We start from the raw sequence: 51,739 nt of genomic DNA on the forward strand, positions 1-51,739 counted from the left end.
GTCGACACTGATGTTGAGTGACAATCCGCCTTCGCGAGCAAGCCCGCTCCCACAAGGAGTCTGCGGTGTTTGGAAAGTCAGAGGCCCAGCAGTTGCAACCGCTGGCGCACCGACGCTTCGATTCCGGCTTCATCCAACCCGCATTCAGCCAGCATCTGCGCCGGCTTGGCGTGTTCGACGTAGATATCCGGCAGCCCAAGGTGCAGCACTGGCTTGAGGATATTGTCGCGAGCCAGGAATTCGCTCACCGCTGCGCCAGCGCCGCCCATGATGGCGTTTTCTTCGATGGTCACCAGCAGTTCATGGCTGCCGGCAATTTCGCGCACCAGCGCTTCGTCCAGGGGTTTGACGAAACGCATGTCCACCACGGTGGCGTCCAGGGTCTCGGCGACTTTCAGGGCTTCGGCCAACTGTACGCCGAACACCAGCAGGGCGGTCTGCTTGCCTTGGCGGCGGATCACGCCCTTGCCGATTTCAATCGGCTCCAGGCCAGGCTCGATGGTCGCGTTCGGACCGGTGCCGCGTGGGTAGCGCACCGCCGCCGGGCCATTGAACAGGTGACCGGTGGTGAGCATTTTGCGCAGCTCGTTCTCGTCGCTCGGGGTCATCACCAGCATGCCGGGGATGCAGCGCAGGAATGACAGGTCAAAGCTGCCGGCGTGGGTCGGGCCGTCTTCGCCCACCAGGCCTGCGCGGTCGATGGCGAACAGCACGTCGAGGTTCTGCACCGCCACGTCGTGCACCAGCTGGTCATAGCCGCGTTGCAGGAAGGTCGAGTAGATTGCCACCACCGGTTTGGCGCCTTCGCAGGCCATGCCGGCGGCGAGCGTCACGGCGTGCTGCTCGGCAATCGCCACGTCGAAGTAGCGCTGCGGGTAGCGTTCGCTGAAGGCTACCAGGTCCGAGCCTTCTTTCATGGCCGGGGTGATGCCCACCAGGCGCGGGTCGGCAGCGGCCATGTCGCACAGCCACTGGCCGAACACGCCGGAATACTTCGGCCCACCGGCCTTTTTCGGCGCGGCGGCGGGAGCATCCAGCGGTTCGAGCTTGGTGATGGCGTGGTAACCAATGGGGTCGACTTCCGCCGGGGCGAAGCCCTTGCCTTTCTTGGTCACCACGTGCAGGAATTGCGGGCCCTTGAGATCGCGCATGTTGCGCAGGGTGGCGATCAGCGTCGGCAGGTCGTGGCCGTCGATCGGGCCGATGTAGTTCCAGCCCAATTCTTCGAACAGCGTGCCAGGCACCAGCATGCCCTTGGCATATTCCTCGGTGCGGCGGGCGATTTCCCAGGCGCCGGGCAGGCGTGACAGCACTTTCTTGCTGCCTTCGCGCATGCTGGCGTAGGTGCGGCTGGAGAGGATCTTCGCCAGGTAGTTGGACAGTCCGCCGACGTTGCGTGAGATCGACATGTCGTTGTCGTTGAGGATCACCAGCATGTTGGCGTTGACTTCCGGCGCGTGGTTCAGTGCCTCGAAGGCCATGCCGGCGGTCAGTGCGCCATCGCCGATCACCGCAATCGCCTTGCGCTCGCTGTTTTGCAGGCGAGCGGCAATCGCCATGCCCAGGGCGGCGCTGATGGAGGTGCTGGAGTGACCGACGCCAAAGGTGTCGTACTCGCTCTCGGAGCGGCGCGGGAAGGCGGCGATACCGTCCTTCTGGCGCAGCGTGCCCATGCGCTCGCGACGGCCGGTGAGGATCTTGTGCGGATAGGCCTGGTGCCCGACGTCCCACACCAGCCGGTCGTCCGGGGTGTCGAACACGTAATGCAACGCGATCGTCAGCTCGATGACGCCCAGGCCCGCGCCGAAGTGCCCACCGGTCTGGCCGACCGTGTAGAGCAGCTCCAGGCGCAACTCATCGGCCAGGGTTTCCAGCTCGGCTTCACCCAGGCGACGCAGGCCGTCCGGTGTGTTGGCGCGGTCCAGCAGGGGCGTGGTCGGGCGCTTGCGGGGAATCTCTTGAAACGTCGTGGGCATCAGGCGAATCGTTATAGGTATAGAAAGAGGCGGCAGTTTACCTTATGCATCGCAAGCTGCCCACGCGTTGGCCGGAACTTGGCCGATACGCTGTCTACAGGGGTTGACCCCCGATCAACTGCGTCGTTCGACGATATATCGCGCCAGATCACGCAACGGTTCGGCTGCCGCGTCAAAGGGTCGCAGCGCGGCCAGGGCCTGGTCGCGCAGCTCCAGGGCGTAGGTTTTCGCGGCGTCCAGGCCAAGCAGGGCCGGGTAGGTCGGTTTGTCCCGCGCGATGTCGGCGCCCTGGCGTTTGCCCAGGGTCTGGGTATCGCTTTCGACGTCGAGGATGTCGTCCTGCACCTGGAACGCCAGGCCAATGGCCCGGGCATAGCTCTGCAAGGCTTGCAGCGTTTGGGCAGTGGCCCGGCCGCTGGCGAGGGCGCCGAGGCGCACGCTGGCCTCGATCAACGCGCCGGTCTTGTGCCGGTGCATGTATTCCAAGGCGTCCTGGTCCAGCTTCAGCCCCACCGAGCCGAGGTCGATGGCCTGGCCGCCGACCATCCCGGCGGGGCCAGCCGCCACGGCCAGGGCGCTGACCATGTCCAGGCGGATCTGCACCGGGCAATCGCTCAGGGCCGGATCCAGCAGGGCGCTGAAGGCCAGGCTCTGCAAGCCGTCGCCGGCGAGGATCGCGCAGGCTTCGTCGAATTTTTTGTGGGTGGTCGGCTGGCCGCGACGCAGGTCGTCATCGTCCATGGCCGGCAGGTCATCGTGAACCAGCGAATAAGCGTGGATCAGCTCCACCGCGCAGGCCGCGCCGTTGGCCTGTTCGGCCGCACCGCCCAAGGCTTCGCACGCGGCGTAGGCGAGCAGTGGACGTACGCGCTTGCCGCCGTTCATCACGCTGTAGCGCATGGCCTCGTACAAGCGCCCCAGCTCCGGGCTCGGGGCGGTGAAAAGGGTGTCCAGCGCAGCATTGACCCGGGCCTGGCTGCTGGCCTGATAAGCGTCGATCATTCAGGCTGTTCCGCGTCGAAAGGCTCTTCGCTCAACTCACCGTCGCGCTCAAGCAGCAACTGCACCTTCTGCTCGGCCTGGGCCAGCGCCGCCTGGCAGTCGCGAGTCAAGCCGATACCCTGCTCGAAGGCGGTCAGCGAGTCTTCCAGCGACAATTCGCCGTTCTCCAGCCGTTCGACCAGCGCTTGCAGGTCGGCCAGAGATTGTTCGAAATCCAGTGCAGCTTTTTTGCGGGCCATGGCGGCTATTCCGGTTGACTGTTAAACCGGCGCGACACTAGCAGACATGGGGTTTTGGGGCAAATCAGGGGCGGGGACAAATCATCTGAATCTGGACGCTCCGAACCTGTGGCGAGAGGATTTAGCGAAACGTCGCACCGCCCCGCTCGACTGCGAAGTAGTCGCAAGTAATGCTCACCTCACTTACCTGATCTACGCAGTGGTTGTTCTGGGGCTGCTACGCAGCCCAACGGGGATAAATCCCCTCGCCACGGTGTGTTCATCCAGTCGGATAGCTGATCCGATACCGCGTGCTGCGGCCTCCGCCAGGCATTCGCTCCAGGCAGCCTTTTTCCAGCAGCTCTGCCAGATGTCGGGTCGCCGTGGCCTTGGAGACTTTTGCTACTGCTTGGTACTGGGCCGCGCTGATGCCACCCTCGAAGCCTTTCTCGCCACCGTCGAGCATTCGGTTCAACACTTTGATTTGCTCAGACGACAGGGCGCTGGCGCGATGAACCTGCCAGAACCTCGCCTTGCCAAGTACCTTCTCGATCCGGGTGATGGCCTGTTGAAAGCTGCGTCGCAGGGTTTGCAGAAACCAGTCCAGCCAAGGGGTAATGTCCAGCGTGGCTTTCTGACTGGTTTCCAGAATCCGATAGTAACCGGACCGGTCCTCCAGAATGCTTGCAGACATGGCATGGAAACGGATTGCCTGGGCTTCCCCCTGGGCCAGTGCCAAGTCGGTGAGGGTTCGGGTCAGGCGGCCATTACCATCGTCAAACGGATGCAGGGTGACAAACCAGAAATGAGCAATGCCGGCACGCAGTAGCGGATCGAGGTCAGCTTGATCACGACTGGCCTCGAACCAGTTGATGAAGGCCTGCAGTTGTTGCTCCAAACCTTGTCGTGGTGGTGCCTGGAAATGAACGGTTGGACGATCCAGTCGGCCCGAGACCACCTGCATCGGCTCATCGCCGCGCAGCGTGCCCACGCGGATCTGTCGGTGAGCAAGGTCACGTTCCGCATCTGGAAACAACCATGCGTGCCACTCAAGCAGTCGCTCCAGGGTCAGCGGTTGATCGACATGTCGGGTGGCGTCCAGCAACAGGTTGGCCAGGCCTTCGCTGCGTTGGCTGACCGGGCTGTCGTCAGCCTGTTCGAGGCCCAGGCGCCGGGCCAGTGATGAGCGCACGGAGCCTACATTCAGTTGTTCACCTTCAATCGCCGAAGAGGTCACGATATTTTGTAGCAATGCATCCAGCTCGTTTTGGGCGCTGAGCGAGGCCGTGACCGCGCCAGTCATTCCCAATAACTGGCCCTGTACCTGCACGCATTCACGCAGCAGAGGTGCCAGCGCTTCAGCTTGCCAGCGAAAGGCGGGCCAGTCGGGTTGTTGCCAGATCCAGTAAGTTGCCATGAGCGTGCCCAAAGACGGATGAGCCGAATAATAGCGCTATTCGGCTCATTTGATGAGCCGAATAACCGTCCTATTCGGCTCACACCACCCTCAGTACGTGATTTCCCACACAGATTCGCGAGTTCCCCGATTGTGAATAATTTGCCGAATCGCTAATCTTCGCGCCATCTACAGCCCCTTTGTAACGGGGCCTTCAGACGAAACCCGAATAATGACAAACAAGCGCCGAGGAAGGGCGCCGGGTTGCGTTGTGCATGGCAGGAGGCAGACGTGCGTTTTCTTTCATTGTTGATCGTGTTGCTGAGCGCGTCCCAAGCGTGGGCCGAGCCTTCGGCCGAGCTGTCTGAGCCGGTCGGTGGCTGGCGCTTCAACGGCTTGCTCGATCGCAGCGAAAATCCCCAGGTTGCCTATCCCACGCCGCCCATCGACCGTGGCGTGCAGCGCAATCGCACAATGATCGAGGGCCAGATCAAGGCCATGGGCACGATGCGCCAACCCCACAGCCTGGCGGTCAACGGCAATCCACTCAATCTTTATACCGACGAGCAAGGGCGTTTCGCCCGGCCGTATGCGTTCGGCGCCGGCTCCAACAGCGTCGAGGTGCGCAGCTCCGAGGGCAAGTCCCTCAAGCGGGTGCAGTTCTATGAAGCCAACAACCTGCGCACCCCGGCGCAAATCCGCGTGGTGCTCGGCTGGGATGATCCCAAGGCCGAGCTCGACCTGCATATCGTCACACCGGACGGCCAACATGCGTTCTTCGGCCAGCCGGCGCTGAGCAACGGCGGCGGCCTCGACCCGGATGGCGTCGATGGCCCCGGCCCCGAGATGTTCACCATGACTGCGCCGATGCACGGCACCTACCTGGTCTACGTGAACTATTGGGGCAACTACGGCGACGGCGGGTACAACTTCGACGAAACCAGCAACCAGAACGAGGTGATCACCTCGCAGATCAACCTGGTGCTCAATGAAAACACCGTCGATGAAAAACGCGAGACCTTCGTCGTGCCGCTGCGCGCCATTGGCGATCTGCTGCTGGTCAAGACCTTCAACTATTAAGTACTCCGCTCCACGGATGAATAGGCCCTTGTGAATATGAGCGACAACACTGCTTCCCCGACCACGCCGACACCTGTCGCTAAACCTGCGCGCCGCTGGCCGGCGCTGCTGATCGGGCTGTGCCTGGTGGCCGGTGTCGCCGCCGGCCTGGGCTGGTTCATGCACAAACCCAAGGCGCCACCCTCGGAGCTGGCGCTGGAAAAACTCGGCCTGAGCCGCCCTGACGGCCTGCTCGAAGCCCACTCCCTGAGCCAATTGCCCAAGGACCTGTTGGCGGTGCCGTTCCTCAAGGCCACGCTCACCGAGGATTTCGTCTTCTATTACGAAACCCACGCCGACCGCCTCGGGTTGATGGGCAGCCTGCGCCGGATCATCTACGAGCATGACCTCAAGTTGCAGGACAGCCTGATCGAAGAACTGCTCGACCAGCCGGCCGACGTGGCGCTGTGGCGCGGGGCCGATGGTCGTCTCAAGGACTTCCTGCTGGTGATGGATCGCGGCGGACTGGCCAAGGTGCTGGAGCCGCTGGCGAAAGTCGCGCTGGACGATACGCAGTTGAGCAAGCTCAGCGACCTGCGGGTCGGCGGCGATGACGTGACGCTGTACCAGCTTAGCTACAACGCCAGCAAATCCCTGGTCTTCGCCTCCCATGGCGACAAACTGGTGGTGTTGTCCAACCCGGCCAAACTCTACGACCCGGCCAATGGCCCATCGGAAGAGCGCGGCAGCGTGTCGACCACCGCCCTGGCCGCCCTGCTCAACGGCGACAAACTGTTCCCCGAAGCCTTCGGCCTGCCGCCCAAGGCGCCGGAGGTCAAGCAGCGCATTTCGGTCAACGCCAATGTGCTCGCCATGGGCTACCAGCGGTTCATCCCGAATTTCGCCGGGCTGCGCTTCGACATGGACGACAAGGGCTGGCACAGCTTCCTGGCGATGGACGAGCTGGAAAACCAGCCAGACTTCGACTTCAAGCCGATCTGGCAAGCCATGCCCATGGGCGCCAGCGCTTGCGTAGCCTTGCCTCTGGCCGCCGAACCGCAGAAACCGCTGCTGGTCAAACTCGGCGCCGACGAAAAGGCTGCCCAGGCCATGGTCGAGCACGTGGCCGGCGCAGCGGGCCTGTGCTGGTATGCCGACTCGCGCCTGTATACGCCGCTGCTGGTGGCAAGCCTGAACGACAGCGACGGCAAGCTCGACGCCGACCTGGGCAAACTGTTCGGCTCGATGGTCGGAGCCTACGAGAACAACGTCGCCGAACACGCATTCCCGGTGGTTGAAAAGCAGGAAGGCGCGATGCACCAGTGGCAGCGCCAGGTGAGCTCGAACTTTGGCCCGTACCTGGCCAAGGATTCGTTGCAACCCGACGCCATCACCGGCAAGGCATTCCTGCGGGTCAGCCTGGCGCGTCACGGTTCGACCTTGCTGTTTTCCCTGGACGACAAGCTGGTGGACAAGGCCCTCGGCACCCTCGACAAGCGTTTCCCGCCGATGGCCGACGTGGTGCCCAAGGACGTGCTGATGCCGATCTACTTCGGCCCGGACTCCATGGCGCAACTGATGCAACGTGAAACCCTCGACAGCTTGCCCCAGGACATGGAGCCGGTGTTCTACAACGCCGCGCAAACCTACCTGATCCCGAAACTGCGGACCCTCGGCGGCTACGGTAAGTACGCCCTGACCTTGCCTGAAGGCAGCGAGCCGGACGGTCATTGGCAGTGGCTGCCGCTGGAATGGAAAGCGCTGTGACAGGACTGATCCGCAACCTGGGACTGCTGGCATTGTTGCTGGGCGGCCGGGCGTTTGCCGTCGAGGCGCCGGAGCTGGACGTGCAGCAATCCCAGGTCTTTCGCGCCTGGTTCGTGCGCATTGCCGAAGAGCAACTGACCCGAGGCCCGAGCCCGCGCTGGTATCAGCAGGATTGTGCCGGGCTGGTGCGCTTTGCCGCCAACGAAGCGCTGAAGGTCCACGATGAAAAGTGGCTGCGCAGCAATGGCTTGTCCAACCGCTACCTGCCGCCCGAATCGTCGCTGACTGACGAACAACGGCGCCTGGCCCAGCAATGGCAGCAGGGCGGCGGCAAGGTCGGGCCTTATGTCAACGCCATCAAGCTGATCCAGTTCAACAGTCGCCTGGTGGGCCGCGACGTCGCCCAGGCGCGTCCCGGCGACCTGATGTTCTTCGACCAGGGCGACGACCAGCACCTGATGATCTGGATGGGCCGCTACATCGCCTATCACACCGGCACCACAACCCCTACCGACAACGGCATGCGCTCCGCAAGCCTGCAACAACTCATGAACTGGAAGGACACCCGATGGATACCCGACGCAGCCAACCCCAACTTCATCGGCGTCTATCGACTCAACTTTCTCTCCCAATGACCGGTGCCCGCATGCTGCGCTTGTGTTCGAAACTCCCCCTGCTGCTGGCCTTGTTGCTGGCACCTGTCGTCAACGCCGAAGACACGGTGGAGCCCAGCGGCTACACGCCGGTGTCCGGTGAAAGCTTCTTCCTGCTGGCCGACAGCAGCTTTGCCAGCGACGAGCAGGCCATGGTCCGCCTCGAAGCGCCGGGCCGCGACTACCGCCGGTTCCGCATGGAACCCTATGGCGGCGCCGATATCCGCGTCTATCGCATCGACAAACCGCTGGATTTCCTCAAGCGCCAGAAGAACCTGCACCGCGTGGTCAGCGACGGCCAGTTCAAGGGCGAAGGCCTGTCAAACACCCTCGCGTACCTGTGGGACAACTGGTATCGCAAGTCGCGCCGGGTGATGCAGCGGGCGTTCTCTTACGAGTCCCGCCAGCAAGTCACCGAAGAAGTCCCGGAGCTGAAAGTCGGTGATGCCCTGGTGGCACCGACTCCGTACGACGCACCGGCGCAGTTCGCCTTGATCCCGGGCCTGCCGGTGGTCAGCCAGTTCCGTTATCCACTGTGGCAGGCCAAGCCGATCCAGCCGCCGGCAGGCGTCAACCTGGCCGGTTCGTCCAGTGAGTTCGTCAGCGTCGCGCCGGGCAACGTCTACGTGCCACTGGGCCAGCTCAAGCCGGGCCTGTACCTGGTTGAAGCGCTGATCGGCAAATACCGGGCGACCACCATGGTCTTCGTCTCCAACACCGTGGCCGTGAGCAAGATTGCCGGCGACGAGTTGATGGTCTGGACCGCGCGCAAGCATGAAGGTCGTTCGGTGCCCAAGGTCAATGTGCTGTGGACCGACGGCCTGGGCGTGATGAGCAGCGGTGCCACCGACGAAGACGGCCTGTTGCGCCTCAAGCACGTTAGCCCGGAGCGTTCGTTCGTCATCGGCGAGGACGAGGAGGGTGGGGTATTCGTCTCGGAAAACTTCTACTACGACAGCGAGATCTACGACACCAAGCTCTACGCCTTCACCGACCGGCCGCTGTACCGGCCGGGGGATTGGGTGTCGCTGAAGATCGTCGGCCGTGAATTCAAGAACGCCCGTGATTCGGTGCAACCGGCTGCCGCCGACGTGAATGTCAGCGTGCTGGATGCCACCGGCACCGTGCTGCAGAACCTGGCCTTGAAGCTCGATTCCAAGGCCGGCACCCAGGGCCGTTTCCAACTGCCGGAAAACGCCGTGGCCGGCGGCTACGAACTGCGCTTCAGCTACAAAGACCAGCTCTACAGCAGCGCCTTCCGCGTGGCCGAGTACATCAAGCCGCACTTCGAGATCGCCTTGAACCTGGCCAAGCAGGATTACCGCACTGGCGAGCCGGTCAAAGGCAACCTGGTGTTGCTGTACCCGGACGGCAAGCCGGTGGTCAACGCTACCGTGAGCCTGAGCCTGCGGGCCCAGCAACTGTCGATGGTGGACAACGAGCTGCAATACCTGGGGCAATTCCCGGTCGAGCTGACCAGCAGCGAAGTGACCACCGATGACAAGGGCAACGCCACGCTTGACCTGCCCGCTGCCGACAAACCGAGTCGCTACACGCTCACCGTGTTTGCCAGCGATGGCGCGGCGTATCGGGTCAAGACCACCAAGGAAATCCTCATCGACCGTGGCGCGGCGAACTTCCGCCTGAGCGCCCGCCAGCGCTTCAGCGCTACCGGCGAGAAGGTTGCGTTCAGCTACAGCAACGAAGGTGCCAGCGAACAAAGCAAAGCCGTGACACCGGCCAGCTACGCCTGGGTACGGCTGGAAGACCAGAGCACTGGCGAAGGCAAGCTGACGGCCAAGGACAAGGGTTTCAGTGTCGCCTTCGAGCGTCCCGGCACCTACAACCTGACCCTCAAGGACGATCACGGCCGGGTCATCGGCGCCGCCGGTCACTCGGTGACGGGCGACGGCATCAAGGCCGTGCCGGGCACCGTCGAGATCGTCCTCGACAAAGCCGAATACAAGGCCGGTGACGAAGCCCTGGCACTGATCACCTTCCCGGAGCCGGTCAGCGATGCGCTGCTGTCCCTGGAGCGGGACAAAGTCGAGGCCACGGCGCTGCTGTCCAAGGGCGGCGACTGGCTGAAAATGGAAAAACTCAGCGACACTCAATACCGCGCACGCATCTCGGTGAAAGACGCTTTTGCGCCGAACATGACCTTCTCGGTGCTGTATACCAAGGGCGGTCAATACAGCTTCCAGAACGCCGGTATCAAAGTCGTGGCGCCGCAGGTCGACGTCGCTGTGGTCACCGACAAAGCCACCTACCGGCCGGGCGACACGGTCACCGTGGACCTGAGCACCCAGTTCGCCGGCAAGGCGATCCCGGCGCACCTGACCGTCAGCGTCGTCGACGAAATGGTCTACGCGTTGCAACCGGAAGTGGCGCCGACCATTGACCAGTTCTTCTACCACCCGCGCCGCAACAACGTGCGTACCAGCGCCAGCCTGTCGTTCATCAGCTACGACGTGGCCCTGCCGGGCAGCCCTGGCGCACCGGGCAAGGCCAACCGCAGCGAGCGCGGGGTCAAGGTGCTGGAGCGACCACGCCGTGAAGACGTCGACACCGCCGCCTGGCAACCGGAGTTGATGACCGACGCCAATGGCAAGGCGCGCTTCACCTTCAAGATGCCGGACTCCCTGACCCGCTGGCGCATCACCGCCCGGGCCATCTCCGATGACGGCCAGGTCGGGCAGAAGAAACAATTCATCCGTTCCGAAAAACCGCTGTACCTGAAGTGGAGCGGCCCGACCCGTTTCCGCAGTGGTGACAAGCCGCAACTGGGCCTGTTCGCCTTCAGTCAGTCCGAGAAGCCAGTGGCGACTGAGCTGCTGATCCGTTACGCCGGCACCGAACAACGGGTGGTGGCGCAGCTGAAAAACGGCATCAACTACGTGGCGTTGCCGGCCCTGGCGCTGGCCAGCGGTGACCTGAGCGTGCAGTTGCAGGTCAACGGTGAGACCCAGGACTCCCTGGCCGTGCGCCTGAACGCCAGCGGCAACGGTTGGCAAGTCACCCAGAGCCAGCGTCTCGACGTGGCGAGCGGTGACACGCCGTTGTCCTTGCCGGCCGACGCCAGCGATATCCGCCTGCGCCTGGACGACAGCCCGCAAGCGCTGTTCCGTTCGGCCCTGGATGACTTGCTCAGCTACCCCTACGGTGGCGTCGAGCAGACTGCCAGCCAGTTGCTGCCGTTGAGCATCGCCTACCCAAGCCTGGCGTCGAACCCGCAGGTTCGCGACCGCTTGCGCCTGATCATGCAGAACAGCCGCTTGCGCCTGGTGCAGATGGCCGGTCCGTCGGCCGCCTTCACCTGGTGGGGCCAGGATGGCGAGCCGGATGCGTTCCTCACCGCCTACGCCTATTACGCCGACTGGTACACCAGCAAGGCCCTGGACGTCAGCCTGCCGCCGGAGCACTGGCAGCGGGTGCTGGAAACCTACGCCAAGCAGGCCGGTGACACGCCGCTCTTGCAACGTGCGCTGATCCTGTCGTTCGCCAAGCAGATGCAACTGCCGGTGAACACCTTGCTCAGCGGCTTGATGGAGGACCTGTCGAAGGCCGGCACAGGTGGCACCGAGAGCGTGATGGACGGCGGCGAAGACAGCCTGATCATCAACGCGCCGGATTCGGCCCTTGGCCTGGCGAGCGCTCGCGTGTTGACGGCTTCCCTGGCCAAGCAAGTGAAAGTGCCACTGCCGGACGCGTTCAATCGCCAACTGGATGCCGCGCAACAGCAACTGGCGGTCAGTTCCGAACCGTTCGCCGAAGCCTTGCTGCTGTCGTTGCAATCCTTCGACCAGGCCCGTGCCAAGGCCCTGCTGGAGCGTGTCTTGCCACAGCAGTCCACCCTGGAACGTGCCCTGGCCCTGAGCTGGTTGCAACGCAGCATCGAGCAAGCCGCGCCGGCGGTCACCCTGGCGCCGGGCGAAGGCTGGAAAGCCAAGCAAGGTCCGACCGGTGAAACCTACTGGCAATGGCAGGGCGCGCAGGTCCCGACCCTGCTGACCCTGAGCGGTGCGCAGGAACGTCCGTTGCAAGCGGCGCTGAGCTTCCAGAGCCAGCAACCGCCGCTGGCGTCGATGGCAGTGTCCATCACCCGTCGCCTGTCGCGACTGGTGCCGGGCGACGAGGCCTTCACCTTCAAGCTCGAACCGGTGGGCAACAAGCCGTTGTCCAGCGATGCCCTGTACCTGGATGAAGTGATCATCAACAGCAAGGCACCGACGCCGCTGCGCTACGGCATGCTGGAAGTGCCGTTGCCGCCGGGCGCCGATGTGGAACGCACCACTTGGGGTATCCAGTTGATTGGCAAGGCTGACAGCGAGCCGACGTCCCTGGAGAAAGCCCGCTTCGAGCCGGGCCAGATGGCCTACGCGGTGCCGGTGGATGCCCTGAGCGGCGAACTGCGCCTGCGGCACTTGGTGCGTTTCTCTCAAAAGGGACAATTCAACTTGCCGCCGGTGCGCTTCACCCAGGTCTACGCGCCGCAGAACCAGGCGCGGGAACAGAAACCGGCGCTCGGTCAGGTGACGGTCAACTGACATGCGCAGGCGGTGGGTTGGGTGGTTGCTGTGCTTGATCCCTGCGCTGGCGACAGCGCAGGACGAGCCGTTGCGCCTGGCGTTCGACGGGCAGTTGCTGCGAGTGAGCCAAACCCAGGTGCTGGATCGCCAGCCGCTGCCTGACTCATTGCAGGCGCCGTTGGGCAGCCTGTGGAAGCTGTTTGTCTACGCCTGGCTGGTGGACACCAATGCCCGCGAGCCGGCTTATGAGTGTCGCGGTGAGTCGAAAGAAGAGGTCTATTGCTGCAACGCCGGGCAAAGCATCGGTCGCGATCAGGCGCTGGTGAAATCCTGCGGCTTGTACTTCGAACCGCAGCGCCTGGGCCTGACGACCAATAGCTGGCGCGACTACTGGCAGGCCGCCCGTCAGGCGCCGACGTGGCTGGCGGACCTGTCGACCTTGCAACCTCAAACCCAGGTGCCGGTCGCGGAACTGCTCAAGGCGCTGGCAACCTTGCCGGCCCAGGATCAGGCCCGCCGGGTGCTGCTGGACGTGGTCCTCAACGCGGCGGACGGGCGACTGGTCGGAGAATTGGGCAGCCGCTTGCGGGTCAAGACCTGGAGCTGGCTGGGTGACCAGGGGCCGGCTTCGCGCCAAGGAGGTTTTGCCGGTTGGCTGGCCGACGGCACCCCAGTGTGGGCGGGTGGGCGAGGCACCAGTCAGCAGGTCCTGAAGGTCTACGCAGAGGGCCTGGCAGCGGCATTGCCGTCGCGCTGGCCGGCGGAAACCGGGCGCTGCGTCGAGGTTGGCTTGTTCGCCCGCTATCCGTTGCAGCGGGTGATGGCGGGTGAGCGTCCGGCCACACCAGGTCAGTTGCGCGGCGATTACCGCGTTGAATTCAGCAACGGCAACCGCCTGGGTATCCACAGCGATGGCGAGCTGTTCCTGACGCCCGGCAAACTGGTGGCGCGACTGGATCGGGAAGAGTACGTCGCCCGGGTCCTGCAACGCGAGGCGAAGGCAGAGCCGGTCGAGGCCGCCAAGGCGCTGGCCGTGGCGATTCGCACTTACCTGCTGCAAAACGCCCAACGCAATGGCGACTGCCTGAGCATCGACGACAGCAGCCATCGCCAACGCGTCGCGCCTCGCCCGGCTGCGCCTGAAACCCGCGCCATTGCCGCCTGGACCAGCGACCTGGTGCTGGCCGGCACCGACGTCACCTATCACTCCGACCAGGCCGGTCCCGACAAGCTGTCCTGGCTGCAAGCGGTGGAACAGGCCAACGCCGGCCAGCGTTACGACGCCATCCTGCTGCACGCCTACCCCCGCGCCAGCCTCAACCGCTGGGACAATCCGGTGGCGTCCTGCGAAGCGTTGCCCGCCGCCCAGGATTGGCTGCTGAAACAGCGACGTGGCTGGCGCTCGCGGCTGGAAAGCGAGGTCGGCTACAACGAAATCAGCGCTTTCGCTGTCTGCCGCGTCGCCTTCGGCCGGCCCTATGTCGACCGCGAGCGCCAGCGCATCTACGTGCGTGGCGTGCTGTCGCTGCAAGACCGCCTCGACCTGACACATGAATACCTGCACCTGGCCTTTGAAGCGCATCCCAATGGCCAGGACGAAGAATATATCGAAGGGCTCGCCCGTCACCTCTTGCTGGAATAGACCATGACACTCCGTTATCCACAGGTCTTGCTGTTGCTCTGCGCCCTGACCGCGTTGCCACAGGCCTACGCCGCCGACAACATCAAGCTCGACACCCCCATCGGCGGCTGGCGCAGCGGTGCGCCGGGCGGCGAGGGTGAGAACTACAGCCAGACCGTCAACTATCCGGCCTCGTCGGTGAATACGCCCCTGGGCCAGGCCGACACCGCCCGCATTCGCGGCCAGATCAAGGCGGCGCCCAAGGACAGCAGAGAGCCGGGCAAGCTGATCGTCAACGGCATGAGCATGCCGTTGAAGCTCGATGCCCAAGGGCGTTTCGACCGACCATATTCGTTCCCCAACGGCAGCAACAGTGTCGAAGTGCGCAGCCCCGATGGCCAGCACCGGCATCGCACGCAGTTTCTCAATACCAGCGGCGGCGCCACCCCGGCCAAGCTGCGGGTACTGCTGACCTGGGACAGCGACGGCACCGACATCGACCTGCACCTCGTCACCCCGGATGGCGCCCACGTCTGGTACGGCGACCGCGTCGCCCCCAACGGCGCCGCCCTCGACATCGACGTCACCACCGGCTACGGCCCGGAAATCGCTTCCATGCCGGCGCCGATCAAGGGCCAGTACCTGGTGTATGTGAACTACTTCGGCGGCGGTTACCGCAATGTCTCGGATGATGAGGACAGTGAAGGAGGTGAAGAGGGCGAAGAAAGCGCCGGTCGGCAGGAACCCGAACAAGCCCTGACCACCGCGCAAGTCACCATCATCACCGAAGAAGGCACCCCGAACGAGAAGATGGAGACCTTCGTCGTGCCGATGCGGGCGGTGGGGGAGCTGACGTTGGTCAAGAGCTTTAGCTATCCGTAAGGCTGCCCACCATCCCCGTGGCGAGGGAGCTTGCTCCCGCTGGGTCGCGAAGCGGCCCCAAAAGAATAGGCCTGCTGCGCAGTCCAGCGGGAGCAAGCTCCCTCGCCACAAGAGCCGATGCGAGCATCGGTCCACAAGGGTTTTACCATTCAGATGCGAGTGGCAAAAAAATCTCACGCGTGAGCTATTGTGGGCTCTGAAGATTAGGGGTAGTGTCTCTCACGCGTGAGTTTTTCACAGTGGGGTCAGCAGCATGCAATCCAGCTCTCCGACCGACCTGCCTGATGGGTCTGTCACCGATTCAACGAGCCTTAAGGGAGAGCGCTCCAAACCTGCCGCGAAGAAACCGTCGAGCTTCTACATGAAGCAGATGCGCGCGGGCCTGAGTGCCGCCGGGTATGTGAAACACGAGGCTTGGGTGCTTCCCGAAAATCGAAGCCTGCTCAAGCAGATGGAGAAACAGCTACGCCAACCGATTCTGGCTGGCTCATTCATGTCGGAGGATTACATGAGCGCAGGTAATAACTGGAACATCGATCGCCTCTACAGCGCCCTTCAGGCTCTGGACGAAGTGGTTGCCAATGACATCACCCTTTCCCTCGTCCAAGGCTCCGAGTCCAGCATCAAGCTGGAAATGAACGATTTCGGTGGCTTGCCGATTTACATCGCCGTGGTGGGTGACCAGATCATCGTCGACACCGTGCTGGTGGATGTCGAATCGATCAACGATGTCGCCGCTTTCAACGACGCGGTCCTGCGCAGCCGGGAACTGTTCCCGCTGTCCTCGATCGGCATCGAGTCCATGCCCAACGGGCAAGTGGTCTACAACATGTTCGGCGCGTTGAGCTCCGACTCCAGCCTGACCAACGTGGTGACCGAGGTCAAAACCCTCGTCGACAACGTCCAGCGCGCCAGCGAAGCCTTCGAACGCTTCTTCAACTAATTCGCCGAACAGGAACCTATCCAATGACACAGTCCATCTGGAGCAAATTGTTCACCGCGCTGCGTGGCGGTGCCAACGAAGTCGGCGAATCGATTGTCGACCAACAGGCCCTGCGCATCCTCGACCAGGAAATCCGCGACGCCGACAGCGCGCTGGCAAGCGCCAAGCGTGAGCTGGTGACCATCATGGCCAAGCACAAGCTGTCCACCGACCGCGTTGGTGAGTACAACGCCAAGATCAAGGACCTGGAGTCCAAGGCCCTGGCCGCGATCCAGGCCAACCGCGAAGACCTGGCGCTGGAAGTGGCCGAAGCCATTTCGACCGTGACCAACGAACTGGAAGTCGAGCAGAAGCAGGCGGCTGAGTTCGGCACCTACGCCGAGAACATGCGCAAGGACATCACCAAGGCCGAAAGCCGTATCAAGAGCCTGCGCCAGCAAGTGGACATGGCCAAGGCCCGTGAAAGCGTGCAGAAAGCCCAGGTCAGCGCCTCCATCGCCAGCGGCGGCGCCAATGGCAAGCTGGAAACCGCCGTCGGCACCCTCAACCGCCTGCAAGCCAAGCAGCAGCAACGCGCCGCCGAACTGCAAGCCCAGGACGAACTGGCCGACGCCTCCACCGGCAACGACCTGGAACGCAAACTGCGCGAGGCCGGTATCACGCCGAACGAAGGCAGCGCCAATGCAATCCTGGAGCGGTTGAAGAAAAAATCGGCGGAGTAATCCGACGAGCGTTCGCAGTACCCGTGGCGAGGGAGCTTGCTCCCGCTGGACTGCGCAGCAGGCCCATTCGATTGGGGCCGCTCCGCGTCCCAGCGGGAGCAAGCTCCCTCGCCACAATGGTGCACACGTTTGTCGGATCTAATTGTTGTGCAGCTACTTTTATCTGCGCCGCGCAACGGGTTTAATGCTGTCCGGTCAGCGCATTCGATGTCATTCAGACATCAGCACGGTGACCCACCAGGAACCAAGCCCCACGGAGTCAGGGACGCAATGTCGATCTTCCTTTTGTTGCGCACCTACGCAGCGTCCTTTTTCCATCGGTTCGGCTGGGCGGGCCTGGTCATTGCACTGGGCGTGCACCTGTCCACGGCTTGGATCGGCCTGGTGCTCCTGGGCGAGCAGCACCTCATTGCTGCCGCCACATTCACTTACTTCTATCTCACCACCACGCTCACCGTCGGCTACGGCGACCTCGCGCCACAAACGGCGGCGGGACGGATTTTCGTGGCGACCTGGGTCATGCTCGGGGGCATTGCGCTGCTGACGGCGGCCATCGGCAAAACCACCAGCAGCGTCATCGATGTATGGAGAAAAGGCATGAAGGGCAAAGGCGATTTCACTGGCAAGACCGGCCACACCGTGCTCATCGGTTGGGAAGGGGCGTCCAGCGAGCGGGTCATCGAATTGCTGCTCCAGGACGAAACGTCCAATGACAACCTGATCGTCATCTGCGACTGCGATCTGGAAGAAAACCCCATGCCCGGCAAGACCACCTTCATCAAGGGCGAGAGCCTGTCCTCGGTGGCGCTTTTGCAACGTGCCGGCGTACCGGGGGCCGAACGGGTCCTGGTGCGCACCCATTCCGACGACCTGACCCTCGCTACGGTGCTGGCGGTCAACCAACTGGGCCCGGTCGGGCATGTGGTCGCCCACTTCAACGACAGCGAAATCGCCGCCCTCGCCAGTGCCTACGCGCCGAGCCTGGAATGCACCTCCAGCATGGCCATCGAAATGCTGGTGCGAGCCTCCCAGGATCCGGGCTCCTCGGTGGTCATCAACGAACTGCTCTGCGTCGGCCAAGGCGCCACTCAGTACCTGATGAAACTGCCCGACACATTTGAAGCGACGTTCGGCGACCTCTACACCCGGATGAAAGCGCAACACAACGCTACGCTTATCGGCTATCGCGCCAAAGGCGCCCGACAGCCGTCGATCAACCCGCCCGGCGCAACTCGCGTCGAGGGCGGCGAACTCTTCTACATCGCCTCCACGCGTCTCAAGGAAATCTCCAATGGGATGGTTTAAACAGTTGATGGGGCTTGAAGCCCCGAATGCGAGCAAGAGCCCGAGCGCCAGCGACAGTTTGCCGGTCGTCGGGCCGCTGGGCCTGGCCTCCGGCAAGCAGGTCACGTTCGATGCCACGCTCAAATTGCTGCTCGACGGCAACAGCGCGGTAGTCATCCCCGGTTCCCAGCAGGTCTGGGCCCTGGGCGTCGTCGACCTCGGGCAGTCGAACTGGCTGTCGCGTTGCTACATGAATGACGAAGACTACTGGCTGCAAGTGCACACCAGTGGCGACATCGTCGGCCAGGTCGAGTCGGTGATCCTGTTCAATTACCTCAGCTACGTCACCATCAACAGCGAAGCCGAGCTGCGCCGCCTGGCCGGCCCTGAAAGCCTGATCGGCCTGCCGACCTACACCCACAACGGTGTCGAATACCACCGGGAATGGGGCACCGAGCCGGGCCAGACCGAACTGGTGGCGTTGAGCGAGCGCGTGAGCAATCCCGAGGAATCCTACAGCGTCGAGCACCGTTCGATGCTGTACGCCCGCGACACCGGCCTGACGGATCGCCGGGAGTTCCTGCTGTTCTCTGTAGAAGAAGACGCCGAAGGCACCATCAGCTTGAGCACGTCGCTGGGCATTTCGCTGTACACCACTGACCTGAACACTTTTTGAACAAGGATAAAGTCCATGCTTGAAGCGCTCTCCGTTTCCCTGAACAAGCCCGCCGTGCTCGGCTTCGTTCTGTACATCCTCGGCGCCGCCGTGCTGTTCGCGCTGTTCCAGTTCATCTACACCCGTATTACGCCGCACAAGGAATTCGAGCTGATCCGCTCGGGCAATGTGGCGGCGGCCATCGCCCTGGGCGGTGCGATCATTGGTTTCGCCATCCCGGCCAGCAACGTGATTGCCTACTCGGTCAGCATCCTCGACTTCGTGGTCTGGGCGGTGATTGCCGCGTTCGTCCAACTGCTGGCCTTCCTGGTGACCAGCCTGGTGCTCAAGGGTGCTTCGGAGCGCATCAAGAAGGGTGAGATCGCTGCGGGCATCTATATCGCGGCGGTGGCCATCAGCGTCGGCATGTTGAATGCCGCGTGCATGACGCCGTCCACGAACTGATCGCGCCTGGAGACCCCGATGAAACGAAGCAAGTACGTTCAGCTCTCGCTGGCTGCGTCGGTCGCCATGGCGATATCCGGTTGCGGGCCAACGGAAAAAACCTACCCGTTGCAGAAGAAGTACAACTTCCAGTCGGTGCAGCAATGCGTCGATGAAAAGCTGCCGGTGGATGTCTGCTCGGACGCGTTCATGAACGCCATGGCCGAGCACCGCCGTATTGCCCCGGTGTACGACAACCAGGCCGACTGCGATGCCGACTTCGTCGCCGACTGGTGCCAACAGGACTCTACCGGCAAGTTCATCCCCAAACTGGGTGGCTTCGAACTGACCGCCAAGGGCGAAGTCACGCAGTCCGAGGTGGACGCCGCGGCGGCCCAACTGCCGGCATCGGAAGCGACCACCGGTGGTTCGGGTTTCTCCGGTGGCAGCCTGCTGACCGGATTGCTGATCGGCAATATGTTGAGCAACAACCGCAACAGCTATTACTCCGAGCCGGTCTACCGTTATCGCGATGATCGCGGCGGCTTCGGGTCCTCGACGCTGGCCCAGCGCGTCGAGAAGGGCTCGACCTTCACCAAGTCGAATCAGGCGCGCTATGGCAGCTACACCGACACGGTTCGCTCCGCCAACAAGTCGATCTCCGTCGCCTCGTCCACCTCTCGCGGTGGTTTTGGCAGCAAGGCCAGCGCCCGCAGCGGTTGGGGTGGTTCCAGCAGCAGCTTCGGCGGCTGAGGACCGAGGCCATGAAGAAGATCCATTGCGCCGAACGCCCGGACTGGAAACAGACCGCCGAGAGCCTCGGCTTCCTGTTCCATACCATCGACGGCGAACCCTACTGGGACGAGAGCGCGTACTACCAGTTCACGCTCAAGCAGATCGAGGACGATCTGGAGGACCCCACCACCGAGATCCATGACATGTGCATGGACCTGGTGGCCCGCGTGGTGCAGAGCGAAGAATTGCTGGAGCGCCTGAGCATTCCCGCGCCGTTCTTCGACCTGGTGCGCAGCTCGTGGCTCGAAGGCCACCCGCATCTGTACGGGCGCATGGACTTCTCCTACAACGGCACCGGCCCGGCCAAGCTGCTGGAACTCAACTACGACACGCCGACCAGCCTGTACGAGGCGGCGGCGTTCCAGTGGGGCTGGCTGGAGCAATGCCTCGAGCGCGGTCTGCTGCCGGCCCATGCCGACCAGTTCAACAGCATCGACACCAAGCTGCACCAGGCCTTTGCCCAATTGCAGATTAAGCAGCCGTTCTACTTCGCCTCGATGAAAGACTCGGTCGAAGACAAGGGCACCACCGACTACTTGCGCCTGATCGCGGAGAAAGTCGGTATCGAATCGCGGCACATCGACATCGAGGACATTGGCCTGAACAGTGAAGGCCGTTTCGTCGATCTGCAAGAGCGCTGGATTCCCCACCTGTTCAAGCTGCACGCCTGGGAGTTCATCTTCCACGAACCATTCGGCGCGGCGATTGCCCAGAGCGATACGCAATTCTTCGAGCCGGCGTGGAAGTCGATCATCTCCAACAAGGGCATTCTGCCGCTGTTGTGGGAGCTCAACAAAGGCCACCCGAACCTGCTCGCCGCGCACCTGGACACCGACCCTGGCAAAGCGGTGCCCAAGGGCTGGGTACGCAAGCCGTACTTCTCCCGTGAAGGGGCGAACATTGAGCTGCAGACTGCCGATGGCTTGATCGTCAAGGAAGACGGCCCGTACACCGACGCCCCGTTCATCCTCCAGGAATTCGCGCCGCTGCCCCGGTTTGGCGACAGCTACACGCTGATCGGTTCGTGGGTCATCGGCGACCAGGCGGCCGGCATCGGCGTACGGGAAGACAACAGCCTGATCACCAAGGATTCGAGCCGGTTCCTGCCGCATTTGATTCTGGATTGAGTGGGTTGCTGCACAGAAATTTTTGTGGCGAGACAGCTTTTGTGGCGAGGGAGCTTGCTCCCGCTGGGCTGCGCAGCAGCCCCTCTCCAAGTTTAATTTGGCTTGCCTGACACACCGCAGTGCCTGGTTTTGGGGCTGCTTCGCACCCCAGCGGGAGCAAGCTCCCTCGCCACGGAATATTTCACCGTCTGTCGCTTCTGCGGAATTCCCTCGCTCCCTACCCAGTCGATTTCTAGAGAGACTCGTACCTGCGAAGGAGGCCATTCATGCGCGTCCACCATCTGAACTGCGGTTGTATGTGCCCGGTGGGCGGGGCGTTGTTCGATGGCTACAGCCGAGGGCTGACGGCGTGCCTGGTGTGCCACTGCCTGCTGATCGAGACCGACACCAACGGCCTGATCCTGGTGGACACCGGCTTCGGCCAGCGGGATATCCAGACGCCCCAACGCTTGAGTCGCTTCTTCCGGGTGTTCAACAACATCCAGTTCGAGCATCGCCTCACCGCGCTGGAACAGGTCCGGCGCCTGGGTTTCGATGCCCACGACGTGCGGCACATCCTGCTGACTCACCTGGACTTCGATCATGCCGGCGGGCTCCAGGATTTTCCTCAGGCGCGGGTGCATGTCATGCGCGACGAGATGGCGGTGGCGCGCTGCGCCGAGAGCTGGATCGCCCGCAGACGCTTCCAGGCACGGCAGTGGCAAGGTGTGGACAGTTGGGAGTTCTACGCGCCGGAGGGCGACACCTGGTTCGGCTTCGACTCGGTGCGGGCACTGATCGGGGCTGAAGACGAGGATATCTTCCTGGTGCCGCTGCACGGGCACACCGCCGGCCACGCCGGGATCGCCCTGCGCACGCCGGACGGCTGGATGCTGCACGCCGGCGACGCGTATTTCTTCCACGACGAAGTCCACCAACCCGAACGCCATTGCCCGCCGGGCATGCGCTTCTATCAATGGATGATGGACACCGACCGCCCGGCGCGGATGCACAACCAGAATCGCCTGCGGGAGTTGGCCCACAGCCATGAGCAGAAGCTGGAAATCTTTTGCAGCCACGACGCCCGCGAATGGGAACGGGCGATGGGCCAGGCGAATACCGTGCGGACGGATTCGAGTATCCGGCAGGTGTAATCTGGTACTGGACCAATAACCACCAAACAAGGGCCATGCGCGGGTTTTGTGGCGAGGGGATTTATCTGTGGCGAGGGGATTCATCCCCGTTGGGCTGCGCAGCAGCCCAGAAAAGCAGAAAACCAATCGCCAGTTACACCACTATGGCCGTTATAGGGGGCTGCTTCGCAGCCCAGCGGGGATAAATCCCCTCGCCACAGGTTGCATCAACTGCGATGGTGTTCAGGTCCACCAATACCGAACCAGATGAAAGAAAATCGGCGCAGCAAAGCACACCGAGTCCAGGCGGTCGAGCATGCCGCCGTGGCCTTCGATCATGTGCCCCCAATCCTTGACGCCACGGTCGCGCTTGATCGCCGACATGACAATGCCGCCGGCGAACCCCAGCAGGTTGATCAGCAAGGCGATGAGGAATGACTGCCACGGATTGAACGGCGTGATCCACCACAACGCGCCGCCGATCAGCGAGGCCAGCAGGATGCCGCCGGCAAAGCCCTCGACGGTTTTCGACGGTGACAGGTTCGGCGCGATCTTGTGTTTGCCGAACAACTTGCCGCACACGTACTGCAACACATCCGACAGTTGCACGACGATCACCAGATAGGCGATCAGCAGCAGGTTGCGGCCCTCGAATCCGGCGATGTCCAGCGTCAGCAGCGCCGGCACGAAAGAGATGCAGAACACCGCGATCATCAAGCCCCACTGAACCTTCGAGGCGCGTTCCAGAAAGTGCGTGCTGTCGCCGCCCAGGGACGCCAGGATCGGCAGCAGCAGGAACACGTACACCGGGATGAAGATCGAAAACAGCCCGTACCAGTCGGAGTAGATCAGCAGGTATTGCAGCGGCAGCGCCAGGTAGAACGCGGCCACCAGCGCCGGATAGTCACTGCGTCGGGTCGGCGTCAGGGTCATGAATTCCCGCAGGGCGTAGAACGACACCGCATAGAACAACAGGATCACCGCCGCGTTGCCGAGCCAGAATGCGATGCCGATCACCAGCACCATGACCCACCAGGCATTGATCCGGGCGTTGAGGTTATCGATCACCGAATTCGGCGTGCCCTTGGTCTTTTGCTTGAGAATGAAACCGACCAGCGAAGCCAGCACCAGAATGGCGCCGATGCCGCCGAACAACATCAGGGTATATCGATCCATATCAGACGTGCTCCGGGGCCAGTGCCAGCAGCGCGGCGCGGCTGCGTTCGAGAAATTGCTCTTTGCTTTCACCCTCTTCGATGCACAAGGGCTTGCCGAAACTGGTGGTGCACAACAGCGGCAAAGGCAACACCCGGCCCTTGGGCATGACCCGGTTGAGGTTCGCGATCCACACCGGGATCACCTCGACCTCGGGATGGCTTTTCATCAAGTGATAGATCCCGCTCTTGAACGGCAACAAACCCTCGTCGGGGTTGCGCGTGCCTTCGGGGAAAATGATCAGCGAGTCGCCGTTTTCCAGGGCTTCGAGCATCGGTTGCAACGGGTTATAGGAAGGATCCTTGCGCTCGCGGTCCACCAGCACGCCGTTGAACACCCGGGTGATGATGTAGCGGCGCAGCGGACTCTTCTGCCAATAGTCGGCCCCGGCCACCGGGCGGGTGAGCTTGCGCAACGCCGGCGGCAGCGAGGCCCAGAGCAGAACGAAATCGCCATGGCTGCTGTGGTTGGCGAAGTAGATCCGCTGCACCGGCTGCGGCGCGCAACCGAGCCACAGGCTACGGGCGCCCGTGACCATGCGGGCGGCGGAGGTGATGAGGTTGGCGACCACGGGTTCGAACATGAGGATTCCTTATCCCGAGAATTTAAACAGCGACGCACTTCTTGAGTAGAACAGACCGTGGCGAGGGAGCTTGCTCCCGCTGGGCTACGAAGTAGCCCCACCCTGAGGTCACCGGTTGTACCGGGTATTTGGGAGGGCTTTGCCCTCCAGCGGGAGCAAGCTCCCTCGCCACAAAAACAGCATTTGTCTTCAGGTGTTGGTTAAGCAAAAACTAGGTCTGGAAGGCTAGCCAGGGGCTGCTCAAGATAAAGCCCAGCGTCAAGATAACTTGCGCGGCCAGCAGCAGCGATTGCCGACGTAACAGCCGCAACGCGCCATGGCTGCGTTCGGTCCAGAGTCGACCGCCACGCTCGGCCGGTTGCAAGCCTAGGGCGCTCAGGGCCCGGTCCAATGCCTCTGTGCGCTCGGCCAATGGCTGGGTGCCGTCGGCCACGCGCTGGAACAGATCGGCATCGAACGCCACGCGCAACGCCCAGTATTTTTGCAGTACGCCCAGGGTGAACAGCACGGCGCTGAACAGCAGCAACCAGGGGTCCATCCGACCCAACAGCCACTGACCTAATCCCAGCAGCGCCGCCAACAGGGTCAGGCCGGTGGAGAACTGATCCAGCGAATGGCCCCGGCGCAGTAGGCTCGCCACGGCGTGCAGCTGCATATCACTGCTCATGGAGATAGCCTTGGCGTAGTTGCTCCAGCGCCTGACGGTGCGGCTGATGCAACACAATACGCGGGCGAACGCGTTGGAGTTGCACAATCGCCGCGTCCACGCTCGCCGCCCGGCCGCTGTGCAGCAACCAGGCGAGCACTGCCGTGGCGCTACGCGAATAGCCCAGCGCGCAGCAGACCAGCACCGGCCCGTGTTGACGCAGGCTCTCGATAGCCCGGGCGGCCTCAAGACATTGCTCGGCGGTCGGCGCGGTGAGGTCGAGCACCGGCAACGATCGATAGGCGATCCCGGTACTGTCCATGGACATTTCGGCACACAGATCGAGCACCCCGGTAAAGGCGCTGTCCTTCAATTCCAACGGCGTGGGAATCCGCCCCAGCCAGACGTTATCCGTCACGTGATCCGGCAGCGGGTGCTTACGCGTCCACCAGCGGGAATTGATCCAGGCCGCGGCGAGATAGGGCGCCAACAGCCAGCGCACCGCCGGGCTCAGTTGGCCATCGGCACGTTTCTGAAAGCCACTGGCATCGAACAACAGATAGTTCAGCGCCACCCACAGCACCGCAACCGCCGGCCAGATCAACCACAGCCACGCGCCGCCGAAGGCAAACGCCGGGATGAACAACGCCGCAGCGCCCAAACCATACCGCAATGCCAATTGCAGGCGGCTGCGGTCAGCCGTCAGGCGAGCACTTTGCAGCGGGCTCGGCCGGTCCAGCGGCCACAGCCAGACACACAACCAACCGGCCAACGCACCGGTGGGCAGGTCAATGAAGTGATGCTGATAAGTCGTCAGCACCGACACGCCAATCAGCGCGAACCAGCCGTGCATCAGCCAGCGCCAGAACCCTTGCAGGTGCCGCTGATAGCAGACCCAGAGGATCACCAGCAAGGCGATGTGCAGCGACGGCGCCTGATTGAACGGCTTGTCGAACCCCGCCAGCACCTCGAACAGCCAACCGAACACCCCGTCCATTTCCGGGCGGGGGAAGGTAAAACGCAGCGGCCAGAGCAAAAAGCAACTGACCGCAATCACCTGGGCCGTCAGCAAGCGCAGGGCATGGCGCTTGAGTTCGTCGCGGCTGGTGGGCAACAGCAGGGACAGGCCGTACAGCAGATCGATCGACCAATAGGGCACGATGGTCCAGGCCATGAACGGCATGTGGCTTTCCCAGCCGAACACCAGCGTGCCGACGTCGTCACGCTGGGCGGTGACCCAGGTGGCGAAGCCGTAGGTGCTGAAGAACAGCGGCGCCAGCAACAGCAGCCACAGCACCGCCGGTTTCAGCAGGGCGGGCTCGCGGGTCGGTGCGATGACGGCACTCATTACTGCACGCGCTGAGCCAGCGAAACGCTGAAGATGCCCCACTCATCGACCCGCAGGGTGATCTTGCGGAAACCGGCCGCCTCGACCAACTGATCCATTTCCGCCTGGCTGCGCCGACGCATCACCCAGGCCTGGCCGGCGCGGTGGCTGGTCAGGGCGCGGGCAATCAGCTCCAGTTGCGGATGCCACGGCTGGCCGGTGTAGACCAGGAACCCGCCTGGCTCTACTGCTTCCGCCAGACCGGCGAGCGAGCCGCCGACCATCTGGTTATCGGCAAACAGCTCATACAAACCGGACACCACCGCAAGGGTCGGCTTCGGCTCCAGGGCGGCCAGATCCTCGCGGTCGAAGGCATCGCCCTTGACGAACCGTGCGATCTCGCCCAAGCCTTTCTCGACGATCAGCGCACTGCCGTCCCGCACGTTGATGTCGCTGTAGTCCCGTAGCAGGATCGATTCCGGCAACGGGCTGACCCCTTGCAGCGCTTCGAGAATGTAGCGGCCATGGCCGGCGGCGATGTCGACTATGCGCACTTCGCGATTCTCTTCGCGCAGCTTGCCCATCGCCAGGCGCAGCAGTTCTTCCACATTCAATTTGCGTTGGCGAATGCCGCGCCAGCCGATGGAGTTCAGGTAATTCTTGTCGATCATCCGGCCTACCGCCGAGGTGCCGGTGGGGCGGTTGCGGTAGACGTAATCCAGGGTGCTACCGGAGTCGAACCCGGTGTCGAAACCCAGCTTGACCCCGTCCGACAAGCCGCTGCCGAAACGCATGCTGGCGCGGGTCATGCGCCAGTACAGGTCGCGCAACGAGTTGTGCGGCAGTGGCGTCGCCAGGCACTCGGCCTCGGCGCAGGTCGCGCCGATGCGATCAGCGTCCAGCAGGGAAGGGCGCTCCAGCGGGCGCTCGAAATTCTGCAGGATGAAGCGTCGGGCACTGGCGATGGCGGGTGCACGGTTCTTCTCGCCCAGGGTGTCGTGGAAAAAACCTGGCAGGATGTGCTTTTCTTTGCGCAGGCTGCCCAGTCGCTCGAAGAATTGCTCCTGGGGTTTGCGATGCACCACAAAGTCCGAGCCGGAGATCAACAGTTGCGTCGGCACCTGGATCGCCTGGGCGTCGGCGACCACGCGGTCGGCGGCTTCGTACAGGCCCAGCAGCACGTTCACCGAAATCGCCTTGGTGATCAGTGGATCGCTGTCGTAGGACGCCACGCGCTCCGGATCATGGCTGAGGAATTTCGCCTTGACGTAACTGTTGACGAAAAAGTTGCCGCGAAACTTGCGCATCAGCGCCAGCCCCGGCCGGGCGAACGGCACATAGAGCTTGACCTTGAACGCCGGCGACGCCAGCACCAGCGAGCGAATGCGCGGCGCGTAGTCGTGGACCCAGGTAGACGCAATCACCGCGCCGACGCTCTGCGCCACCACGGCAATGTTTTGCTCGTCGATCTGATGCGCTGCGCCGATGTGATCGCAGAAAGTCTGCACATCCCGCGCACTGGTGGCGAAACTCGGGCTGTCGCCCCGCTCGCCGGGGGACTGGCCGTGGCCGCGTGCGTCCCAGGCAAAGAATTCGAAGCCGGGCAAATCCAGCTCATCCACCAGGTGCGCGATGCGCCCGGAGTGTTCGTGACCACGGTGAAACAACAGCACCGCCTGGCGTGGTTCGCCTGGGGTTTCGGCCACGGCGGGCCAGTGCCGGTAGAACAATTCCACGCCATCATGGGTGGTGAACGTCCGGTTTTGAGCTTCGCGCATTGCAAGTTCCTTTATGCTGAGGGAGCGTTTTCCTTCACCTGGTCCAGGCCCTGACGCACCCGGTTGACCAAGGTATAAACCAGCAGGGCGGCCACGACCGCCATCACACCATCGACCCACAGCGCCCCGAGCCAGCCCAGGGCAATACCGGTCGCCAACACGCCAAACACAAAGGCCCGGTCACTCTTGCCCATCGGCCCGTCATAACGCCGCGAAGCCCCGACCATCGCCCCCAGCACACCGGCGTACTCACTGAACAACGCCAACAGCGTAACCAACAACACCAGCAACAGACTGGCATCGGGAATCAGGGCAAACGGGAGGATCAAGGCCGCGTCGGCGATGATATCGCAGAGCTCATTCAGGTACGCGCCCAGATGCGATTGCTGGCCGAACTCCCGGGCGAGCATGCCATCCACGGCGTTCAAGGCCATGCGCAGGAACATCCAGATCGGCACCAGCACGAAGACCCACGGGTGCTGGGCAAACCCGGCAACCACCGCACCGATCAGCACCGAAACCACACCGGCCAGCAAAGTGATCTGGTTAGCGGTGGTGCCATTGTCGTAAAGCCGCTGGACGGCAGGCCGCAGCAGGTTCTGGAAGGCGGGTTTGAGCTGGTAGATCGAGGGCATCGGAGCGAAATCTCAGGCCGGTTTTTCGGATGAACGGAGTGCAGCTGCGAGATTACGACAGGTTGAGGGATCGCTGGGGGGAATTTCTCGGGAATGCGTGAGAATAGGCATTTGCTGACGGAAATTTCATTCGACAAGCCGTTCTTTGGCCGCCTCCGTGGCCTGCCTTCTGTGGGAGCAAAGCTTGCTCGCGAGGCGGCCTGACAGTCCCGACCTGGCGCTTGCAGCCATACCTCAATCCACTGTGGGAGCGAGCCTGCTCGCGAGACGACCTGACAGCCGACCTATCCCTTACAGCCATGCCCCAATCCCATTGTGGGAGCGGGCTTGCCCGCGAAGACGGCCTGAAAGCCGAACTATTTCTACCGGCTGTACTGCGATCCAATTGTGGGAGCGAGCCTGCCCGCGATGGCGGCCTGGCAGGTTGTATGGTTTTTGACCGGGGTGCATATCCATTGCTGCGGTAACGGCCACTTAGGGTTCCGCCCTGACGGCGGCTCACTTTTTTTCAAACGCCAAAAAAAGTAAGCAAAAAAGGCTGTGCCCCACCACTGGGCACCTCGCCTAGGCTCGGTGTTCCCGAACGAAGGCATTGCTCCGTGGGCCCGCCGCGAAGGGTCATCCATGACCCAGCGCGGCTATCCCGGCATCCATGCCGGGATGCCCACTACGCAATGCCTGCGTTCGGCCCTTGTGGTTAACGGGGCGCTCAAGATCAAAAGCCAGAGCAAAAGCGAGGCGGTCTGGCAGACAGTGTATTTCTCCGAGCTTACCCAGATCCAACTGTGGGGCTTGCCCGCGAAGACGGCCTGACAGGCGACCTATCTCGCGCGGCATACCCCAAGCCAACTGTGGGAGCGAGCCTGACAGCACCCAATCCCTTCCGGCCGTACCGCGATTTACCGAATCGCCCTACACCCACCGCTTCTTTCCCTGACTTAATTCCTCAGCCAACCTCGGCAAAGTCTCGCGTCCGTCCCGTTACGCGAGATTCCTGCATGTTCGTCCGCGACAAACACCTGGCTATGAACAACACCATCGGCCTGTTGGTGGTGGCGGCCATGGATCCCGAGCGGCCGGATGTCGACGCGGTGCTGGCGGATTTTCGCAGTTGCCTGAACGACTACGACGCCTGGGCTGAGAGTTTCTGGACCGGCTGGGCGCTGGATCTGGAGCAGGTATTCAAGGTCGGCAACGAGGTCTCGCTGGCGGCGCCGAAAAATCTGAATGAACCCATCAGCGCTACGGTAACGGCCTGTCCAGCAGGCGGTCCGTTGACGCTGGTGCACATGTTTCAGGCGGCGCGTTTCGTGCCGATCGGCGACACGCCGGTGATGCTGGAGCCGGTGACTGGAGGCGCGCCGGGGCAGGAGACGTTCGGCGAGCCCGTCCATCACGTGATCGGCCCCAGCGGCATCCTGGAAATCCCCGAGTGCTGGCGCGGACATCGCTATCGCATCACTTTTTTTCCTCAGGTCACAGCCGATCACGTCAAGGCGCTTTATGCGTCCTACCAGGGGGTGATTGCCGAACTGGAGGGCTGGCTGAAGGCGGAGTGGGAAGGCGAATTTCAACCGCTGTGGAGCGAATTTTCCGACGCTGGTTTCCTTGAACGCTACGGGGTGTTGCAGCAAGCCGATTGGCGCGGTTTTGAAAAGGCCCTGCATGGGTTGTGGGACGACGTTAAGCAGGTATTCGAGCTGTTGGCGGATCTGCAGGCCAACAGCGAAAAACTGCTGGAATACCTGATCCCGGCCGAGCTTGAACAACTGCTCAAAGCCTCCACCGAGGCGATTGCCAAAGGCTTGATGGTGTTGAGCGACGAGCCGTCGCTCTTCATTCACATGGCGGCCTTCGCCAGTTGGCTGCGGATGCTGCCGCCGCAATACCTGGCCGAAGTTGTCGGTGGGGTACGCGCCTCGGTTCTGATCAATTTCCTACTGACTCGTTTGACCGGCGCACTCGGCCTGGGCGTGCGCATGAGTGGCAAGGTGCTGGATCGAGTCCAGTCGGGACGGGCCCGGCAATGGTTGCAGGCGTCGAGCCAGAGGTTGGGACAGCTCACCACTAACCGGCTCGATCAACACGCCGATGTGCTGAAACCGCTGGTGGTCAGTGCCCAGGGTGCGCCATTGAAGCCGACCCCTGTCGGACCTTTGAACATCACCCCTGAGCACGCGCCAGCGCTGTCTGTCAGCAACCCCGCTGCTGTGGCGCGGGAAAAGTCCCGAGGCTCCACCCAGCTCAGCAAACACGAACCCCACGACGACGCCCCCGCCCAATCGAAAAACCCCAACGGTGACAGCGCCGACACCGCCGAGCAGACCGCCACCAGTGGCTGCCCGGTGTCGATGGTCACCGGCGAAGAACTGCTGACCCTGGAAGACGGCACCCTCGATGGTCGCCTGCCATTCGTCTTCACCCGCTTGTACCGCACCAGCGCCGCCGACCTGGACATCGGGCTCGGACGCGGCTGGAGCCATGCCCTGGCCCATCGCCTGCTGCTGGACGGCGAGCAGGTCACCTGGATCGACCAGGAAAACCGCCGTACGACGTTTCCGTTGCCCACCACCCAACGACCGGCTATCCACAACAGCCTGGCCCGCGCCGCCATCTACCTGGGCGTTGAACCGGACGAACTGATCATCGCCCAGCCCGGCGACCAGGCACCTTTCCTACACTTTCGCGACGGTCATCTGACCGCTCTCAGTGATCGGTACGACAACCGCCTGACCATTCAGCGCAACATCCATGGCGACATCAGCCGCCTGGACAACGGCGCCGGTCGCGCCCTGCGGCTGCGCTACGAGCAGCGGCACCTGATCGCCGTCGACTATCAGACTTTCCACCCAGCCAATACCCACGACGACGCCTGGCGTACCGAACAAACACTGGCGTCCTACCGCTACGACGGACGTTTCCGACTGATCGAGGCGACCAACGCCGCCGGTGAAAGCGAGCGCTACGACTACGACGACCGCCACGTCATCCTCCAGCGGCAACTGGCCGGTGGCGCGAGCTTCTTCTGGGAATGGCAGGGCGCCGGCCCGGCGGCGCGCTGTGTCCGGCACTGGGCGTCGTTCGCGCAGATGGACAGCCGCTACACCTGGGGCGAGGACGGCCACGTCACGGTCCGGCACCTGGATGGCAGCCAGGAAATCTACGCGCACGACGACCGGGCGCGGCTGGTGCGCAAGGTCGAGCCCGATGGCGGCGAGCACCTCAAGGCCTATGACGACCAGGGCCGGTTGATCGCCGAGCAGGACGCTCTGGGCGCCGTCACCGAATACCGTTACGACGATGTCGGACGCCTGGTGGCGCTGATTGCGCCGGATGAAGTGCCGACATCCTACGAATACCGCAACGGTTTCCTGCACGCCCGCTCCCGCGGCAACGCCACCTGGATCTACCAGCGCAACGACCAGGGCGACATCACTCGCCAGACCGACCCCGACGGCCACGTCACCTTCTACAAATACGACGGGCAAGGCCGACTGTTGGAAACCTGCCACCCCGACGGCAGTTTCCACCGGCTGAGCTGGAATGCCCTCGGCCAGTTGACGGAAGAAACCCTGCCCGATGGCTCTCGCCGGGTTTTTGCCTACGACGCCCGGGGGCGTTTGTTGAGTCGCCAGGATGAACACGGCGCACTCACCCATTACCAATGGGACGCCATGGGCCGGTTGCTCCAGACCACCTCGCCAACGGGCGCGATCCGGGCCTGGACCTACAACGCCTACGGCAAGGTCACCGCCGAGCGCGATGAGCTGGGGCGCGTCACCCGTTACGAATACGCCGACGACCTGCACCTGGTCAGGCGCCGCCTCAACCCCGACGGCACGCAGCTCAAGTACCGCTACGACTCGGCGCGGCTGTTGCTGACCGAGATCGAAAACGAACGCGGCGAAACCTATCAGCTGGACTACACGCCGGGCGGACTGATCCGACTGCAAGTCGGCTTCGATGGGCAACGCACCGCCTATGCCTACGACCTCAATGGTCACCTGCTGGCGAAAACCGAGCACGGCGACGACGGCACGCAACGGGTCACCGGCTACCAGCGCGACGCGGCCGGACGGCTGTTGGTCAAGACCCTGCCCGACGGCCAGGTCATTCAGTACCGCTACGACGGCCTGGGCCGGCTGGTGTCGGTCGATGACGGCACCGATCACCCACTGGCCTTTGAATACGACGCCCAGGACCGCCTGATCGGCGAGCACCAGGGCTGGGGCACCCTGCGTTATCGCTACGACGCCTGCGGTCGCCTCAACCACCTGCGCCTGCCGGATAACAGCCAACTCGATTTCCATCACGCCACCGGCGGCGCGCTGACTGCCATCGACCTCAACGGCACCCGACTCACCGACCATCAAAGTCGCGGCGGCCGCGAAGTACAGCGCCAGCAGGGCCTGCTGCGCAGCCAATACGACTACGACGACCAGGGCCGGCTCAAGGCCCAGACGGTGTGGCAAAACCAGCAGCAGCTGTTCTGGCGCGATTATGCCTACAGCGCCAAGGGCCACCTCGAAACCCTTTCCGACAACCGAAACCGACGCAGCTACCAGTACGATCAGCGGGATCGCTTGACCCGCATCGACTTTTCCCACACCGAGCCGCCGGAACACTACGGCCACGACCCGGCCGGCAACCTGTTGATGATGGACCGCCCCGGTCCTGTCACCTTCAAGGGCAACCGCCTGCTGCTGGACGGCGACCGGCACTACGACTACGACGCCTTCGGCAACCTGATCCGCGAACACCGGGGCAAGGCCCACAGCCTCGTCACCGAATACCGCTACGACAGCCAGCACCGACTGATCGGCCTCACCACCCCGGACGGTCGCGAAACGTCCTACCGCTACGACGCCTTCGGCCGACGCATCAGCAAGACCGTAGACGGCCTGACCACGGAATTTTTCTGGCAAGGCGACCAACTCGTCGCCGAAAGCAGCCCACGCCACCACCGCAGCTACCTCTACGAACCCGGCACCTTCCGCCCCCTGGCCATGCTCGACGGCAAAGGCCTGAACGCCTGCCCGTTCTACTACCACCTCGACCACCTGGGCACACCCCAGGAGCTGACCAACTTCGCCGGCCAGATCGTCTGGTCAGCCCGCTACGCCGGCTACGGCAAACTCACCGAGCAAACCCACGGCGGCGGCGAACAACTGGAACAACCGCTGCGCTTTCAGGGCCAATACTTTGATCCTGAAAGTGGCCTGCATTACAACCGCCATCGCTACTACAATCCCGAGACTGGGCGCTATTTGACGCCTGATCCGAGCAAGTTGGCGGGTGGGCTCAATGGGTACCGGTACACCCTGAACCCGACGGGGTGGGTGGATCCGTTGGGGTTGGTGGATTGCCCGGGGAAGGGTGGGTGTAAGCCGGCGGTTGGGGAGCAGGATCCGGCGGGTAAAGTAGCTGTTGGTCAAACGGAACCTAAGCTACCTGCTCCTAAAAAAGAAGAGGATTTTCTATACCGCGGTGATGAGCGTGAGCTCGAAGATGTTTTTGAAAATGGTTTTAAAAGCAAAGGTAAGAGCAAGGATCTGTTTTTGCACTCCATGGATAGTGATTGGCCTCCTAGTTACTATATAAGCACTTCTTATTCGAGAGATGTAGGTAAGAAATTTGCTACAGATAATTATACGAAAATAGGTTATTTGTACACGTTGCAAAAAATACCAGGGCATGATCTGAAGAAAGAGCTAGGAGCTGCGTATTTGTTCGGCGCTGAAAAAGAAATTGCGATTCCAGACCGCATAAAAAATGAGGATGTGCTTGGCGCTACCTTGATACTTGATAATGGCAAAGAATTTGGCTACTCCATACCTAACCCTAATAGGAAGATCAAAAAATGATTTCTAAGGTGGAGGTGTATATATCTAGAGGTGGGGAAAGGGTAAACACTTTTCTTGTATGTGACTCTCAAAAAATTTCTATAACTTTTCTTTCGACCGATGGTCTTGAAAAAACTTATATGGATAGAAATTTTTATAAATGCTTTGCGAATCTTCGGCGAGATAATGCGGACGTGATTTTTTTATGCAAGGGCGCCAAAAAGAATGTCCATCCATCCGGCATGTCGGCACAGATGTCGCTTGGGTTAAAAGCATATGAGCTAAGCATGGGGGTCTCTCCATCTCTCGATGACATTGTTTATATATTTGATTATGACGATAGCAATCTGACAAATGACCCGGCTGAGCAGGAGGTGTTTTTTAGGGAGTGGGCTGAGTCTCTCTTGCTCAATCCCCCCGCCAACTGACCCACCGCCATCGCGAGCAGGCTCGCTCCCACTAGAGATGAGCGGCGAACCCGGAACACTGTGGGAGCGAGCCTGCTCGCGATAGCGATATATCTGTCCCCACCGCTCTCAAATCTCATGTCGCCACCAACGACATATCCCAATAACGTGTCGTCAAAATCGACTTTTGACGACATGACACCCCACACCTCGGCCCGGTGTTTATTGTGACGTCCTACGATCAGCCCCGACCCACACCACCTTGCGCCATTGCCTACAACTACGCCAGAATCCGCCGGCTTGTGCGCTTTTGGCCGTCTCGGTAACTTGAATCCCGTCACTGCTCATCAGTGATCGGGTTTCGCAGCCCGGACTCTATAGGCGCATAACGTCACCTTCGAAAGCAGATCGCCCATGTCTGTGATTTCGTCAGAGGTGGCTGTGCGTGGGAGACCTTCGGGTCTGCCGGTCCCTAGAGTCCCGGTCTGCGAACCCGCGTACAGCTGCCACCCCAAATTCGTTTCGCAGCGAACGGTGGCAGCCCAACAGACTCTAGGAGCTTTAGCATGGTCAAAATTACACCGACCCCCCCGACAACAGACGAAACCGTCTCCCGCGCCCAATCGGCCCGTAACAAAAAGTTTGATGAAGCCGCAACTCGGACCTTGGATTACTACCTGAATCCCAAGCCGAAAAAAGAAACGTCCGACAACCCCAACACCATCTATCGCATCGCTTCTGATGTGGATTCCGAATGCTTGCTTGTCACCCTCAGTGAAAACCTCGCTTCGGCGAATGCAATGATCGGAGATCTGGCGTCCGATCTTGAAGGTTCAAGGCGGCATGTGGCGTTGGGGATTCAGCAGGTGGTTGAGTTGAGTGAGCTGTTGGCGAATCGGGCTTTGGATATTGTTGAAGTGAGGTAATAGGGCACGCTACAGCCCCAAAGGTGAAAAAAGGTCTTGCGATGCAAGACCTTTTTTGTGTCTGAGAGCTCGGAGCAGACGAGTCCCGAGATCTGTGCGGCAGCTTGCCTGACATAGGTTGTAGTCAAGGCGAAACCGTACGAAGTCAGTCGTTGCTGTACTCGGCAAGCCGACTTTCAAAGTATTGGGCCGTCTCCTGATCGGTACAGTACAGATAGCAGCCTTTCATCCCCCGGGTCATCAACGTCCGATAGGTGTTTTTGATGATTAGATCTGTCTCCTTCTGAGCGAAGTCAGGCTGTTCTTTCATCAATTTTTTCCAGCCACGAATCGATTTGTCGTTTTTGTCTCGCTTGTGTGGCGATGTCAGCACTTTCCCTTCACGAGCGATCAAGTCCGGTCCGATGATCACACCTACATAATCAACTTCCAGCCCTTGGCAGGTGTGGATGCAGCCAACCTGTTCGATGGAGTTCTCCGCGATAATCCACAGGCTTCCGTCCTGATCCAGGTTCCACTGGCGAGCGTAGTTGTCGCCGATCACGATATCGGATGCCTTGGGATCTTTTTTACTGAGCCAAGGCCAGCAGTACCCTGCGACAACACGAGCTTTATTTCCATGGTTTTTCTGCTCGATGGCAGCGTGCATAGCCTGGGGGGAGCTGAACACTTTGAACTCGTACCCGTTGGTATCGAGTAGGGGGTTGGCGGTTGGTCGAATAGCTAACACGTCATCCAGCCACGCCAGATAACCATCGGAACCGCTGCAGCGAAATTGGGAAGACAGCGAATACTCTTCCACAGTTGCGCCTTTTTCTTTGGCGAAGGTGCGTATTGCCTGCTTACTACCGATATCGCTCAAGGTCACGCGCTGATCTTCGTCGATAAAGAAAATCGAGCATTTTGCTGAGTTGATCAGTTCCTTGATTTGATTCTCGCCGAGGTTTCCATAAAGACCGCTTTTCTCGTTGAGCCTGTGGGCTTCGTCAACGATGAGAGCATCAAACGTGTTGGGTTCGGTTTCGATAAATGCCCCAGACCCGGAAAAGAAATTGGAGAAATGGCTACGCTTGATCGAACCTACCAGCTTGCTTTCGTACACCTTGCGGGGCGCGGCATTTTTCGAAACGTATTTACTCAGCAGCTTTAACTCGGTAAGCCTCACTAGCAAGTTGATTGCCAAAACAGTCTTCCCGGTTCCTGGGCCGCCTTCAATGATCAAGACCTTTGGCGCCGCTATGGACGCCTCGCTTGCCGCAACAAGCGCTGACTCGAAGATTTCCTTCTGATCGTCAATCAATACGAACTCAGGTTTGCCTTTCATCAGCCCGCCAAGCGCCTCTGCTAGGGCTTTGGAGGGTCGAATTTTTCCGTTCGACAGCTCATAAAGGACCTCTTTGTTGTCCCCGTGGGTGATGTGCTGCTTTAGGAAGTTTCGTAACTTCGTTAGCTCATCAGGACCTTTGAGAAACAATGGTGCCTTACGGGTATGTGCTTCGTAGTGAGCGGAATCGATGACGCCATCACTGACATAATTATGCAGGTAGGCACAGGAACGAACTTCGATACTTTTGTCGTAAACCGCTTCGTTGAAGCCTTCCAGCAGCGCTGCGTATGACCAAACTTGGTATGACGGGTGAATGGTTTCAACGAGGCCTCCGCCCAACGCCGTTTTAACAATCGCATCCTTGGCGGTTGCAGTTGCCTTGCTCCATTGCTTCAGTTCGATCAAAACAGCTTTTTTTGCTTGGTTCTCATCGCGACCGGTAAGCAAAAAATCGATGCGTTTCGAGGACTGCGGGATATGCAACTCAATGGCCAGCCCCGCATCGTTGGGCAAGTCATCATCTCGAAGCACCTTGGCCATATAGGTCAAGGATCCTTGCCATGACCTGATCTCTGACGCGCCCACCTTCTTGCCAGTGGCCTCTGTGAAATGCCGAAGAATCACTTCTTCAATGTCGTCGTTATCGTTGTCTTTCAAGAACTGCTGTTTTGTCGCAGCGTAAACGATCACAAGAAATCCTTAGAGCACGAGGCGTCAGAGTTGGTCGTACTTTTTGCTGGTGCTTTTGGCTTTGTCGACGGGGTATTTCTGGGCGTTCAGAGCGAGCTTGCTTGTGACCGCTTCGTTCAGATCGACCCCGAGCACGCTGCTCAGACGGACCAAATACATGAGAACGTCGGCCAGCTCGTCCTTGACAGCTTGGGCGGTCGAGGGGTGCTTAGCGGCAGCCACTGAGTCGGCTTCGCTCATCCATTGGAAAATTTCGCAAAGCTCACCCATCTCGCCCGTCAGGGCCAGTAGAAGGTTTTTAGGCGAGTGGAACTGCTGCCAGTCGCGGTCATCTGCAAAGCGTTGAAGCGACGCTGCAAGCTTTTCCACATTGATTAATTCTTCGGATGTGCCATCTGCTTTGGTCACAAGCTTGCCTCTCGTATGTCGCAAGAAACCTGACAACAGCCTTGTCAGAAACCTAGGGTTGGATTGTAAGAGTTTTCTTTTGGCGAAGCGGGTTTTCTGCGGGTATCCCTCGACACTTGGCCGGCTCAAGCTTTGTTTGTGGCTGCTTGGTAACGATCCTTGACCTCTGCCACGCTCAGCCACTTACGGCGTGAATGCACTACGCGATGACAATTGGCACACAGTAAAGCCAGGTCTGTGAGCTTGGTTTTATCGCCGGGTTGGAGCGTATGCAGTGGCTTAGTGTGGTGTACGTCGATAACGCCTTCGATGTCCGGACCGTATGTTTCGCTGAAGTTGAAGCCACAGGCTTCGCACTGGAGGGCTCCGTGCTTTTTGAGGGCTTCATCTTTTTTTCGTTTGACGAGTTTTTTATCTCTCTCCCGAACACGGTGTACGCGGGTCAACACTTTCCCTTCTTCTGCTTCGAAAAAGCCCGGTTCTTCCTCCGCGCTTAAATCTACAGGCAGCCTAGTGGACGTGGTGCTGACATTTGCCTTAATGGCCGCCACAATTGCTGCGAGGTGCTCGGGATTATTTGCAAATTCGAGCCATACCAACTCTTCATCTTTATTGCCCTTCGCGAGACCTATGCGGCCGGTATTCGTATAGGTCGGGTCCCAACGACGAAAATTGTTGAGCTTCATGTAAACACCATTCGTGTTACGGAAACTCTGGTTCTTACTCGCTCCGGTAGCATTACCGATGAGATTAAGACTCTCTGATAAGGCTCGGACTTCCGGATGATTCACGCCGGGCAAACCATTGCGATGGAGCAGGTATAGGTTCAGGGCAAGGACTAGCTCGTCGCGGCTCCAAGGGGGATTGGATTGATTACTGGCAGGTGAAGAGGGCATGGAGGGGGGCTATCCGTAGGGTTCCCGTTTCGCTGTAGGAAACAGCGCGATAAGCCGTAAGAATATTCCCTTCTAGTGGCGTTTGGGAATCATGCGGCGTTCGAACTACCTACGCCGAGAGGATAAAGTGGACTGCCATTACGAGCGTAGCTTGGCTACCAGGTGGAGTTTTGACTGGGAATAGGATTTCCGGGCATTAAAAAGCCGGCTTATGGCCGGCTTCTCGTTGACTGACTCAGTTCGTTTTTGACAAACCTCACCAGCCTTCAAAACGTACACCCGGCTCTTGCGGCCGGCTGTGGGACTTGGTCAGAGAGTGGTCTGCCTTGTCGGTGCGAGGCGTGGGCTCGCAAATGTGGGGCGGAGGATACGTGGGTTTTTGGCAAAATCCCAGTGGAAGTTGTGTTGAATCATTGGGTTAGCATTATGAAAAAAGAGTGGGGCTGCTTTGCAGCCCAGCGGGAGCAAGCTCCCTCGCCACGGGGTTTTCTTGGCAGGGAGCTCTTCTGTCATTTTCCAGGTTTGGGTTAGTCGAACACCGGTGGGCGTTGTTTGGTCAGGGTGGACCACCAGAAGACCCAGCCGATGACGCGGATGTTCTGTGCTTCGATCTGTTCGACGCTGAAGACTTCGTCCGGGTAGGCGGTGTTGTTGTGGCTGCGTAGGCGCAGGCGGTTGCCGGGGATGCGGTGCAGGTATTTGATGCGCAGCATGCCGTCGTGTTCGAGGGCGTAGATCTGGCCGTCGATGACTTGGGTCAGGCCGCGGTCGATGGCGAGGGTGGAGCCGTCTTCGATGCGGTCGGCCATGCTGTCGCCGACCATGGTGGTGCAGATGGCGTCGCTGGGGTTTATTTCCAGAGAGTCGAGGTGGCTGCGGGGCAGGCGGATGGATTGGTCGGGGATTTCGATGACGTGGGTCTTGGTTTCGCCGGGGGCGATGGGGGCTTCCTTGTAGTAGGGCAGTTCGATGTCCGTGGTTTCCGGCACGGTGTAGACGCCCTGGACTTCGGCGGCGTCGTAGGTGGTGCCGGGGCCGAGGCCCAGTGGGGTTTGGGGGCCTTCGCCGGTGGCGAGCCATTGCGGGCTGACGGTCAGCAGGCTGGCGATGGTGTGGATGCGCCCCGGCGGGATGCCACGGTTGAACCAGTTGTTCACGTGTTGGGATTTCACTCCGTACAACTTCGCGAAGTCGGCGGAACGGATATGGGCTTCTTTAAGAAGGGCTCTGAAGCGGTCGCCACTGGAGATCTTTTTCATAAACGGGAAGTTTAGAGACGAGTGTGTTTTCGGCAATAAACATGTCGTTCATATTTATAAGACGATTTTTCCGTTTGCAGGAATTGAAATGAGCGAGGTAAACGCTGGTAAACGGTATTAATACGAGCAAGTATTAAGCTTCATTAAGACATAAAAAAACCCCGGGGCAAACCGGGGTTTTCTTTAAGTTCGGTTTCAGCCTTTGTAAGCGGCAACCGACTTGGTGATGGCTTCGCGGGCGGCGTCTGCGCCGGCCCAGCCTTCGATCTTGACCCACTTGCCTTTTTCGAGATCTTTGTAGTTCGCGAAGAAGTGCTCGATCTGCTGGATCAGCAGCGGCGGCAGGTCGGTGTATTCCTTCACATCAACATACAGTTGCGACAGTTTGTCGTGTGGTACTGCGATGACTTTGGCATCGCCGCCGCCGTCGTCGGTCATGTTCAGGATGCCGACTGGACGGGCGCGGATGACCGAGCCTGGGGCAACCGGGTAAGGGGTCACGACCAGCACGTCGAGGGGGTCACCGTCGTCGGCCAGGGTGTTGGGGATGTAACCGTAGTTGGCCGGGTAGAACATGGGGGTGGCCATGAAACGGTCAACGAACAGGCAATCGCTGTCTTTGTCGATTTCGTATTTGATCGGGGCGTGGTTGGCCGGGATTTCGATCGCGACGTAGATGTCGTTCGGCAGGTCTTTGCCAGCCGGAATCTTGCTGTAGCTCATTGGGCGGTGCCCCCGTTAGTTGACCAAATGACAGGTCGGATTGACCAAAAAGTGGCGGCGATTATAGGCATATTTGCCCGTCGATGCCACGGTGCCAAAGTCTTAGGCTTTGTACGTAAAGTGCCTGCGCAACGATCATGCAGCGTTGAAAACTGGCTCGGAATGCTCATTGACAACCAGTCAACTCCGCTTCCTCGCCTGTTTTCGCCTTGCCTGATCGCTGCTCGGCGACTTTACGTACAAAGCCTAGAGACCTTGGGACGACGCCTGATAGACCGGATCTTCGGCTTGAAGTTGCCGCAGCCGGGCCAACGGATCCTGACGGTAGAAGGCTTGAAGCTGCGAGTAGACCTTCGGATAGGCCTGGTGCAGCAGGTCCGGGGCGCTGAAGAAGTATTCGCTGGTGACGGCGAAGAACTCGGCGGGGTTTTCCGCGGCGTAGGGGTCGATGAGGGTTTCGGCGTCCGGGTCGTGGTCCAGTTGGCGGTTGAGGTCGTCGTAGGCCTGTTGCATGGCGTCGGCCCAGTCCTGGACGCGCATGTCGGCGTGCAGCGGCGGCAGACCGTTGGCGTCGCCGTTGAGCATGTCGAGTTTGTGCGCCAGTTCGTGGATCACCAGGTTGTAGCCTTCCCAGCCGCCGCTGGCCATTACGCCGTCCCAGGCCAGGATGATCGGGCCCTGGGGCCAGGCTTCGCCGCTGTGTTCGCCGTCCCATTCGTGCTCGATGCCACTGGCGTCGCGGTGGCGCTGGGGGCTGAGGAAGTCATCGGGGTAGAGGACGATTTCGTGGAAGCCCTGGTACCAGTTCAGTTCGCCCAGGTGCATCAGCGGCAGTTGGGCCTGGGCGGCGAGCAGCAGGCGGTGTTCCTGGTGCAGTTCGACGCCGGGCAGGGCCGTCAGGTGCTTATCGTGCAGGAACAGCACGCAGGCTTCGCGCAGCCATTGGTCTTCGGCGGGGCTGATGCCGTCGAGGAAGCTCAGTCGGTGGCGCACCCGTTGCCAGGTGTCTTCGGCAACGGGGTGTTTGGCGAGGGTGCGTCGGCGGCGCCAGTTGCTCAGGGACCACATGGGGCGATCAGGCCTTCGAGGCGCGCTGGCTCATTTTGCTGCGCACCAGACTGATGATCATCGGCAGCAGCGATAGCAGGATGATGCCCACCACCAGCAACGACAGGTTTTGCTTGATGAACGGCACGTTGCCGAAGAAGTAGCCGAGGGTGACCAGGCCGCCGACCCAGAGGACGGTGCCAAGGACGCTGAAGCCGAGGAACCGCAGGTAGTTCATCTTGCCGACGCCGGCGACGAAGGGGGCGAAGGTGCGGATGATCGGCAGGAAGCGCGCCAGGGTTACGGTCTTGCCGCCGTGCTTGTCGTAGAAGTCGTGGGTTTGCTGCAGGTAGTCGCGGCGGAAGATTTTCGAGTTCGGGTTGCTGAACAGTTTTTCGCCGGCGGTGCGGCCGATGAGGTAGTTGGTGCTGTCGCCGAGGATCGCCGCGAGCATCAGCAGGCCGGCCAGCAGGACCGGGTCCATGGCGCCACCGGCGGCGACGGCACCAGCGATGAACAGCAGCGAGTCGCCGGGCAGGAAGGGCATCACCACCAGGCCGGTTTCACAGAAGATCACCAGGAACAGGATGGCGTAGACCCAGGTGCCATAGTTGGTCACCAGCATGTCGAGGTACACGTCGAGATGCAGGATGAGGTCGAGGGGGTTGAAATCCATGTAATGCACCTTGGTGGTGGCCCGACTCGGCAGGCGGGTGGTTCGGGCTTTGGCGTTGGGCTACGGGGTTTGTAGCTTTTTCTTACAAGCCGGGAAGATCGGGATTATACGGGGTGGATTGTGATGGGCGTGTTGAGTTTGTAGCTGGGGATTTCCAGGCGATGAAAGACCCTTGTGGCGAGGGAGCTTGCTCCCGCTGGAGTGCGGAGCACTCCCATTTGGGTGTGTCTGATGTACCGCGTGGTCAGGGGTTGGGGCTGCTGCGCCCGAGGCGTCGGACCGTCCCAGCGGGAGCAAGCTCCCTCGCCACGGGGTGGTGTGTCAGTGGGTTTGTTGGAGGCTGTGCTGCCCAAGGTGGGGTGTGAGTGGGCTTTTTTGGGGCTGTACTGCCCAGGGTGGCGTGTCAGTGGGTTTGTTTGGGGGGCTGCTTTGCAGCCCCGGCGGGGATGAATCCCCTCGCCACAAGGAGTTGGGAGTGTTTTTCAGAACTCGTCGCTGATCGGCAGTACGTAGTTCTTGAACTCGGTGTCTTCCTTGAAACCAATCGACTCGTAGGTTTTCTGCGCCACTTTGTTGTGGCTGCTGGTGGAGACGCGCATGCGCACGGCGTGGGTTTCCTTGGCCATTTTCTTTGCGGTGCGGATCAGGTGGTCGGCCACCAGTTGGCGGCGGGCGTCTTCGGCGACGTAGATGTCGTTGAGGATCCACACGCGCTTGAGCGACAGCGACGAGAAGCTTGGGTAGAGCTGGCAGAAGCCCAGCAGTTTGCTGTCGTCGTCATCGGGCAGGGCCAGGTAGATCACCGATTCTTTGCGGCGCAGGCGCTTTTCCAAAAAGGCCCGGGACGAATCCGGGTATGGCAGCGAGCCATAGAATTCCCGGTATTTGACGAACAAGGGGGTCAGCAGGTCCAGGTGTTCCAGTGTCGCGTGGATAATCCGCATGGCAGGTCTCGTTTACAAAGTTCGACACAGAGTCTGACAACAACGGCGCTCTGCCGTGCTTTTGATGCTGCCTGAAAGCGGATCAAAAACGCAATCGGACATACGGATCAGCCTGGGGGCGGCATCAGTAGGAAATTACCTTTCATATCGGCAGGGTTTTCCGACTCTAGAGTGTGGACCTGGGCTTCGTCCTTCAGATTGACCCCCGAAAGCTGTCGGCGACAGGCCTCGCGCATCAGGTACACCAAGCGATGGGCCGCCATGCCGTAGCTCAAGCCTTCGAGCCGGACGTTGGAGATGCAATTGCGATAGGCGTCGGTCAGGCCGACCTTGGGGTTGTAGGTGAAATACAGGCCCAGGCTGTCGGGCGAGCTGAGGCCGGGGCGTTCGCCGATCAGGATCACTGACATTTTTGCGCCGAGCCGCTGCGCTACTTCATCGGCCACCGCGACCCGGCCTTGTTCCACCAGGATCACCGGGGAAACCGACCAGCCATCCGCGGCGATCTGTTCTTCCAGGCGCGCCAGGAACGGCAGGGTGTGACGATGCACCGCCAGTGCCGAAAGGCCGTCGGCCACCACAATCGCCAAATCCATGCCGCCGGGATGGGCTGCTGCGTAATCGTCCAGCACTTTCACCGAAGCCTCATCCAGACGCCGCCCGAGGTCCGGGCGTTGCAGGTAGCTGTGGCGGTCGCTGGCGGCGCTGTGGAGCAGCAGGCTTTCGCGGCCACGTTCGCTCAGCTGCGCCCGAAGGCCTTGGTGATCGAACGCCAGGTGCACCGCATCGCGGGCCTGGGCGTGGGCGTACTGGAAGTCCAGTTGCGCCTGGGTCGGCAGGCTGGTGCCGGTGCGGCCCAGGGCGATGCGCGCCGGGGTCAGGCGGCGCAGTTCCAGCCAGGGGTTTTGCGAGTCGACAGGTTGTTTATCCATTGGCAGGTTACTCATCCCAAGTGCGGCTTATCCCAAGTGAGCTAAGGCATGACGAAACGCCGGCGGCAGGTTGTCGCCGAATCGCACCCGGCCATCGGCCTGGGTGAAGATGCCCATGCTTGCCAGCCACTGCTCGAACTCCGGCGCCGGTTTCAGGCCCAGGGTTTGGCGCGCATAGAGCGCGTCGTGGAACGAGGTGGTCTGGTAGTTGAGCATGATGTCGTCGGAGCCGGGAATGCCCATGATGAAGTTGATCCCGGCCACGCCCAGCAGGGTCAGCAGGGTGTCCATGTCGTCCTGGTCGGCTTCGGCGTGGTTGGTGTAGCAGATGTCGCAGCCCATCGGCACGCCCAGAAGCTTGCCGCAGAAGTGGTCTTCGAGGCCGGCGCGGATGATCTGTTTGCCGTTGTACAGGTATTCCGGGCCGATGAATCCTACAACCGTGTTCACCAAAAACGGGTTGAAATGTCGCGCCACGGCGTAGGCCCGGGTTTCGCAGGTCTGTTGATCGACGCCGTGATGGGCGTTGGCTGACAGCGCGCTGCCCTGGCCGGTCTCGAAATACATCAGGTTGTTGCCCAGGGTGCCGCGATTCAGGCTCAGCCCGGCGTCGTAGCCTTCTTTCAATATGTTCAGGTTGATGCCGAAACTGGCGTTGGCCGCTTCGGTGCCGGCGATGGACTGGAACACCAGGTCCAGCGGCACGCCACGGTTCGCCGCTTCGATGGAGGTGGTGACGTGGGTCAGCACGCAGCCCTGGGTCGGGATGTCGTAGCGCTGGATGATGGCGTCGAGCATTTCCAGCATGGCGCAGATCGAGGCTGTGCTGTCGGTGGCCGGGTTGATGCCGATCATGGCGTCGCCGTTGCCGTAGAGCAGGCCGTCGAGAATGCTTGCGGCGATTCCGGCCGGTTCGTCGGTGGGGTGGTTGGGTTGCAGGCGCGTGGACAGCCGCCCGCGCAGGCCGAGGGTGCCGCGGAATTTGGTGACGACGCGGATTTTCTGCGCCACCAGCACCAGGTCCTGCACACGCATGATCTTCGACACCGCAGCGACCATTTCCGGCGTCAAGCCCGGCGCGAGGGCGCGCAGGCTCTGTTCATCGGCGGCGTCGCTGAGCAGCCAATCGCGAAAGCCGCCGACAGTGAGGTGGCTGACGGTGGCGAAGGCTTGTTTGTCGTGAGTGTCGACGATCAGCCGGGTGACTTCGTCGGTCTCGTAGGCAATCACCATTTCTTGCAGGAAATGGCTGAGGGGCAGGTCGGCCAGCGCCATTTGCGCGGCCACGCGCTCGCCGTCGTTGAGGGCAGCGACCCCAGCGAGAAAATCCCCGGAGCGCGCCGGGCTGGCCTTGGCCATCAGGTCTTTGAGGCAGTCGAAGCGATAGGTCTGGGCGCCGACGGAATGGACGAATGCGGCCATGGGGCGGTGTCCTCCTGGTTCTTATAATGAATACAAATACAACACTGGAGCCTGCACTAAACCCTGTGGGAGCGGGCTTGCTCGCGAATGCGGTGTGTCATTCAACAGATGCATCGACTGACCCACTGCATTCGCGAGCAAGCCCGCTCCCACAGGGGGACTGGGTTTTCAAATAGAGAACTCAGCTCCCCCACGGGTTCTGCTTCAAACCCCAGTAAGCATAGCGTCCGCCGGGGCGCTGGAGCGTTGTTTGGCGGTCAGTTGGAAGTACAGGTAGCCGACGATCATGAACGCGAGGAACACCAGCCCGATCAGGGTGTTGAACCAGGCCATGGCGATCAGGCACACCACCGCCAGGAACAGCGCGATGCCCGGCACGATGGGGTAGCCCGGGGCGCGGAAGGTGCGTTCCAGGTTCGGTTCGACCTTACGCAGGCGGAACAGGCTGAGCATGCTGATGATGTACATCACGATGGCGCCGAACACCGACATGGTGATCATCGCCGCCGTCAGGCTCATGCCTTGCAGGTTGACCAGGCCGTCGCTGTAGATCGCCGCGATGCCGATCACGCCGCCAGCCAGGATCGCCCGGTGCGGGGTCTGGAAACGTGACAGTTTCGCCAGGCCGCGGGGCAGATAACCGGCCCGGGCCAGGGCGAAGAACTGCCGCGAGTAGCCGAGGATGATCCCGTGGAAACTCGCCACCAGGCCGAACAGGCCGATCCACACCAGCATGTGCATCCAGGTCGAATTGTTGCCGACCACCGCTTTCATCGCCTGGGGCAGCGGGTCGTTGATGTTCGACAGTTGTCGCCAGTCGCCCACGCCGCCGGCCATGATCATCACGCCGATGGCCAGGAACACCAGGGTCAGGATCCCGCTGACATACGCCCGGGGAATCGTGCGTTTCGGGTCCTTGGCTTCTTCGGCGGCCATGGCTGCGCCCTCGATGGCGAGGAAGAACCAGATCGCGAAGGGAATTGCCGCGAAAATGCCCGGAATTGAGGCGAGGCTGAACTCATTTGCACCAGACCAGCCGTTGAGCACGAAGTTGCTGAAACTGAAGCCCGGCGCGACCACGCCCATGAACACCAGCAACTCGGCGACCGCCAGCACCGTGACCACCAGCTCGAACGCCGCGGCGATGCTGACGCCGAGGATGTTCAGGGTCATGAACACGAAGTAGGCGCCAACCGCCGCCACTTTCGGGTCCAGGTCCGGGAACTGCACGTTGAGGTAGGCGCCGATGGCCATGGCGATGGCCGGGGGCGCGAAGACGAACTCGATCAAGGTGGCGATCCCGGCGATCAACCCGCCTTTCTCACCAAACGCCCGTCGGCTGTAGGCGAACGGCCCGCCGGCGTGGGGAATCGCGGTGGTCAGCTCGGTGAAGCTGAAGATGAAACAGGTGTACATCAACGCCACCATGAGCGCGGTGACGAGAAAGCCCAGCGTCCCTGCCGTGCCCCAGCCGTAACTCCAGCCGAAGTACTCGCCGGAAATCACCAAGCCGACGGCAATGCCCCATAAATGCAGGGTGCCGAGTGTGGGTTTGAGTTGGTTGGTAGTTGTCATAAGTCCTCTCTTGGTTTTTGATCTTTGGTGGACTTTCGGTGGTTGGGGTGTGGAGCGGGCACGCAAGGGTTATGCCAGGGCTGTGGGGCATTGGTTTTGTGTGTCATGGAGGTCGCAATCGCGAGCAAGCCCGCTCCCACAGGGGACTGTGAGCCGACGCAAATCCCCTGTGGGAGCGGGCTTGCTCGCGAAGACTATTTAAGAAGCGACGCAGGACCTACCTGCATCGCTCCAGAGGGGGCTTAGAAGAACCCCAACGGATTAATGTCGTAGCTCACCAGCAAGTTCTTGGTCTGCTGATAATGATCGAGCATCATCTTGTGGGTTTCGCGGCCAACGCCGGACTTCTTGTAGCCACCGAACGCGGCATGAGCCGGATAGAGGTGGTAGCAGTTGGTCCATACGCGACCGGCCTTGATGGCCCGGCCCATGCGGTAGGCGCGGTTGATGTCGCGGGTCCAGAGGCCGGCGCCGAGGCCGAACTCGGTGTCGTTGGCGATTGCCAGGGCTTCGGCTTCGTCCTTGAAGGTGGTGATGCTCACCACCGGACCGAAGATTTCTTCCTGGAACACGCGCATTTTGTTGGTGCCCTTGAGCAGGGTTGGCTGAATGTAATAACCGCTGGCCAGGTTGCCCTCGAGTTTTTCCACCGCGCCGCCGGTCAGCAGCTGCGCGCCTTCGCCCTTGGCGATTTCCAGGTACGAAAGGATCTTGTCGAATTGCTGCTCGGATGCCTGGGCGCCGACCATGGTGTCGGTGTCCAGCGGGTCGCCGCGCTTGATCTGCTCGATCTTTTTCATGACCACTTGCATGAATTCGTCGTAGATCGACTCCTGCACCAGGGCGCGGGACGGGCAGGTGCAGACTTCGCCCTGGTTGAAGAACGCCAGCACCAGGCCTTCGGCGGCTTTTTCGATGAAGCTTGGCTCGGCCTGCATGATGTCTTCGAAGAAGATGTTCGGCGACTTGCCGCCCAGTTCCACGGTGGACGGGATGATGTTCTCGGCCGCGCATTTCATGATGTGCGAACCGACCGGCGTCGAGCCGGTGAAGGCGATCTTGGCGATGCGCTTGCTGGTGGCGAGGGCTTCGCCGGCTTCTTTGCCGAAACCTTGCACCACGTTGAGTACGCCCGGCGGCAGCAGGTCGCCGATCAGCTCCATGAGCACGCAGATGCCCAGCGGGGTTTGCTCGGCGGGCTTGAGCACCACGCAGTTGCCGGCGGCCAGGGCCGGGGCGAGTTTCCAGGCGGCCATCAGCAGCGGGAAGTTCCACGGGATGATCTGCCCGACCACGCCCAGCGGTTCATGGATGTGATAGGCCACGGTGTTGCCGTCGATCTCGGCGGCGCTGCCTTCCTGGGCCCGCAGGCAACCGGCGAAGTAGCGGAAGTGGTCGGCGGCCAGGGGGATATCGGCGTTGAGGGTTTCGCGCACGGCCTTGCCGTTGTCCCAGGATTCGGTGATCGCCAGGGTTTCGAGGTTCTGCTCGATGCGGTCGGCGATTTTCAGCAGGATCAGCGAACGGGCCTGGGCCGAGGTGGCGCCCCAGGCGTCGGCGGCAGCGTGGGCGGCGTCCAGGGCTTTGTCGATGTCTTCGGCCGTGGAGCGCGGGAATTCGGCAATGGGTTGGCCGTTCACCGGGGACGTATTGGTGAAGTACTGACCTTTGACCGGCGCGACGAACTCGCCGCCGATGTAGTTACCGTATTTGCTCTTGAACGAAACGATAGCGCCTTCGGTACCTGGGTGAGCGTAACGCATGATGAGTCTCCTTGGCTTTTGTGCTTATTAGGGAGCCGCGCCTTCGCGCTGGTATCAAGCCTAGAGCAAAGGTTGGGCCAGTGCCTTGCAGGGCCCGTAAATCAAGACTTTAGGAGTAATCCGTCGGATAAACGGAAGCACTGCGTGACGATTGCGATACAAGGTGGGTGACAGTTTGTGCCATCCGTGAGACAGCGGCTGACTGACCGGTCGCGCCAGCATTGCATTGCGGGTTGGGCTGGAGGATGCTGGGCAACGACACTGATGTGGCCAACAAGGTTTTGTGGCGACCAAGCTTTTCTGGTCAGCAAGCTTTTATGACGGGCGAGCTTTTGTGGCGAGGGAGCTTGCTCCCGCTGGGACGGTCCGACGCCTCGGGCGAAGCAGCCCCAAAAGCTTTCACATCAAACCGGATGCGACTGCTGCGCAGTCGAGCGGGAGCAAGCTCCCTCGCCACAGGTTCGGTGTTCGCCACAGTTGTACCGTCGCTCCAGTGAAGCTGCATCCTTCGGGGAGAATAATAAAAAATGCACAGCAACCATTTGAGTCGCCACGCCCAGCAGGTCCTGACGGTCACCCAGGGCAAGGCGCATCTGCAAGGCCCCGGCAGCGATCCGTCGATTGCCCGTTCCTGGCTGCGTTGCCTGGAGGACTATCACCTGGACCCGGCGCAGAACCTGGCGCCGACGGTGCTGGAGCACGGCCGGGTGCTGGAAAGCCGCGAGCGTCTGCAACAGGTCCTGCACATTGCCGGCAATGAAATGAACAGCCTGCACCAACAACTCTCCGGTGCCGGCCACGCGGTGCTGCTCACCGATGCCCGGGGCGTGATCCTCAATTGCGTCACCGCCCCCAGCGAACGCAAGATTTTCGAGCGTGCCGGCCTCTGGCTCGGCGCCGACTGGAGCGAAGCCTGCGAAGGCACCAACGGCATCGGCACCTGCCTGGTGGAGCGCCAGGCCCTGACCATCCACCAGGAAGAACACTTTCGCGGCCGCCACACCGGCCTGACCTGCTCGGCGAGCCCGGTGTTCGATCCCCATGGCGAACTGCTGGCGGTGCTCGATGTGTCCTCGGCCCGGCCCGATGTGTCGCGCCAGAGCCAGTTCCACACCATGGCCCTGGTCAATCTCTCGGCGAAGATGATCGAGAGCTGCTATTTCCTGCGCTGTTTCGACAATCAATGGTTGTTGCGCTTTCACCTGCAAGCCGAGTCCGTGGGCTTGTTCAGCGAAGGGCTGCTGGCGTTCGACGGTGAAGGGCGAATCAGTGCCGTCAACCAGAGCGCGCTGAATCTGCTCGGGCACATTCGCGGTGGCTTGCTGGGCCAGCCGGTGGAAGCCTTTTTCGACTGTACGCTGGACGAACTGCTGGGGCGCGCCAGTGCCCAGGCCAGCGCCAGTTGGCCGCTGCGCACCCGTGACGGGCGGAACCTGTTCGCCCTGGTTCGTGGGCAGCCGCGCAGCGTCCCGGTCCCGCTCATGCCGGCGCTCAAGGTCACGGAGCCTGCGCGACTGCCGGGCATCTGCCTGGGGGACACAGCGTTGCAGGAGCATTTTCGCAAGGCCCTGCGGGTGTTCGAGCGCGATGTCACGTTGTTGATCCACGGCGAAACCGGCTCCGGCAAGGAAGCCTTCGCCAAAGCCGTGCATCAGGCCAGCCAGCGCGCCGGCAAGCACTTCGTGGCCCTGAACTGCGCGGCCATCCCGGAGAGCCTGATCGAGAGCGAGCTGTTCGGCTATCGCGGCGGCAGCTTCACCGGCGCCCGCAAGGAAGGCATGCGCGGCAAGCTGCAACAGGCCGATGGCGGCACGCTGTTCCTCGATGAGATCGGCGACATGCCCCTGGCCTTGCAGACCCGTTTGCTGCGGGTGCTGGAAGACCGCCAAGTGGTGCCCATCGGCGGCGAGCCCGAGGCGGTCAACGTGCGCATCATCAGCGCTACCCACCGTCAGCTACTTGAACGAGTGCAGGACGGCAGCTTTCGTGAAGACCTGTATTACCGGCTCAACGGCCTGGAAATCGCCCTGCCGGCATTGCGCGAGCGCAGTGACCGATCTCAGTTGCTGGACTTTCTGCTGGCCGAAGAGAGCGGCACCGAAACCGTGACCCTTGACGAACCGGCGCGCCAGGCCCTGCTGGCCTTCGACTGGCCGGGTAACGTGCGGCAACTGCGCAATGTGCTGCGCACCCTGGCCGCGTTGTGTGAGGACGGACGGGTTGGGGTGGAGGATCTGCCGGCAATGATCCGGCAGGCGCGGCCGCAGGTGCAGGAAACCCCGCCACCCGAGCATCCGCTGGAAAATGCCGAGCGGCTGACGCTGCTCAATGCGTTGGAGCAGACGCGCTGGCATATGACCAACACCGCGGAGCAGTTGGGGATCAGCCGTAACACGCTGTATAGAAAGCTGCGCAAGCATGCGATTGCTCGCTAATCACCGATCCCACGGCCACCGAAAATCCCCCTGTGGGAGCGGGCTTGCTCGCGAAAGCGGTGTGTCAGACGACGCATCTGTTGAATGACCCACCGCT

General features: G+C 61.4%; 41 protein-coding genes and 1 pseudogene. 19 read left to right on the forward strand and 23 right to left on the reverse strand.

What is annotated here, in order from left to right:
* Positions 1–77: 77 nt before the first annotated feature.
* The 4 genes from dxs to RGM2987_RS12530 all read right to left on the reverse strand — a co-directional run bounded on the left by dxs (position 78) and on the right by RGM2987_RS12530 (position 4,613).
* Positions 78–1,976, reverse strand: coding sequence for a 1-deoxy-D-xylulose-5-phosphate synthase (gene dxs, locus RGM2987_RS12515; protein WP_245141448.1), 1,899 nt, complete (start codon positions 1,974–1,976; stop codon positions 78–80).
* Positions 1,977–2,090: 114 nt separating this feature from the next.
* Positions 2,091–2,978 carry a (2E,6E)-farnesyl diphosphate synthase gene (ispA, locus tag RGM2987_RS12520; protein WP_245141450.1) on the reverse strand — a complete coding sequence of 296 codons (888 nt, stop codon included), beginning with the start codon at positions 2,976–2,978 and terminating at the stop codon, positions 2,091–2,093.
* Positions 2,975–3,217: an exodeoxyribonuclease VII small subunit gene (locus tag RGM2987_RS12525; protein ID WP_245141453.1), complete on the reverse strand. Its 243-nt coding sequence runs from the start codon at positions 3,215–3,217 to the stop codon at positions 2,975–2,977. The genes ispA and RGM2987_RS12525 overlap by 4 nt, the downstream gene beginning before the upstream one ends.
* Before the next feature lie 259 nt (positions 3,218–3,476).
* A complete protein-coding gene (locus RGM2987_RS12530) occupies positions 3,477–4,613 on the reverse strand; it encodes a Fic family protein (protein WP_245141456.1) in 1,137 nt (378 codons plus the stop codon).
* 270 nt (positions 4,614–4,883) lie between these two features.
* Between RGM2987_RS12530 and RGM2987_RS12535 the strand changes: the two genes are divergently transcribed.
* The 14 genes from RGM2987_RS12535 to RGM2987_RS12600 all read left to right on the forward strand — a co-directional run bounded on the left by RGM2987_RS12535 (position 4,884) and on the right by RGM2987_RS12600 (position 22,206).
* Positions 4,884–5,672, forward strand: a complete 789-nt coding sequence (locus tag RGM2987_RS12535; RefSeq protein WP_245141458.1) for a DUF2135 domain-containing protein — start codon at positions 4,884–4,886, stop codon at positions 5,670–5,672.
* A 36-nt stretch (positions 5,673–5,708) separates the two neighbouring features.
* Entirely contained in the window at positions 5,709–7,418 is a 1,710-nt protein-coding gene (locus tag RGM2987_RS12540) for a DUF2138 domain-containing protein (RefSeq protein WP_245141462.1), read from the forward strand.
* On the forward strand, positions 7,415–8,053 hold the full coding sequence (locus RGM2987_RS12545; RefSeq protein WP_245141465.1) for a DUF1175 family protein: 639 nt from the start codon (positions 7,415–7,417) through the stop codon (positions 8,051–8,053). The genes RGM2987_RS12540 and RGM2987_RS12545 overlap by 4 nt, the downstream gene beginning before the upstream one ends.
* Positions 8,050–12,618, forward strand: coding sequence for an alpha-2-macroglobulin (locus RGM2987_RS12550; protein ID WP_245141538.1), 4,569 nt, complete (start codon positions 8,050–8,052; stop codon positions 12,616–12,618). The genes RGM2987_RS12545 and RGM2987_RS12550 overlap by 4 nt, the downstream gene beginning before the upstream one ends.
* Before the next feature lies 1 nt (position 12,619).
* On the forward strand, positions 12,620–14,242 hold the full coding sequence (locus RGM2987_RS12555) for a DUF2300 domain-containing protein (protein WP_245141467.1): 1,623 nt from the start codon (positions 12,620–12,622) through the stop codon (positions 14,240–14,242).
* Between the two features lie 3 nt (positions 14,243–14,245).
* On the forward strand, positions 14,246–15,103 hold the full coding sequence (locus RGM2987_RS12560) for a DUF2135 domain-containing protein (protein ID WP_245141469.1): 858 nt from the start codon (positions 14,246–14,248) through the stop codon (positions 15,101–15,103).
* 361 nt (positions 15,104–15,464) lie between these two features.
* The gene (locus tag RGM2987_RS12565) at positions 15,465–16,046 is read left to right on the forward strand and encodes a YjfI family protein (RefSeq protein ID WP_245141471.1); all 582 of its coding nucleotides are present in this window, start codon (positions 15,465–15,467) and stop codon (positions 16,044–16,046) included.
* 23 nt (positions 16,047–16,069) lie between these two features.
* Positions 16,070–16,768 (forward strand): PspA/IM30 family protein, encoded by a 699-nt coding sequence (locus tag RGM2987_RS12570; RefSeq protein WP_245141473.1) that lies wholly within the window; start codon positions 16,070–16,072, stop codon positions 16,766–16,768.
* A 270-nt stretch (positions 16,769–17,038) separates the two neighbouring features.
* Positions 17,039–18,073 (forward strand): ion channel, encoded by a 1,035-nt coding sequence (locus RGM2987_RS12575; protein WP_245141475.1) that lies wholly within the window; start codon positions 17,039–17,041, stop codon positions 18,071–18,073.
* Positions 18,060–18,728: a DUF2491 family protein gene (locus RGM2987_RS12580; RefSeq protein ID WP_245141477.1), complete on the forward strand. Its 669-nt coding sequence runs from the start codon at positions 18,060–18,062 to the stop codon at positions 18,726–18,728. Before RGM2987_RS12575 ends, RGM2987_RS12580 begins: the two co-directional genes overlap by 14 nt.
* Positions 18,729–18,743: 15 nt before the next feature.
* A complete protein-coding gene (locus RGM2987_RS12585; protein ID WP_245141480.1) occupies positions 18,744–19,172 on the forward strand; it encodes a DUF350 domain-containing protein in 429 nt (142 codons plus the stop codon).
* A gap of 18 nt (positions 19,173–19,190) precedes the next feature.
* Positions 19,191–19,904: a DUF1190 domain-containing protein gene (locus tag RGM2987_RS12590; protein ID WP_245141482.1), complete on the forward strand. Its 714-nt coding sequence runs from the start codon at positions 19,191–19,193 to the stop codon at positions 19,902–19,904.
* Between the two features lie 11 nt (positions 19,905–19,915).
* A complete protein-coding gene (locus RGM2987_RS12595) occupies positions 19,916–21,073 on the forward strand; it encodes a glutathionylspermidine synthase family protein (RefSeq protein ID WP_245141485.1) in 1,158 nt (385 codons plus the stop codon).
* A gap of 266 nt (positions 21,074–21,339) precedes the next feature.
* Positions 21,340–22,206 (forward strand): MBL fold metallo-hydrolase, encoded by an 867-nt coding sequence (locus tag RGM2987_RS12600; protein WP_245141487.1) that lies wholly within the window; start codon positions 21,340–21,342, stop codon positions 22,204–22,206.
* 222 nt (positions 22,207–22,428) lie between these two features.
* Here RGM2987_RS12600 and RGM2987_RS12605 read toward each other — a convergent pair whose 3' ends face one another.
* From RGM2987_RS12605 to RGM2987_RS12630, 6 genes are all read right to left on the reverse strand, one after another.
* Positions 22,429–23,361, reverse strand: coding sequence for a phosphatidate cytidylyltransferase (locus RGM2987_RS12605; protein ID WP_245141489.1), 933 nt, complete (start codon positions 23,359–23,361; stop codon positions 22,429–22,431).
* A 1-nt stretch (position 23,362) separates the two neighbouring features.
* Positions 23,363–23,983, reverse strand: coding sequence for a lysophospholipid acyltransferase family protein (locus RGM2987_RS12610; protein ID WP_245141492.1), 621 nt, complete (start codon positions 23,981–23,983; stop codon positions 23,363–23,365).
* A 211-nt stretch (positions 23,984–24,194) separates the two neighbouring features.
* Entirely contained in the window at positions 24,195–24,650 is a 456-nt protein-coding gene (locus RGM2987_RS12615) for a hypothetical protein (RefSeq protein ID WP_245141494.1), read from the reverse strand.
* Positions 24,640–25,977: a phosphatase PAP2/dual specificity phosphatase family protein gene (locus RGM2987_RS12620; protein ID WP_245141496.1), complete on the reverse strand. Its 1,338-nt coding sequence runs from the start codon at positions 25,975–25,977 to the stop codon at positions 24,640–24,642. The genes RGM2987_RS12615 and RGM2987_RS12620 overlap by 11 nt, the downstream gene beginning before the upstream one ends.
* A complete protein-coding gene (locus RGM2987_RS12625; protein ID WP_245141499.1) occupies positions 25,977–27,734 on the reverse strand; it encodes a bifunctional alpha/beta hydrolase/class I SAM-dependent methyltransferase in 1,758 nt (585 codons plus the stop codon). The genes RGM2987_RS12620 and RGM2987_RS12625 overlap by 1 nt, the downstream gene beginning before the upstream one ends.
* An 11-nt stretch (positions 27,735–27,745) precedes the next feature.
* A complete protein-coding gene (locus RGM2987_RS12630) occupies positions 27,746–28,369 on the reverse strand; it encodes a CDP-alcohol phosphatidyltransferase family protein (protein WP_245141501.1) in 624 nt (207 codons plus the stop codon).
* Between the two features lie 624 nt (positions 28,370–28,993).
* Here RGM2987_RS12630 and RGM2987_RS12635 point away from each other — a divergent pair.
* The 4 genes from RGM2987_RS12635 to RGM2987_RS12650 all read left to right on the forward strand — a co-directional run bounded on the left by RGM2987_RS12635 (position 28,994) and on the right by RGM2987_RS12650 (position 35,545).
* Positions 28,994–29,182, forward strand: coding sequence for a hypothetical protein (locus RGM2987_RS12635; RefSeq protein ID WP_245141540.1), 189 nt, complete (start codon positions 28,994–28,996; stop codon positions 29,180–29,182).
* A 185-nt stretch (positions 29,183–29,367) separates the two neighbouring features.
* Positions 29,368–34,233: an RHS repeat-associated core domain-containing protein gene (locus tag RGM2987_RS12640; RefSeq protein ID WP_245141503.1), complete on the forward strand. Its 4,866-nt coding sequence runs from the start codon at positions 29,368–29,370 to the stop codon at positions 34,231–34,233.
* Complete coding sequence (locus RGM2987_RS12645) at positions 34,230–34,640, forward strand: hypothetical protein (protein ID WP_245141506.1); 411 nt, start codon at positions 34,230–34,232, stop codon at positions 34,638–34,640. Before RGM2987_RS12640 ends, RGM2987_RS12645 begins: the two co-directional genes overlap by 4 nt.
* Positions 34,641–35,185: 545 nt before the next feature.
* Complete coding sequence (locus RGM2987_RS12650; protein ID WP_245141508.1) at positions 35,186–35,545, forward strand: DUF6124 family protein; 360 nt, start codon at positions 35,186–35,188, stop codon at positions 35,543–35,545.
* 145 nt (positions 35,546–35,690) lie between these two features.
* On the opposite strand, the gene RGM2987_RS12655 is transcribed toward RGM2987_RS12650, so the two are convergent.
* The 13 genes and pseudogenes from RGM2987_RS12655 to RGM2987_RS12715 all read right to left on the reverse strand — a co-directional run bounded on the left by RGM2987_RS12655 (position 35,691) and on the right by RGM2987_RS12715 (position 49,207).
* On the reverse strand, positions 35,691–37,562 hold the full coding sequence (locus RGM2987_RS12655) for a DUF2075 domain-containing protein (RefSeq protein WP_245141510.1): 1,872 nt from the start codon (positions 37,560–37,562) through the stop codon (positions 35,691–35,693).
* 24 nt (positions 37,563–37,586) lie between these two features.
* Entirely contained in the window at positions 37,587–37,970 is a 384-nt protein-coding gene (locus tag RGM2987_RS12660) for a nucleotide pyrophosphohydrolase (protein ID WP_245141512.1), read from the reverse strand.
* A 125-nt stretch (positions 37,971–38,095) separates the two neighbouring features.
* Positions 38,096–38,866, reverse strand: a complete 771-nt coding sequence (locus RGM2987_RS12665) for an HNH endonuclease (RefSeq protein ID WP_245141514.1) — start codon at positions 38,864–38,866, stop codon at positions 38,096–38,098.
* A gap of 527 nt (positions 38,867–39,393) precedes the next feature.
* Positions 39,394–40,125 carry a helix-turn-helix transcriptional regulator gene (locus tag RGM2987_RS12670; RefSeq protein WP_245141516.1) on the reverse strand — a complete coding sequence of 244 codons (732 nt, stop codon included), beginning with the start codon at positions 40,123–40,125 and terminating at the stop codon, positions 39,394–39,396.
* Between the two features lie 195 nt (positions 40,126–40,320).
* Positions 40,321–40,848 (reverse strand): inorganic diphosphatase, encoded by a 528-nt coding sequence (gene ppa / locus RGM2987_RS12675; RefSeq protein WP_003205933.1) that lies wholly within the window; start codon positions 40,846–40,848, stop codon positions 40,321–40,323.
* A gap of 246 nt (positions 40,849–41,094) precedes the next feature.
* On the reverse strand, positions 41,095–41,916 hold the full coding sequence (locus RGM2987_RS12680; RefSeq protein ID WP_245141518.1) for a zinc-dependent peptidase: 822 nt from the start codon (positions 41,914–41,916) through the stop codon (positions 41,095–41,097).
* A 7-nt stretch (positions 41,917–41,923) separates the two neighbouring features.
* Positions 41,924–42,571, reverse strand: a complete 648-nt coding sequence (locus RGM2987_RS12685) for a DedA family protein (protein WP_245141520.1) — start codon at positions 42,569–42,571, stop codon at positions 41,924–41,926.
* Between the two features lie 482 nt (positions 42,572–43,053).
* Positions 43,054–43,515 (reverse strand): GNAT family N-acetyltransferase, encoded by a 462-nt coding sequence (locus tag RGM2987_RS12690; RefSeq protein ID WP_245141522.1) that lies wholly within the window; start codon positions 43,513–43,515, stop codon positions 43,054–43,056.
* 107 nt (positions 43,516–43,622) lie between these two features.
* The gene (gene eutC / locus RGM2987_RS12695) at positions 43,623–44,447 is read right to left on the reverse strand and encodes an ethanolamine ammonia-lyase subunit EutC (protein ID WP_245141525.1); all 825 of its coding nucleotides are present in this window, start codon (positions 44,445–44,447) and stop codon (positions 43,623–43,625) included.
* Between the two features lie 27 nt (positions 44,448–44,474).
* Entirely contained in the window at positions 44,475–45,869 is a 1,395-nt protein-coding gene (locus tag RGM2987_RS12700; RefSeq protein WP_245141528.1) for an ethanolamine ammonia-lyase subunit EutB, read from the reverse strand.
* 63 nt (positions 45,870–45,932) lie between these two features.
* Positions 45,933–46,022, reverse strand: a pseudogene (locus tag RGM2987_RS27585) (metal ABC transporter ATP-binding protein); the annotation flags it as partial.
* A gap of 51 nt (positions 46,023–46,073) precedes the next feature.
* Positions 46,074–47,444, reverse strand: a complete 1,371-nt coding sequence (eat, locus tag RGM2987_RS12710; RefSeq protein WP_245141530.1) for an ethanolamine permease — start codon at positions 47,442–47,444, stop codon at positions 46,074–46,076.
* A 242-nt stretch (positions 47,445–47,686) separates the two neighbouring features.
* Positions 47,687–49,207 carry an aldehyde dehydrogenase family protein gene (locus RGM2987_RS12715; protein WP_245141532.1) on the reverse strand — a complete coding sequence of 507 codons (1,521 nt, stop codon included), beginning with the start codon at positions 49,205–49,207 and terminating at the stop codon, positions 47,687–47,689.
* A gap of 527 nt (positions 49,208–49,734) precedes the next feature.
* Here RGM2987_RS12715 and RGM2987_RS12720 point away from each other — a divergent pair.
* Entirely contained in the window at positions 49,735–51,642 is a 1,908-nt protein-coding gene (locus tag RGM2987_RS12720; protein WP_245141535.1) for a sigma-54-dependent Fis family transcriptional regulator, read from the forward strand.
* The last annotated feature ends 97 nt before the right edge of the window (positions 51,643–51,739 follow it).

This window comes from Pseudomonas sp. RGM2987, assembly GCF_022952855.1.
Lineage (GTDB): Bacteria > Pseudomonadota > Gammaproteobacteria > Pseudomonadales > Pseudomonadaceae > Aquipseudomonas.

What these genes read in the sequence shown, in the direction of transcription:
- dxs (WP_245141448.1), bottom strand. Translation starts at nt 1,976, where the DNA reads ATGCCCACGACGTTTCAAGAGATTCCCCGCAAGCGCCCGACCACGCCC.
- ispA (WP_245141450.1), bottom strand. Translation starts at nt 2,978, where the DNA reads ATGATCGACGCTTATCAGGCCAGCAGCCAGGCCCGGGTCAATGCTGCG.
- RGM2987_RS12525 (WP_245141453.1), bottom strand. Translation starts at nt 3,217, where the DNA reads ATGGCCCGCAAAAAAGCTGCACTGGATTTCGAACAATCTCTGGCCGAC.
- RGM2987_RS12530 (WP_245141456.1), bottom strand. Translation starts at nt 4,613, where the DNA reads ATGGCAACTTACTGGATCTGGCAACAACCCGACTGGCCCGCCTTTCGC.
- RGM2987_RS12540 (WP_245141462.1), top strand. Translation starts at nt 5,709, where the DNA reads ATGAGCGACAACACTGCTTCCCCGACCACGCCGACACCTGTCGCTAAA.
- RGM2987_RS12550 (WP_245141538.1), top strand. Translation starts at nt 8,050, where the DNA reads ATGACCGGTGCCCGCATGCTGCGCTTGTGTTCGAAACTCCCCCTGCTG.
- RGM2987_RS12555 (WP_245141467.1), top strand. Translation starts at nt 12,620, where the DNA reads ATGCGCAGGCGGTGGGTTGGGTGGTTGCTGTGCTTGATCCCTGCGCTG.
- RGM2987_RS12560 (WP_245141469.1), top strand. Translation starts at nt 14,246, where the DNA reads ATGACACTCCGTTATCCACAGGTCTTGCTGTTGCTCTGCGCCCTGACC.
- RGM2987_RS12565 (WP_245141471.1), top strand. Translation starts at nt 15,465, where the DNA reads ATGAAGCAGATGCGCGCGGGCCTGAGTGCCGCCGGGTATGTGAAACAC.
- RGM2987_RS12570 (WP_245141473.1), top strand. Translation starts at nt 16,070, where the DNA reads ATGACACAGTCCATCTGGAGCAAATTGTTCACCGCGCTGCGTGGCGGT.
- RGM2987_RS12575 (WP_245141475.1), top strand. Translation starts at nt 17,039, where the DNA reads ATGTCGATCTTCCTTTTGTTGCGCACCTACGCAGCGTCCTTTTTCCAT.
- RGM2987_RS12580 (WP_245141477.1), top strand. Translation starts at nt 18,060, where the DNA reads ATGGGATGGTTTAAACAGTTGATGGGGCTTGAAGCCCCGAATGCGAGC.
- RGM2987_RS12585 (WP_245141480.1), top strand. Translation starts at nt 18,744, where the DNA reads ATGCTTGAAGCGCTCTCCGTTTCCCTGAACAAGCCCGCCGTGCTCGGC.
- RGM2987_RS12590 (WP_245141482.1), top strand. Translation starts at nt 19,191, where the DNA reads ATGAAACGAAGCAAGTACGTTCAGCTCTCGCTGGCTGCGTCGGTCGCC.
- RGM2987_RS12595 (WP_245141485.1), top strand. Translation starts at nt 19,916, where the DNA reads ATGAAGAAGATCCATTGCGCCGAACGCCCGGACTGGAAACAGACCGCC.
- RGM2987_RS12600 (WP_245141487.1), top strand. Translation starts at nt 21,340, where the DNA reads ATGCGCGTCCACCATCTGAACTGCGGTTGTATGTGCCCGGTGGGCGGG.
- RGM2987_RS12605 (WP_245141489.1), bottom strand. Translation starts at nt 23,361, where the DNA reads ATGGATCGATATACCCTGATGTTGTTCGGCGGCATCGGCGCCATTCTG.
- RGM2987_RS12610 (WP_245141492.1), bottom strand. Translation starts at nt 23,983, where the DNA reads ATGTTCGAACCCGTGGTCGCCAACCTCATCACCTCCGCCGCCCGCATG.
- RGM2987_RS12615 (WP_245141494.1), bottom strand. Translation starts at nt 24,650, where the DNA reads ATGAGCAGTGATATGCAGCTGCACGCCGTGGCGAGCCTACTGCGCCGG.
- RGM2987_RS12620 (WP_245141496.1), bottom strand. Translation starts at nt 25,977, where the DNA reads ATGAGTGCCGTCATCGCACCGACCCGCGAGCCCGCCCTGCTGAAACCG.
- RGM2987_RS12625 (WP_245141499.1), bottom strand. Translation starts at nt 27,734, where the DNA reads ATGCGCGAAGCTCAAAACCGGACGTTCACCACCCATGATGGCGTGGAA.
- RGM2987_RS12630 (WP_245141501.1), bottom strand. Translation starts at nt 28,369, where the DNA reads ATGCCCTCGATCTACCAGCTCAAACCCGCCTTCCAGAACCTGCTGCGG.
- RGM2987_RS12635 (WP_245141540.1), top strand. Translation starts at nt 28,994, where the DNA reads ATGACCCAGCGCGGCTATCCCGGCATCCATGCCGGGATGCCCACTACG.
- RGM2987_RS12640 (WP_245141503.1), top strand. Translation starts at nt 29,368, where the DNA reads ATGTTCGTCCGCGACAAACACCTGGCTATGAACAACACCATCGGCCTG.
- RGM2987_RS12645 (WP_245141506.1), top strand. Translation starts at nt 34,230, where the DNA reads ATGATTTCTAAGGTGGAGGTGTATATATCTAGAGGTGGGGAAAGGGTA.
- RGM2987_RS12650 (WP_245141508.1), top strand. Translation starts at nt 35,186, where the DNA reads ATGGTCAAAATTACACCGACCCCCCCGACAACAGACGAAACCGTCTCC.
- RGM2987_RS12665 (WP_245141514.1), bottom strand. Translation starts at nt 38,866, where the DNA reads ATGCCCTCTTCACCTGCCAGTAATCAATCCAATCCCCCTTGGAGCCGC.
- RGM2987_RS12670 (WP_245141516.1), bottom strand. Translation starts at nt 40,125, where the DNA reads ATGAAAAAGATCTCCAGTGGCGACCGCTTCAGAGCCCTTCTTAAAGAA.
- ppa (WP_003205933.1), bottom strand. Translation starts at nt 40,848, where the DNA reads ATGAGCTACAGCAAGATTCCGGCTGGCAAAGACCTGCCGAACGACATC.
- RGM2987_RS12680 (WP_245141518.1), bottom strand. Translation starts at nt 41,916, where the DNA reads ATGTGGTCCCTGAGCAACTGGCGCCGCCGACGCACCCTCGCCAAACAC.
- RGM2987_RS12685 (WP_245141520.1), bottom strand. Translation starts at nt 42,571, where the DNA reads ATGGATTTCAACCCCCTCGACCTCATCCTGCATCTCGACGTGTACCTC.
- RGM2987_RS12690 (WP_245141522.1), bottom strand. Translation starts at nt 43,515, where the DNA reads ATGCGGATTATCCACGCGACACTGGAACACCTGGACCTGCTGACCCCC.
- eutC (WP_245141525.1), bottom strand. Translation starts at nt 44,447, where the DNA reads ATGGATAAACAACCTGTCGACTCGCAAAACCCCTGGCTGGAACTGCGC.
- RGM2987_RS12700 (WP_245141528.1), bottom strand. Translation starts at nt 45,869, where the DNA reads ATGGCCGCATTCGTCCATTCCGTCGGCGCCCAGACCTATCGCTTCGAC.
- eat (WP_245141530.1), bottom strand. Translation starts at nt 47,444, where the DNA reads ATGACAACTACCAACCAACTCAAACCCACACTCGGCACCCTGCATTTA.
- RGM2987_RS12715 (WP_245141532.1), bottom strand. Translation starts at nt 49,207, where the DNA reads ATGCGTTACGCTCACCCAGGTACCGAAGGCGCTATCGTTTCGTTCAAG.
- RGM2987_RS12720 (WP_245141535.1), top strand. Translation starts at nt 49,735, where the DNA reads ATGCACAGCAACCATTTGAGTCGCCACGCCCAGCAGGTCCTGACGGTC.